At 37.2% G+C, this 57671-nt stretch carries 53 protein-coding genes and 1 other RNA gene (1 of these 54 running past the window's edge); 9 read left to right on the top strand and 45 right to left on the bottom strand.

Going from position 1 to position 57671, the window contains the following annotated elements; all coding sequences use genetic code 11:
- Positions 1 to 261, bottom strand: the beginning of a protein-coding gene (locus tag ESP02_RS03600) for a class I SAM-dependent rRNA methyltransferase (RefSeq protein WP_038398680.1). The gene continues 918 nt to the left of window position 1, outside the view; the window shows 261 of its 1179 coding nt (coding positions 1-261); the start codon lies at positions 259 to 261; its stop codon lies beyond the left edge, outside the window.
- A 228-nt stretch (positions 262 to 489) separates the two neighbouring features.
- Here ESP02_RS03600 and ESP02_RS03595 point away from each other — a divergent pair, with 228 nt between their 5' ends.
- The 3 genes from ESP02_RS03595 to ESP02_RS03585 all read left to right on the top strand — a co-directional run bounded on the left by ESP02_RS03595 (position 490) and on the right by ESP02_RS03585 (position 4006).
- Positions 490 to 2610 (top strand): LTA synthase family protein, encoded by a 2121-nt coding sequence (locus ESP02_RS03595; RefSeq protein WP_010732280.1) that lies wholly within the window; start codon positions 490 to 492, stop codon positions 2608 to 2610.
- 171 nt (positions 2611 to 2781) lie between these two features.
- Positions 2782 to 3507, top strand: coding sequence for an FtsX-like permease family protein (locus ESP02_RS03590; RefSeq protein WP_038398678.1), 726 nt, complete (start codon positions 2782 to 2784; stop codon positions 3505 to 3507).
- Positions 3497 to 4006 carry a hypothetical protein gene (locus ESP02_RS03585; protein WP_038398676.1) on the top strand — a complete coding sequence of 170 codons (510 nt, stop codon included), beginning with the start codon at positions 3497 to 3499 and terminating at the stop codon, positions 4004 to 4006. The genes ESP02_RS03590 and ESP02_RS03585 overlap by 11 nt, the downstream gene beginning before the upstream one ends.
- A gap of 72 nt (positions 4007 to 4078) precedes the next feature.
- Here the strand turns inward: ESP02_RS03585 and ESP02_RS03580 are convergent, their stop codons facing one another.
- The 3 genes from ESP02_RS03580 to ESP02_RS03570 are packed head-to-tail and all read right to left on the bottom strand — an operon-like array spanning position 4079 to position 6574.
- Positions 4079 to 5527 (bottom strand): HAMP domain-containing sensor histidine kinase, encoded by a 1449-nt coding sequence (locus ESP02_RS03580; RefSeq protein ID WP_038398675.1) that lies wholly within the window; start codon positions 5525 to 5527, stop codon positions 4079 to 4081.
- Positions 5527 to 6243 (bottom strand): response regulator transcription factor, encoded by a 717-nt coding sequence (locus ESP02_RS03575; RefSeq protein WP_002290404.1) that lies wholly within the window; start codon positions 6241 to 6243, stop codon positions 5527 to 5529. The genes ESP02_RS03580 and ESP02_RS03575 overlap by 1 nt, the downstream gene beginning before the upstream one ends.
- Positions 6224 to 6574, bottom strand: a complete 351-nt coding sequence (locus tag ESP02_RS03570) for an SdpI family protein (RefSeq protein WP_002290403.1) — start codon at positions 6572 to 6574, stop codon at positions 6224 to 6226. Before ESP02_RS03570 ends, ESP02_RS03575 begins: the two co-directional genes overlap by 20 nt.
- 143 nt (positions 6575 to 6717) lie before the next feature.
- Here ESP02_RS03570 and ESP02_RS03565 point away from each other — a divergent pair, with 143 nt between their 5' ends.
- Together ESP02_RS03565 and ssrA are read left to right on the top strand one after the other, a co-directional pair.
- Positions 6718 to 7491: a Cof-type HAD-IIB family hydrolase gene (locus ESP02_RS03565; RefSeq protein ID WP_038398672.1), complete on the top strand. Its 774-nt coding sequence runs from the start codon at positions 6718 to 6720 to the stop codon at positions 7489 to 7491.
- A gap of 169 nt (positions 7492 to 7660) precedes the next feature.
- Positions 7661 to 8027: a transfer-messenger RNA gene (gene ssrA, locus ESP02_RS03560) on the top strand.
- Positions 8028 to 8872: 845 nt separating this feature from the next.
- Here the strand turns inward: ssrA and ESP02_RS03550 are convergent.
- The 24 genes from ESP02_RS03550 to ESP02_RS03430 all read right to left on the bottom strand — a co-directional run bounded on the left by ESP02_RS03550 (position 8873) and on the right by ESP02_RS03430 (position 34394).
- Positions 8873 to 9133: a hypothetical protein gene (locus ESP02_RS03550; protein WP_002289617.1), complete on the bottom strand. Its 261-nt coding sequence runs from the start codon at positions 9131 to 9133 to the stop codon at positions 8873 to 8875.
- 185 nt (positions 9134 to 9318) lie between these two features.
- Positions 9319 to 9816, bottom strand: a complete 498-nt coding sequence (locus ESP02_RS03540; protein WP_038398671.1) for a GAF domain-containing protein — start codon at positions 9814 to 9816, stop codon at positions 9319 to 9321.
- 128 nt (positions 9817 to 9944) lie between these two features.
- Positions 9945 to 10655 (bottom strand): acetolactate decarboxylase, encoded by a 711-nt coding sequence (gene budA, locus ESP02_RS03535; RefSeq protein WP_002313570.1) that lies wholly within the window; start codon positions 10653 to 10655, stop codon positions 9945 to 9947.
- 12 nt (positions 10656 to 10667) lie between these two features.
- The gene (gene alsS, locus ESP02_RS03530; RefSeq protein ID WP_038398669.1) at positions 10668 to 12332 is read right to left on the bottom strand and encodes an acetolactate synthase AlsS; all 1665 of its coding nucleotides are present in this window, start codon (positions 12330 to 12332) and stop codon (positions 10668 to 10670) included.
- Between the two features lie 211 nt (positions 12333 to 12543).
- Complete coding sequence (locus tag ESP02_RS03525) at positions 12544 to 13137, bottom strand: hypothetical protein (protein WP_010732273.1); 594 nt, start codon at positions 13135 to 13137, stop codon at positions 12544 to 12546.
- Positions 13134 to 14510, bottom strand: a complete 1377-nt coding sequence (locus ESP02_RS03520) for a HAMP domain-containing sensor histidine kinase (protein WP_038398667.1) — start codon at positions 14508 to 14510, stop codon at positions 13134 to 13136. The genes ESP02_RS03525 and ESP02_RS03520 overlap by 4 nt, the downstream gene beginning before the upstream one ends.
- 2 nt (positions 14511 to 14512) lie before the next feature.
- Positions 14513 to 15169 carry a response regulator transcription factor gene (locus ESP02_RS03515; protein ID WP_038398666.1) on the bottom strand — a complete coding sequence of 219 codons (657 nt, stop codon included), beginning with the start codon at positions 15167 to 15169 and terminating at the stop codon, positions 14513 to 14515.
- Positions 15144 to 15842 carry a DUF1361 domain-containing protein gene (locus ESP02_RS03510; RefSeq protein WP_038398664.1) on the bottom strand — a complete coding sequence of 233 codons (699 nt, stop codon included), beginning with the start codon at positions 15840 to 15842 and terminating at the stop codon, positions 15144 to 15146. The genes ESP02_RS03515 and ESP02_RS03510 overlap by 26 nt, the downstream gene beginning before the upstream one ends.
- A gap of 21 nt (positions 15843 to 15863) precedes the next feature.
- Positions 15864 to 16721 (bottom strand): polysaccharide deacetylase family protein, encoded by an 858-nt coding sequence (locus tag ESP02_RS03505; RefSeq protein WP_038398662.1) that lies wholly within the window; start codon positions 16719 to 16721, stop codon positions 15864 to 15866.
- Positions 16722 to 16737: 16 nt separating this feature from the next.
- Positions 16738 to 17628, bottom strand: a complete 891-nt coding sequence (locus tag ESP02_RS03500; RefSeq protein ID WP_038398661.1) for an LCP family protein — start codon at positions 17626 to 17628, stop codon at positions 16738 to 16740.
- Between the two features lie 163 nt (positions 17629 to 17791).
- Positions 17792 to 18685, bottom strand: a complete 894-nt coding sequence (locus ESP02_RS03495; RefSeq protein WP_038398659.1) for a polysaccharide deacetylase family protein — start codon at positions 18683 to 18685, stop codon at positions 17792 to 17794.
- Positions 18686 to 19056: 371 nt separating this feature from the next.
- The gene (locus tag ESP02_RS03490) at positions 19057 to 19551 is read right to left on the bottom strand and encodes a GNAT family N-acetyltransferase (RefSeq protein ID WP_038398657.1); all 495 of its coding nucleotides are present in this window, start codon (positions 19549 to 19551) and stop codon (positions 19057 to 19059) included.
- A gap of 93 nt (positions 19552 to 19644) precedes the next feature.
- Entirely contained in the window at positions 19645 to 20460 is an 816-nt protein-coding gene (locus tag ESP02_RS03485; RefSeq protein WP_038398655.1) for a PHP domain-containing protein, read from the bottom strand.
- 26 nt (positions 20461 to 20486) lie between these two features.
- Positions 20487 to 21374 (bottom strand): ABC transporter permease, encoded by an 888-nt coding sequence (locus ESP02_RS03480; protein ID WP_080283903.1) that lies wholly within the window; start codon positions 21372 to 21374, stop codon positions 20487 to 20489.
- Positions 21374 to 22171, bottom strand: coding sequence for a phosphate/phosphonate ABC transporter permease (locus tag ESP02_RS03475; RefSeq protein ID WP_038398654.1), 798 nt, complete (start codon positions 22169 to 22171; stop codon positions 21374 to 21376). The genes ESP02_RS03480 and ESP02_RS03475 overlap by 1 nt, the downstream gene beginning before the upstream one ends.
- 11 nt (positions 22172 to 22182) lie before the next feature.
- A complete protein-coding gene (phnC, locus tag ESP02_RS03470; protein WP_038398652.1) occupies positions 22183 to 22935 on the bottom strand; it encodes a phosphonate ABC transporter ATP-binding protein in 753 nt (250 codons plus the stop codon).
- Positions 22936 to 22959: 24 nt separating this feature from the next.
- A complete protein-coding gene (locus ESP02_RS03465) occupies positions 22960 to 23997 on the bottom strand; it encodes a phosphate/phosphite/phosphonate ABC transporter substrate-binding protein (RefSeq protein ID WP_038398650.1) in 1038 nt (345 codons plus the stop codon).
- Between the two features lie 320 nt (positions 23998 to 24317).
- Positions 24318 to 26030 carry a DUF4091 domain-containing protein gene (locus ESP02_RS03460; RefSeq protein WP_038398648.1) on the bottom strand — a complete coding sequence of 571 codons (1713 nt, stop codon included), beginning with the start codon at positions 26028 to 26030 and terminating at the stop codon, positions 24318 to 24320.
- The gene (locus tag ESP02_RS03455) at positions 25999 to 27555 is read right to left on the bottom strand and encodes a DUF5597 domain-containing protein (RefSeq protein WP_038398646.1); all 1557 of its coding nucleotides are present in this window, start codon (positions 27553 to 27555) and stop codon (positions 25999 to 26001) included. The genes ESP02_RS03460 and ESP02_RS03455 overlap by 32 nt, the downstream gene beginning before the upstream one ends.
- A gap of 37 nt (positions 27556 to 27592) precedes the next feature.
- The gene (locus ESP02_RS03450) at positions 27593 to 28558 is read right to left on the bottom strand and encodes an alpha/beta hydrolase (RefSeq protein WP_038398645.1); all 966 of its coding nucleotides are present in this window, start codon (positions 28556 to 28558) and stop codon (positions 27593 to 27595) included.
- Positions 28559 to 28562: 4 nt separating this feature from the next.
- Entirely contained in the window at positions 28563 to 29930 is a 1368-nt protein-coding gene (locus ESP02_RS03445; RefSeq protein WP_038398642.1) for a glycoside hydrolase family 1 protein, read from the bottom strand.
- Positions 29914 to 30828: an ROK family protein gene (locus ESP02_RS03440; protein ID WP_002346011.1), complete on the bottom strand. Its 915-nt coding sequence runs from the start codon at positions 30826 to 30828 to the stop codon at positions 29914 to 29916. The genes ESP02_RS03445 and ESP02_RS03440 overlap by 17 nt, the downstream gene beginning before the upstream one ends.
- On the bottom strand, positions 30828 to 32174 hold the full coding sequence (locus tag ESP02_RS03435; protein WP_038398640.1) for a PTS sugar transporter subunit IIC: 1347 nt from the start codon (positions 32172 to 32174) through the stop codon (positions 30828 to 30830). Before ESP02_RS03435 ends, ESP02_RS03440 begins: the two co-directional genes overlap by 1 nt.
- A 15-nt stretch (positions 32175 to 32189) precedes the next feature.
- A complete protein-coding gene (locus ESP02_RS03430; RefSeq protein WP_038398639.1) occupies positions 32190 to 34394 on the bottom strand; it encodes a glycoside hydrolase family 3 N-terminal domain-containing protein in 2205 nt (734 codons plus the stop codon).
- Positions 34395 to 34600: 206 nt separating this feature from the next.
- Here ESP02_RS03430 and ESP02_RS03425 point away from each other — a divergent pair, with 206 nt between their 5' ends.
- Positions 34601 to 35746: a helix-turn-helix domain-containing protein gene (locus ESP02_RS03425; protein ID WP_038399207.1), complete on the top strand. Its 1146-nt coding sequence runs from the start codon at positions 34601 to 34603 to the stop codon at positions 35744 to 35746.
- A 119-nt stretch (positions 35747 to 35865) separates the two neighbouring features.
- Positions 35866 to 36615 carry a LytTR family DNA-binding domain-containing protein gene (locus tag ESP02_RS03420; protein WP_010732253.1) on the top strand — a complete coding sequence of 250 codons (750 nt, stop codon included), beginning with the start codon at positions 35866 to 35868 and terminating at the stop codon, positions 36613 to 36615.
- Positions 36616 to 36667: 52 nt separating this feature from the next.
- Here the strand turns inward: ESP02_RS03420 and ESP02_RS03415 are convergent, their stop codons facing one another.
- The 11 genes from ESP02_RS03415 to ESP02_RS03360 form a co-directional block, all read right to left on the bottom strand.
- Entirely contained in the window at positions 36668 to 37927 is a 1260-nt protein-coding gene (locus tag ESP02_RS03415) for a GHKL domain-containing protein (protein WP_114635884.1), read from the bottom strand.
- Between the two features lie 76 nt (positions 37928 to 38003).
- Positions 38004 to 39731, bottom strand: a complete 1728-nt coding sequence (locus ESP02_RS03410) for a hypothetical protein (protein ID WP_044146928.1) — start codon at positions 39729 to 39731, stop codon at positions 38004 to 38006.
- 13 nt (positions 39732 to 39744) lie between these two features.
- Entirely contained in the window at positions 39745 to 40761 is a 1017-nt protein-coding gene (locus ESP02_RS03405; protein ID WP_038398629.1) for a DUF916 and DUF3324 domain-containing protein, read from the bottom strand.
- A gap of 13 nt (positions 40762 to 40774) precedes the next feature.
- On the bottom strand, positions 40775 to 41449 hold the full coding sequence (locus ESP02_RS03400) for a WxL domain-containing protein (protein WP_038398628.1): 675 nt from the start codon (positions 41447 to 41449) through the stop codon (positions 40775 to 40777).
- Positions 41450 to 41490: 41 nt separating this feature from the next.
- Positions 41491 to 42150, bottom strand: a complete 660-nt coding sequence (locus ESP02_RS03395; RefSeq protein ID WP_038398627.1) for a WxL domain-containing protein — start codon at positions 42148 to 42150, stop codon at positions 41491 to 41493.
- Positions 42147 to 42467 (bottom strand): LPXTG cell wall anchor domain-containing protein, encoded by a 321-nt coding sequence (locus ESP02_RS03390; protein WP_038398626.1) that lies wholly within the window; start codon positions 42465 to 42467, stop codon positions 42147 to 42149. The genes ESP02_RS03395 and ESP02_RS03390 overlap by 4 nt, the downstream gene beginning before the upstream one ends.
- A 1006-nt stretch (positions 42468 to 43473) precedes the next feature.
- On the bottom strand, positions 43474 to 44631 hold the full coding sequence (locus ESP02_RS03380; protein ID WP_010732246.1) for a C47 family peptidase: 1158 nt from the start codon (positions 44629 to 44631) through the stop codon (positions 43474 to 43476).
- 57 nt (positions 44632 to 44688) lie between these two features.
- Positions 44689 to 45114, bottom strand: coding sequence for a hypothetical protein (locus ESP02_RS03375; protein ID WP_038398625.1), 426 nt, complete (start codon positions 45112 to 45114; stop codon positions 44689 to 44691).
- 17 nt (positions 45115 to 45131) lie between these two features.
- A complete protein-coding gene (locus ESP02_RS03370) occupies positions 45132 to 46064 on the bottom strand; it encodes a serine protease (RefSeq protein WP_010732244.1) in 933 nt (310 codons plus the stop codon).
- A gap of 430 nt (positions 46065 to 46494) precedes the next feature.
- A complete protein-coding gene (locus tag ESP02_RS03365; protein WP_038398624.1) occupies positions 46495 to 47376 on the bottom strand; it encodes a LysR family transcriptional regulator in 882 nt (293 codons plus the stop codon).
- 19 nt (positions 47377 to 47395) lie between these two features.
- Positions 47396 to 47773: a MerR family transcriptional regulator gene (locus ESP02_RS03360; RefSeq protein WP_038398623.1), complete on the bottom strand. Its 378-nt coding sequence runs from the start codon at positions 47771 to 47773 to the stop codon at positions 47396 to 47398.
- Between the two features lie 223 nt (positions 47774 to 47996).
- On the opposite strand from ESP02_RS03360, the gene ESP02_RS03355 reads away from it, so the two are divergent.
- Positions 47997 to 49190 carry an MFS transporter gene (locus ESP02_RS03355; protein WP_038398621.1) on the top strand — a complete coding sequence of 398 codons (1194 nt, stop codon included), beginning with the start codon at positions 47997 to 47999 and terminating at the stop codon, positions 49188 to 49190.
- 211 nt (positions 49191 to 49401) lie between these two features.
- On the opposite strand, the gene ESP02_RS03350 is transcribed toward ESP02_RS03355, so the two are convergent.
- The 5 genes from ESP02_RS03350 to ESP02_RS03330 form a co-directional block, all read right to left on the bottom strand.
- Entirely contained in the window at positions 49402 to 51489 is a 2088-nt protein-coding gene (locus ESP02_RS03350; protein ID WP_038398620.1) for a hypothetical protein, read from the bottom strand.
- A gap of 4 nt (positions 51490 to 51493) precedes the next feature.
- Positions 51494 to 51808, bottom strand: a complete 315-nt coding sequence (locus ESP02_RS03345; protein ID WP_038398619.1) for a hypothetical protein — start codon at positions 51806 to 51808, stop codon at positions 51494 to 51496.
- Between the two features lie 17 nt (positions 51809 to 51825).
- Entirely contained in the window at positions 51826 to 52860 is a 1035-nt protein-coding gene (locus ESP02_RS03340; RefSeq protein ID WP_038398618.1) for a DUF916 and DUF3324 domain-containing protein, read from the bottom strand.
- Positions 52847 to 53527, bottom strand: coding sequence for a WxL domain-containing protein (locus ESP02_RS03335; protein ID WP_038398617.1), 681 nt, complete (start codon positions 53525 to 53527; stop codon positions 52847 to 52849). The genes ESP02_RS03340 and ESP02_RS03335 overlap by 14 nt, the downstream gene beginning before the upstream one ends.
- Positions 53528 to 53746: 219 nt before the next feature.
- Positions 53747 to 55204 (bottom strand): helix-turn-helix domain-containing protein, encoded by a 1458-nt coding sequence (locus tag ESP02_RS03330; RefSeq protein WP_146925983.1) that lies wholly within the window; start codon positions 55202 to 55204, stop codon positions 53747 to 53749.
- Positions 55205 to 55568: 364 nt separating this feature from the next.
- Between ESP02_RS03330 and ESP02_RS03325 the strand changes: the two genes are divergently transcribed.
- Positions 55569 to 56282 (top strand): hypothetical protein, encoded by a 714-nt coding sequence (locus tag ESP02_RS03325; protein ID WP_002302966.1) that lies wholly within the window; start codon positions 55569 to 55571, stop codon positions 56280 to 56282.
- A gap of 160 nt (positions 56283 to 56442) precedes the next feature.
- Here the strand turns inward: ESP02_RS03325 and ESP02_RS03315 are convergent, their stop codons facing one another.
- A complete protein-coding gene (locus tag ESP02_RS03315) occupies positions 56443 to 57615 on the bottom strand; it encodes a class C sortase (protein ID WP_038398615.1) in 1173 nt (390 codons plus the stop codon).
- Positions 57616 to 57671: the final 56 nt, after the last annotated feature.

Below are 57671 nucleotides of genomic sequence, written 5' to 3'. Positions count from 1 at the left end.
GAAAGTTCTTTTTTCTTTTGACTTCACAAAAAGTTCTTCAAAAAATGATTGATCAAATGGGATATCCTGCTGGCTCAATACCCAACCGATCCCTTTATTCTGCTTTCCTAGATATCCTTTTGCGATAAATTGGTTTTGCGGATCAACTAATTCCACCCATTGCGTGGTTTCTTTTTGGGGATGTGCAAGGTCTTCTTTTTGGATCAGTGGATATCCTTTTTTCAATCGACTGCTTGCTCTTTTTTTTACTTGTACTTTCATTCCTTCACCTGCTTTAGCTTTCTCTTCTCAAGTATAACAAAAAACATAGGTCTTGTCTTACTGCTCCTTTTTCATCAAGCTTAAAGAAAACCTTAATGAAACAGCACAAAGTTCTGGTTTCAATTGACACTATATTGTCATACTAGTAAAATAAATGAGAATAAGTGAGCTGTGTAACATGGTTTCATGACACTTCTGTGATTAAGAAGTGCAGAAAGGAAGATTATCTTGAAATATATAAAAACACCTGCCTTTTTGAATAAGAGGCTCGGATTTTTTTCTTTACTAGTCGTTTTACTTTGGTTGAAAACGATTTTTGCCTATTTGGTCGATTTCCATCTCGGAATTGAAAGTGGCATTCAATACTTTATCTTGTTTATCAATCCTATTGCAACTACACTGTTATTACTTGGAATTGCTCTTTATATCAGACGCCCTAGAGTTGCTTATATCACAATGATGGTCATTTATTTTCTTTTGACATTGCTTGTTTTTTCGAATGTCACTTATTATCGAGAATTCACGGACTTCATTACGATCAACACGATTTTAGGTGCTGGGAAAGTAGCAAGTGGTCTGGGCGAAAGTGCCATTCGACTGTTTCGCCCATATGACGTGATCTATTGGATTGATTTCATTCTCTTGACTGTTCTACTGATCGCCAAAAAAATCAAGTTGGACCCTCGTCCGATTCGAGCAAGAATGGCTTTTGCGATCTCTACATTAGCCGTTATGATTTTCTCAGGAAATCTTTTTATGGCGGAAGCTGATCGTCCAGAATTATTGACTCGTACATTCTCTCGGGATTATTTGGTCAAATATCTTGGCTTGAATGCGTTCATGGTTTACGACGGCGTTCAAACTTACCAGACAAACCAAGTGCGGGCAGAAGCAAGCCCCAATGATATGAAAGAAGTAGAAAATTATGTAAAAGAACATTACGCAGCACCAAATGATGATTTGTTTGGACTTGCTAAAGGAAAAAATGTGATTTATATCCATTTAGAAAGCTTCCAACAATTCTTGATCGATTATAAATTGACAGATGAGAATGGTGTCCAGCATGAAGTTACACCTTTCATCAATAGTCTTTACCACAGCAATAGCACGTTCAGTTTTGACAACTTTTTCCATCAAGTAAAAGCAGGAAAAACAAGTGATGCGGAAACGCTGATGGAAAATTCATTGTTTGGCTTGAATCAAGGCTCCTTGTTCACACAATTAGGCGGAAAAAATACTTTCCAAGCTGCACCTGATATTTTAAGTCAAACAGAAGGTTACACAAGTGCAGTGTTCCATGGGAACGCCGGCACATTCTGGAATCGAAACGAGACCTATAAGAATTTAGGATATGATTATTTCTTCGATTCTTCTTATTATGACGTTAATGATGACAATTCGTTCCAATATGGTTTGCATGATAAACCATTTTTCCAACAATCTGTACAATACTTGGAACGTCTGCAACAACCATTTTATTCAAAATTCATTGCTGTATCTAACCATTATCCTTATTCGAAATTCACCAATGACGAAGCTGGATTCCCGTTAGCCAATACAAACGATGAAACGATTAACGGTTACTTCGCGACAGCCAATTATTTAGACACTGCCGTACAAGAATTCTTCAACTATTTGAAAGAAAGCGGCTTGTATGATAATTCAGTTATCGTTCTTTACGGTGACCATTATGGTGTCTCGAATTCTAGAAATAAAAATCTAGCTGAACTAGTTGGAAAAACAAGTTCTACTTGGACAAATTATGACAATGCACAAATGCAGCGTGTCCCTTATATGATCCATATTCCTGGACAAACACAAGGCGGGATCAATCACACTTATGGCGGCCAAGTTGATGCTTTGCCTACACTGCTCCATTTACTAGGTGTAGATACAAAAAATTATATTCAGTTAGGACAAGATCTATTCTCGAAAGATCATGAACAGCTTGTTTCTTTCCGTGATGGCGATTTTGTTACTCCAAAATATACTTACTACGGTGGTACCATCTACAGTAACGAAACTGGTGAAGCCATTACTGAACCTACTGAGGAAGTACAAAATGAAATTGATTCACTCAAAGAAAAAGTTGATAAACAGTTAGCTGTTTCTGATCAAATCAATAACGGTGATCTTCTTCGGTTCTATACGAATAGTGGATTAGATCCAATTGATACCAGTGATTATGACTACAAGAATGGCTTAGAGAAATTAAAAGAAGCTGAAAAATCTCTAGGTGACAAATCAACTAGTGTCTTTAGTCAACACAACGGACAATCAACTGTTGATCTTTATAAAACACAAACGTATCAAGAACTTCACGGAACGACCACAAGTTCTTCCGAATGACAAATCAAATCTGAAAGGAGCTGTGACAAACATCTTGTCGCAGCTCTTTTTTCACAACCTCTTGCTTTTTGCAAGAGGTTTTCTGGTTTTGGTTTTAATTCGTGATTTTACTAAAGGAATTTCATACTTTATTCATATTCATTTTTTATACTTTTTATAGAGGTGAAAAGTATGAAAATGATCCGCTATGCTACTGCTCGATTAATTTATTACAAAAAGCAGACAATACTCTATTGTTTATTTTCAAGCTTTTCTGCTTTTTTATTGATAGCATGCCTGACTCTTTACCATTTGCAATCGGCTTTAGCGAATCAAGTCCAAGATCGGCTTTCATTTATCGGTGCTTCTGCATCTACGGAGCTTCTTCCGGCTTTAGAATTAGCTAGCCGATTTTATCTAAAAGGCATATTCAGTTTATTTTTTCTGTTTGCCTTCTTTTTTATCTTTTTCTTTTACTATTCACTCAGGCAAAACCAGCAAGAATTGATGAATTGGCGCCTGACTGGTCTTTCTAAAGCCAAACTGTTCCTTTTTATTTTTTGGCAGCTGTTCTTTCCTCTCTTTCTTTGTTGTATCTTGGTTTTATTGTGGATCGTCAGCTTCCAGTCGATTTATGAAACACTGCTTCAAAGGATCAATTTTCTTGTCTTAAAGACTGCTGAGCTGCCAGATATCCGTGATATCTTGACTTCAGTAAGCGGACTTACGATTCCGATGGATCAGCAGACTTTCTTTACTATCGATTTTCAAAATGATCTGTTTTTCACAGATATTCTTAGAGGCTTTGCCCAAACACTTGTTGGACTTAGCGGGTGCTGTCTGATTCTCAGCCTATTCCCATTCACTTTTTTTATCCATCACTTGCAAAGCAGGAGGCCTAAACGTAATGAAACCTGAATATTTGATTAACGCTGACCATTTGACCGTTATCTTGTGTCCCCTCGAAAAACAGGATAAGATATTGGAGCACTTAAAAAAAGAAGTTCTAGTTGCTAATCTGGAAAATTTCGCCATCGTTCAAAAAGATTGGCCAATGTTTCCTTACCTAAAGCTCAAAGACCATGTGCTGTTAGATTTACCAGAAAAGGGAATCAAACAAGATCGTTTAGCCTATCAAGAAAAACTTGATATCTCTTCTTCATTACTTAATTGTGCGGCGACTGATCTTACGCCTTTTGAGAAAGTAAAGCTTCAATTGCTTCATGCGTTGCTTTCCAAACGAAACAATATTGTTATTGAAGATACATTTGATGAACTTAGTATATTGGAGATCCAAGAACTGCTCCACTTGCTTTCTTATTTAGCTCATGAAGAAAATCAAGGTATTTTACTCTTTACGCATGACGCTACTATTGCCCAAAGTCCTTACATTGATCGTTTAGAGCCTGCGGGTTAAATCAGTCATTTTATTATAAGAAAACAAGCGATATAGAAGATCGATTCATGATCTTTTATATCACTTGTTTTTTTACTCTTCTTTGATTTCTACGTCAGGCAAACGAACAGTGAATTTCGTTCCTTTTCCTAGTTCGCTTTCTACTTCTAATTTTCCTTTATGCAGGCGAACAAGCTGCTGCACGATTGGTAAACCTAATCCTGATTCACCATATTTTGTATTTTTTCTTGAAGGATCCACTTTATAATAGCGATCCCAGATACTTTTCATTTGTTGTTCAGACATTCCAATTCCCGTATCTTCGATTGTGATGATCGTTTCAAGATAACCTTTTTCCAGGGTAACCATGATTTGGCCGTTTTCGGTAAATTGTATCGCGTTTTGAATAATATTGACCATGATTTGGACAAAACGGTCATAATCAGCGTAAATATCGATATCATCATCGGCTTTCAGTGTCAACGTATCCCCTGCTGCCTCTGCTTTAGCTTCTAACTGGGCAACAATATTCCTCAATGTTTCTGTACCATTGAATTTTTTGATGACCATACTGATTTGATTCGTACGGATTTTTTCATAATCCAAATTTTCATTCACTAAACGGATCAGACGCTCTGTTTCATTCTTCATCAATTTAATCGCGTTTTCTCGCTGATTCTCAGGGATTGCATTGTATTCCAACCCTTCCAGAAGACCGTTGATTGTCGTAAGAGGTGTTCTCATCTCATGGGAAGCATCTGCCATGAATTGTCTTCGACGATTTTCTTGTTCTTCGATTTCTGCTTGAGATTCTTTCAGTGAATTCGTCATTTTATTGAAATCATCTGCTAACTCATCAAATTCATCTTTATCATGTACGGGAAGCTGTACATCAAAATTGCCATTCGTCACTTCTTTCGTCGCATTCCTTAAACGATTGATCCGCTTGACTTGGAATGCTGCAAAAGCATAACTGGCAATGACCGCCACAATACTGGAAAAAATGAAACCTTTGAACAGGTTCAGTGTAATTGGACGAACACTGTTATCGATATTCCGCGCAGGTTGACTGACTACAAGTGCTCCATAGAATTCATGATTCAAATTGAATGGTACAAGTGCGTAAGAGGTCGCCTGTGCTTGTCCTAAAATGTTTTTATTCGATGTGAATTTTTCTTGACGCCCACTCCTCAGATTTTTCCATTGATCCGTTGTTAAGGTAAAGTTCAGCAGTGCTGTATTGGTCGGATAAATGACACGTTCATTTTTGTCGATGAATATAAAATTCACATTTTGTTCTGTCAGTACTTGCTCCGTCAACAGCAATGCATTTTGAAATGCCTGATCTTGACTGAACTGCGGAAGTGTATCGGCATAGGTTTGCGTTGTCTTTTCAACTGATTCAGCGTATCCAAACAGTTGCTGATAATTGTTTTCTTCAATCGTCTGTTTTGTCAGTTGCGTAAAAGAAACTCCGACGATCAATAAGATCAACGCGACCATTCCACAAAAAGCTAAGAGTTGCTGATACAAATAACGCATTAGGCAACACCAGAATCATCAAATTTGTAGCCGACTCCCCAAACAGTTTGGATAACTTGTGGTCCGACTTTTTCAATTTTTTGACGCAATTTCTTGATATGGGCATCTACTGTCCGTTCATCACCAAAATACTGGTAATCCCAGACTAGTTCAAGCAACTGTTCCCGAGAAAATACTTGTCGTGGTTTTTTTGCTAAAGTAAACAATAGATCGAATTCTTTAGGCGTCAAGCCTTCAATGGGCCGATTGTCCAGATATGCTTCTCGTGTTTTCGTATTCATCTTGAAATGACTGGTCTCAATATCAAAATGGTCATCTGAAACCGCTGCTTCTTCTCTTGCTTCTGCCAGCTCGCTACGGCGATGTAAAGCTTTCATTCGAGCAATAAGCGTCAGAGGACTGAAAGGTTTCGTCACATAATCATCTGCCCCCATCTCTAAGCCAATCACCTGATCACTTTCAGAATCTCTAGCTGTCAGCATGATAATCGGCACTGTGCTTGAAACTTTGCGGATCTCTCTTCCTACTAGCATGCCGTCCATTGTAGGCAAATTCAAGTCCAATGTAATCATGTCCCAATGTTGGGGGTTTTCTAAAAAGGCGTCGAGCCCTTCTTTTCCATCATACTTGAAGGTTGCTTCCCAACCTTCATTTAAGAAAAACATCTGCATCATTTCAGAAACAGATTGATTATCTTCAATCATTAAAATATTCATTATCGTTCCCTCCAGTTTCCAGGTCATATCTCTGTAATTTTTTTTCTGTCATAATAAAAATGGGCATAATTGGAAATACCAATAATAGCATTTCAATCAAAAAATAATTCGTATGTCCAGACGTCTTTAAATAATAACCGATCAATGTCATCAGTAAGCCCATAAGGAAAAACCAGTTCCCGCTTGTCTTTTGTGCTAGTCGCCAATGAGCGTCTGTTTTTGCGGCAAGAGGCGAATGGTACCCATAAAAAGGCAGGTTTCCTTTTGAGGGCAGAATCCGAAAAAGACTGCCAATTATTAAGAATAAGATACCAATACTGAAAAAAATCATTCTTTCCCTCCTAAATTCTCTTCTTATAGTATACTCTATATTGTTGACTGAACCAATATGTTCAGGAATTCTTCACGAAAGGTTTGTCTTTTGTTCATTCTTTGTTAAGATAAACTTATTCCAATAAAAAAGGAGTTTTATTTGTGTCAAATTATCGTGCAATCACTTTCTTTGATCTTGATGGAACATTACTAGATGCGAAGTCAAAAATCACACCCGAAGTGGCAAAAGCTATGAACGCATTAAAAGAAAACAACGTTCTTCCCGTCATCGCCACAGGACGTACAGAAGCAGAAATCCACTCGATCATGGAAGATGCGGGCATTACTTCTGCGGTCACCATGAACGGTTCTTTCATTCGAGTAAACGGTGAAGAAATCTACTCTCAAACATTTTCTTCAGAAGAATGTCAAAAAATGTATGATCATGTACAGTTGAATGGGCACGAACTTTCTTACTATAACGACCAGAAAATCTGGTGTACCGGTCATAGCCAAACAATGATCGATGCTTATGACTTTATCCATTCAGATGTGCCGGAAATAGATCCTCTAGGCTTTAAAGACAATACAGTAAATATGTTGCTTATCTTATCTCAATCGGGTGACGAATACTATCATGAACATTTTCCTGAGCTAACTTTTTATCGGAATGGTCCTTACTCGATTGATACAGTGAAGAAAGGAATCTCAAAAGGCGCAGGTGTCAAACGACTGAAAAAAGAACTTCAATTAGAAGAAGTTCCTACTTTTGGATTTGGCGATGGTCCGAATGATTTTGCCTTGTTGGAAACTTGCGACAACAAAATCGCTATGGGCAATGCCTATGATGGATTAAAAGAGCTTTCTACTTTCATCACAAAGAAAAATACAGAAGGCGGGATTGTCCACGCATTGAAGCATTTTGATCTGATTTAAGGACATTTTTTCGAAACTGGACCCTTTCTAAAAAAATCACTTATTTTTTCTTAAGAAAGGGACAGTTTTATATAAATAATGGGGTATCATCCGCTTTTTTATTGAATTTATCCCAAGATGTGCTATACTGATTTTGTATGAAAAATACACGTAACCCTTGTTAGCTAACGGGGACGTTACGGATTCGACAGGCACAGTCGAGCTTGAATTGCGTTTCGTAGGTTACGTCTACGTAAAAACGTTACAGTTAAATATAACTGCTAAAAACGAAAACAACTCTTACGCTTTAGCTGCCTAAAAACAGTTAGCGTAGATCCTCTCGGCATCGCCCATGTGCTCGAGTAAGGGTCCTAACTTTAGTGGGATACGTTTCAACTTTCCGTCTGTAAGTTGAAAAAGAGAATATCAGACTAGCGATACAGAATGCCTGTCACTCGGCAAGCTGTAAAGCGAAACCTCAAATGAGTTGACTATGAACGTAGATTTTTAAGTGGCGATGTGTTTGGACGCGGGTTCGACTCCCGCCGTCTCCATATATGTATGGTTGAGACTAATAGATACTGTAAAAAACGTTGATAAATCAACGTTTTTTTATTTTGGCTTAAAATAAATTTGAATTTTTTGCTTTTTATTTAACAATTAGAATTTCGCGTATATTGCCACACTTAGTTTTTCTTCGTCAACAGTCTTTCCTTCAATAATTTTCTTTATAGATTTATCCGTTTTAACTTTATTAGTTCCTATAAAAAAATACCAATCAAAAATTACCATAAATAATGAGTATCTATTTAGAAAACATTAGAAATAACCAGTAAAATGAACGGCCAATTGTACTTTTACTGGTCATTTATAGAATTTTTTTAAGGAGATAGAATATTATTAATACGTGACACTTCCATTTATGTCAAATGTTTTGGCCCGCTCATTACTTTCAAATCGAAGAAAATACGTGCCAGAAGTTAATGAACTCGTGAAGGTGCCGTTGCTAGTTCCAGAAAAATTCCTAGAAGAAACTATAGTTGAGCCTATCAGATTCTGCCGTGCAATAGCAACATTCAACACAGTAGATGCTCCAGCACTCCGTCTAGTTAGATTATGCCTAACAGTATACGAACGTGTAGTTGAAGTAGACCAAAAGGACTTTAGAGATACCTTATATATAATCTAAAAGAAGCGAAGGAGAATTTCTGACAGTGAAGCAAACGAAACTAGTTTATATATACTGAACTAGATTCAGGTTGTATAGAGAATCAATTAAAGAAAATTTACAATTATTGTGCCACTTAAAAAGAAAAGAGACATATAAAAAACAACGCCAACTAAATAAAGTGCCTTCAAAAGCTTGGACTCCTCGCTTTTGAAGGCACTTTATTTAAAATCTTTATGAAACTAAAGTATGTTCATATTTATTGCTGTAATTATATAGATATTCTGTCGTTTCCAACTCATAAACGTGAGTGTATTTTGCCACTACTTTTCCGCATTTTTCTAATATTTCATTGCGATCGACGTCATGATATTCGTCTACGCAGATCACAACACAATTTTCTAATTTACTGATTACTTCTCCAACCACTTTTTGTTTCAAGCCAATAGGTTGGCAAATATATTTTTTCCCTAAAATGATAGTTTCGTTATTCATATTTCATCCATCCTTAATGTGTTTTTCATTATTTGAAATGATAATACCATTAAAATATGATTATGAAAACCAATAACACTTGTGATTTTATAAAAAAATAAAAAAACCGAAAAACAGATATGCCCACTGTCTTTCCGGCTCTTTTTATTTTTGATTTCTCTTCTTTTTTGTTTCAATAGTCAATTTTAATTATTAATAAATGAAAAATCATTTATATTAAAATTTGCTAATAAAAGATCTACATATTTTTCTAGAAATGCTTGATCGATTTCATCGTACCCTTTCGTTACTCCGCAATCGATATCTAAAACACCGATTAAATGACCTTCTTTTACCATTGGTACAACGATTTCTGATTGTGCGGCTGAATCACAGGAAATATAATTTTCATGTTTTTTGACATCGTCAACGATCAATGTCGCTTGTTTTTCAGCTGACTCTCCACAAACTCCTTTTCCCATCTTGATACGTGTGCAGGAAACTCGCCCTTGGAACGGTCCTAAAATCAATTCATTACCATCAAATAAATAGTATCCTGCAAAGACGGTCTCAGGTAATGTTTCATTCAACAATGCAGATGAATTTGCTAAGTTTGCTAACCAATTATCTTCTGCTTCTAATAATCCTTGTTGCTGTAATAATAGAATTTCGTATGCATCTTTTTTCTGTTTTTCTGTCCACATGATAAAAACCGCTCCTTTTTAATCTATGGAAAAGATTATAGCTCAGTTTTTTGGTAAACGCTAGGTTTGCTTCTCAAAAAAGCGAGATACGTTAGGTTGTTTACCTTAAACTCATCTCGCTGTCTTTTTTATTCTGCTTGTTGGATTTCTGCTGCTAAATCAGCATAATCAATCGTTTCGTGAACAAAAGTCGGATCATCAACTGGAAAGTGCTGTACAAGAGAAGAGATGCGGCTGATTTCCACGTTTCCTTCAGTTACTTCAAAATCCATTACATGTCCGCCAAATGTATGTGTATCATCGATAAAATGCAGATGAAATCCCGCTGCAGCAACTCCTTGGAATAATTCAGGCGTAAAGAACCCGACTAATGTTCCATGAATGTTGCTTTGTTGGAATTCTGGTTGAGACTCTGAAATTTTTGCTAGTCTTCGATAAGGTTTTTCTTGTTTCGGCATGATACGGATATGCATGTTTTTGAATAATCCAGTTATCTTCACTGCTAAAAATAGATTTTCCCCATCTTCTTTTACTAAGATGTCTTTTTTCAATTGTTCTCCATCTGCAGATTCTGAAACAGAAAAACTAGTATCTGGCGTAAAATCTGTAATTGCTGCATAGGGGGTAAGTTCACTTCCATCTAATTGGACAACTGAGCCATCTGATCTTCCTTGATAAGCTACGCCATCTAAAAAGATGACTTCACCATCAAGTCCATGCAATGTTCCCAATCCCAGAGTTCCTTTTTCCAATATGTGAGCAATCGTTTCTGTTCCATCCATCAAGCCGGCCATCAAAGCTCCTAATGTCCCGTGCTGGTATAAGATTTTTTCAGTCATGTCGACACCTCCTTAATAGAATTGATCTGGTAAGATTGTTTCTCCCAATTTCTCATTATCACGGTAATCGATCGGAATATCAATAATTACGGGTCCTTCTGTCGCAAATCCTTCTTCTAAAGCTTTTTCTAATTCCTCTATACTTGTAGCTCGGATCCCTTTAGCACCAAAAGCTTCTGCATATTTCACAAAATCAACTGGACCAAAGTCTACACCTGACGCCCGTTGATATTTCATTTTTTCTTGGAACTCTACCATATTGTAGTGTCCATCATTCCAAATCAAATGAACGATATTCAATTTTTTACGTACAGCCGTTTCTAAATCCTGGGCAGAGAATAAAAATCCGCCATCTCCGGAAACTGATACGATTTGTGTATTTGGACGTACCAGTGCAGCAGAAATTGCCCATGGTAATGCTACACCAAGCGTTTGCATACCATTACTGAATAACAGATGTCGGGGTTCATAACTTCTAAAGTGGCGTGCCATCCAAATATAATGACTCCCTACATCTACGGTAACGGTCATATCATCTGTTACTTTTGATTGAAGTGTGTTGATGACTTCTAAAGGATGTAAGATACCTGCTTCTCCTTTTGATTGGACAATATCCCGCTCCGTTAGTTTTGCTTGAAGAGAAGCTAAATATTCTTTTGCATCTTCTGACACTTGTTGAGGCTCTAATGAACCTGTCAATAAATCAAGAGTAGCTGAGATATCGCCAATCAACTCTCTTTCAGGCTGCATAAACGGATCGATTTCAGCTGGTGCTTCATCGATCACAATGATCCGCGCATCTTTTTCTGCGTTCCAGTTTCTTGCTTCATATTCGATTGGATCATAGCCAATTGCAATAACTAGATCACTACGTTTCAAAAGCATATCGCCTGGTTGGTTTCTAAACAATCCCACACGACCAAAGAAATGCGCTTCTAATTCACGTGAGATCACTCCTGCTGCTTGGAATGTCTCTACAACAGGCAATGCTGTCTTTTCAACTAATTGACGGATAGCTAATGTTTCTTTTTCACTTGATCCTCGCATACCTACTAATAATACCGGTAGTTTTGCTTCCCTGATGCGTTCGGCTAAGTAACGGATATCATCTGCAGAAGCAGAACCTAATTTAGGATCACTCAATGGCTTGATGATATTACCTTGAACTGGCGCATCCACTACGTCTTGAGGAATGCTGATAAAACTCGCTCCTTTTTTTGAGCTCTTAGCCATACGATAAGCATTGGCAATCACTTCTGAAATTGTTTCCGGATCTTGGATTTCTGCACTGTATTTTGTGATTGGCTGGAACAGCGCTGCATTATCCATGCTTTGATGGGTCAGCTTCAATAGATCGCTTCGTTTTACTTGCCCGGCAATTGCTAAAACTGGGTCTCCTTCTGCTGTCGCTGTTACCAAACCTGTAGCTAAGTTACTAGCACCTGGACCACTTGTTGCGATAACAACCCCGGGTTCTCCTGTGATACGTCCGATTGCTTGTGCCATAAATGCAGCATTTTGTTCGTGACGAGTTACGATTAATTCAGGACCTTGATCCTCTAATTCATTAAATACACCATCGATTTTTGCGCCTGGTATACCGAATACATAATCAACGTGATGGTTAATCAAACTTTCTACTACAGATTTCGAACCTTGTTTCATTTTTTCAGCCATTGAACATCGTCCTTTTTATGCTTTATTTTTAATTATTAGTTAGAAATAATCACAAACAAGTGATACAGTTTCTAAACCTGTTTCATTCAGAAGTATAGCACGTTTTATTTCATTTGTTTAGCTATATGTTTCAAAAAATGAAAAAGAATGGCAGATTTTACATAAAAAACTGTCATTCTTAATTGAAAGTTTCAACCAATTTCACAAAAGGTCATGCATAATTCAGCAACAATCGTGTCTCATCAATCAGAAAGTTTAATTTCTGTCCGTTTTTCAAAGTGACAGTAATCATCTCACCATCTTCTTCGATCTTATCTGATGCTAAAGAAAGATAGTTCAAGTAATCGTCTATGATTTGTTTTTTCTCCCGATTATTTTTATCTTCATCAAAATAAGATAACCGCACGACTTTTTTGTTCGTTTCATCAATGATTGCCGTTCCATAGCCTGTTTGCGTGAGGAATTCCATTTGCCAAAATACGCTGTCCCCTGAAATCAAAACTTCATAGTCTTGAACAATCACTGGCTCTTTTGGCATGGCTAGCTTTTGAAATAGCTGATTTAATTCCTCTCGTAGCCGATTGACCATATCTAATTGGCTCTGATCTGATTCTTCCATGATAGAAAAGGATTGTGCTTGGCTCATTGCCGTTTCGATAGAGGAAGAAGCTGAACTTAAAGAAGAAATATCTACTGTTCTTTGTTCTTTTGTAGTAATGCTACTCGCTAAAATATCTGGTAAAAAAAACAATCCTGCGCTGAATACCAGAAAGAAAGCAGAAAGAAGATATAATTTAATTTTCATCTGTTTCCCCCTCCTAAAGCAAAATCGATCGTGATCGTCGTCCCTGTACCAAGTGTACTTTCTATGTCAAAAGAACTATTATGCAATTCGGTTATTTTCTTTACCAAAGCTAATCCAAGTCCTAAATGTTTCGTTGTTCTTGAAGGATTCCCTGTAAAAAATTCATCTGTTACTTTAGACAAATTTTCTGTTGGTATCCCTCTACCATTATCGGAAAACTTCATAATATAACGCTTTTCTTCCTTTATTCCTTTGACCACTAATGTTCCATCTTCTGCTATAGCTTCTAATGAATTTGCCAAAATATTCATGGCTAATAGCTTGAAAAGATTGAGGTCTAGCAAAATATTGGCAGGTTCTAGTTCGATGGTATAAGTAAACCCTTGTTTCATTCCTTTAAGAAACTTGTTTAGATCATCGCTAATCATATTAGTCGAGATTTCTTCAAGAGAGACACTTGTTCTTTCCAGTTCCATCAATTTCAAAATATCATTAGACAGATGTTTTAGCCGGTTGCTTTCTTCAAGGATATAATCGACAGATTCTTCGGCTGATTGATCCAATTTTTCCCATTTCAACATTTGAGCATAGCCAATAATGGAAGTCAGCGGCGTTCGAATTTCGTGAGAAAAGCTAGAAACGAATAAATCTTGCTTTTCCTTTGCCTGGCGGAGAGTTTCTAGATCGTGGCTCAATTTATCGGCCATATTGTTCAAACTGCTCCCTAATTTTCCAATCTCGTCTTGAGTATTGACTATTGCCCGTTCTTTCGTCTTACCTTCTGTGATATGCTGGGCCACGGAAATCAGCTGATTGATTGGTTTCAAGATCATGCTTGTTAGAAAATAAGTGACTGGAATAATGGCTAAAAGTAAAAAGAGCAAGATTAGACGAAAATAGACAAGAGAATCTTTGACGATTTCTTCATAGTTTTTTGCTTGATGGTAAGTTGCTAAACGATAGGCAGTATCAGGTATCTTTGAAGTTGAATAAAGCACCTGTTTGTTTTTAACAGTAGACATGTCGCTGATTTCCACGGTACGATTAGACAACTCTTCTGGAGGTTCGTATTTTTCAAACAAAGTAGGCTTTGTAGTAAAAACCGTTTTGCCTTTTTTGTCTAGAATCTCAAACTCTCCGATTTTGGCTGCGGCTACGAATTCACCATTTTTTCTCATTTCATCTGTTGTTTCATCTCCGTCTGTTTTCGTCGACAACAGCAATAAGAGATTTTTCTGCTGGTTGACTAGCACTTCTTTTTCTTGAGAAACTGTGCGCTGGTAAATCGCATGCAGTGTAAAACCACTGACCACCAAATAAATGAGTAGAAAGAAGAATAATAATGAAAAGAAAACTTTGCTCGTATATTTCAAGTTCATCCCTCCAATAGGTAACCTACACCATAAATCGTACGCAAGTCCTGTCCTAATTGTAATTTATTTCTGATTCTTTGAATGTGTAAATCAAGCGTTCTGGAGTTGGGCTCTTCTTCCCTTCCCCAGATTTTTTGATAGATTTTCTCTCTTGGCAGAATAATCCCTTTGTTTCTAATTAAGTAAAGAAGTAATTCATATTCCTTAGGAGTCAAAGAAACAGCTTGGTTTCTTGCAGTGACAGCTCTTGTTTTTTCATTGATTTCGATATACTGCCATCTCAGTAATTTATTGGTGTCATTTTTTCCATTTCTTCGAAGAACAACTTCCACTCGTGCTAGTAATTCTTCCAGATCAAATGGCTTTGTTATATAATCTTCAGCACCTGATCTTAAGCCACTGACTCGATCAGAAAGCTGATCTTTGGCTGTCAAGAAAATGACAGGAAGATCATATTCCCGCATATACGCAAATACTTCATAACCATCGATTTCAGGAAGCATGATATCTAGCAAAACCAAATCAAATTCCTGTTGCTCAATGATATCGGCTGCTTCTTTACCTGTGAATACCGAATAGACTGTATAACCATTTTTTTCTAATGTACGAACTAAAAGTTTGTTGATCGCAGGATTATCTTCTACTACTAGTATCTTCATACAGTTCCTCTCTTTCTGCCAATAGAGCAAATTTGATCCCTAACCTATAAATATACACGAATATCAGTGAAAAGAAAAAGATGAGTACGATCAACAAAAAAGATGGACCGTCTATTTTGGTAAATGCTTCAACGAATCTCATGAACGTTTCCTTGCTGTCAGTGAAGACATCCGTACTGTTCAATCTTAAAAAGCGACCGAAGTAAATCCCTATAGCATTGATAAACAAGACGACGCTGATAACTAACCATTGATAGACGCCTATTCCGATTTTTTTGACAATTACATTGGTAACCATCCATAAGCTTTCACAACCGAAAAATGTGGTTGGGAAAACAGAAAGAACGACTAGCAATAATTTATACCAAATTTCCATCTTCATGCTTATCATCATAGTAGATGGATCGTAAGGTGAAAGCAAAGACAGATGGAATAAATCGGTGAACAAATAAAAGTTATTTGGAAAAAACAGTAGCCAGAATAAGATCAGCACGAGAGAGACTAGTTTGGAGTTGCTGACTTTTACCCATCTTGCTAATTCAATCGGGATATATGCCAGAATCGTATTAGTAAAAAATAAATAAAAAACACTTTTTTCATAAAAAGAAAGATAAAGTACGAGCAGCAGCAAAATGTAATATCCTCTAATAAAATACATCTGCTTTTGAATCATTGGACATCTCTCCTTTTTTGACTAAGCGGGTCGGTGATCATTGCGCCCATAATAATTTTCTGTTTTTGATGGATTATCTAGCAAATCGCTGATTGTCGTAAAAGTATATCCTTCTTTTTTTAATTCATCAATCAGCACAGGAACAGCATCTACGGTCTCAGGATAGATATCATGTAGTAATATGATTGCGCCATCATATACTGTACTTTTTACTTGCTGTAAAATTTTTTCCTTTTGTCTGGATTGCCAATCTTGAGAATCAACAGACCACTCGATCATTGGTCGATGAATGATTGCTGCTCCTTTTTTTGTAATAGAGCCATACGGAGGTCGGACATAGGCTGACTTTTTACCGATTGCTTTCAAAATAGCGTTATCTGTTTGAGTGATTTCCTCGCTGATTTCTTGGTCAGATAGACCAGCTAAATCCTTATGAGAAAAAGTATGACTGCCGATTTGATGACCTTCTTGCACCTCCTTTTGTAAAAGCTGTTCGTTTTGGGAAACATTTTCTCCTAGAACAAAAAAAGTGGCGTGTACGTTTTTTTGTTTTAAAATCTCTAAAAGTTTTGGGGTAGTGGATGGATTAGGTCCATCATCGAAGGTAAGAGCAACGGTCTTTGATGATTCCTTTGTATCTTCTGTTTCTTTATTTTTTTCATTTTTTGCTTGCTGTTCCTTTGTGGTGATCGTCCGACAGGTAGAATTGGAACTTTGCCATTCTGTTCGTTCTTGTTTCCTAGAACTCTCAGTATTTTCTATTGCTTTACTTTCGTTCGTTGAGGGCGTGAAGACTCTGTTCGTCATATAGACGCTTCCACCTGTAATCCCTATTAGAAGGACGATTGTCCCAAGGGTTATCAAACTTTTTTTAATCATGTTCCTCTCTCCTGCTTTACTGTAATTGCTGACTGATTCGTTTGATTTCTGTGTCAGTCATTTTTTGGTAAGAGATACCGTCAATTATTTCTTCTTCTCCTTTTAATTGATCCGTACTCAATTTAAATTGGGTATTCTTTGTTAAATATAATTTAAATAATTCTCCCAAAGGTAAATTTGTTTTCATATTGTTCCCTAGAACATTGATGATTTGGTCTATTTTAGGTATGGTTTCCACAGTCAACAGCTTCTGCATGATTGCTTTGATCACTTTTTGCTGTCGTATTTGCCTCCCATAATCACCATTAGGATCATCATATCTCATTCTTGACCATGCAAGTGCTTCTTCTGGAGATAACGTAAGGGACCCTTTTGGAAAATCATAGTGGTCAAAGTTGAAAGCAAAATCATTGACCACTTCAATATCGCCAACAATACTTAGCATACTCTCTAGCCCCTTCATATTCATTGTCATATAGTAGGGAATAGTAGTATGAAGCATATTCTCTGTCGTTTGTATAGCTGTTTGTTCTCCTCCATAAGCATAAGCGGCATTTAATTTATCAAAACTATTATGTCCTGCGATTTGAACATAAGTATCTCGTTCTAGACTGATAAGTTTTACTGTCTCATTTTTAAGATCAACATGGGCAGCAATCATCGAATCCGATCTTCCTTTTTCTGTCCTACCAAATTCTCCAGTATCTACACCTAATAGCAGTACATTGAACCGATCGGGTAAATGTGTGGCTGCATCAGCTGTATATTTCACATTCATGTTGGCTGCTGTTTTCTTTGAAACCTCAGACAAGTTTTGCAATTTCATATATTCGCTTACACCATAAGCGCCTGCTGCTATAATAAACATCAATAGAAAAATAGATATGACTTTTAATATTTTGTACATTTGTACTCTCCTCCTTTGCTGTTAAGGATAGAAGCAAAATCTATCTGATTTGTATCTAAATCCTATACTTTAGAAAAATACAAAAAAGGTTGTGACAAAATTTTGTCACAACCTCTTGATAAAGGCGGTATTTCAGAAGTAGCTACTCCGAAAAATAATTTATTTACTGGACTGGCCGATGATCGTTTCTGCCATAATAGTTCTCGACAGTCGTTGGACGCCCTAATAAATCGCCCACTGTCGTGATGCGATACCCTTGCTCTTGCAGATAATCGATCACTTGAGGAACGGCACGAATCGTTTCAGGATAAATATCATGGAATAAAATAATTGCACCATCGTATACTGTTGCTTGGATCTTCTGCAAAATCAAATCAGGATTTCTTGTCTTCCAATCTTCTGAATCGACCGACCATTCGATGATTGGCTGCTGGATAACACTTGCTCCTACACTTGTGATCGAACCATAGGGCGGACGAACGAAAGTGGGGGTTTTGCCAGTGGCTTTTTTGATCTCAGTGTCTGCTTTTGTCACTTCTTCTGTGATCGACTGGGCAGAAAGCGTCGCCAGATCCTGATGATCGTACGTGTGATTGCCGATCTCATGTCCTGCTTCAGCTGTCTGCTTCACAATGTCAGGATGTTGCGCCGTATTTTCTCCTAAAACAAAAAAAGTGGCGTGTACGTTTTTTTCTTTAAGTATTTGCAACAGCTGTGGTGTCGTGGTCGCTCCTGGTCCATCATCAAAACTGATAGCAACACTTTTGACAGTTGGATCTTGGACAGCTTCTGTACTTTCTTGTGTTGGTTCTGGTTCAGTTGTTTGACTTTGTGCCGATTCCACTGACTTTTGAGTGGGTTCGTTGACGCTAGCTGTTTCAGTCGACTTGTTTTTATTCATTGATTGTTCTGATTGATTGAAAGCTTGTGACGAACGCTCCGAAGAAGTTACTTGTCCTTTCTCTTCGCTGATCAAGGATGCGACCGAAGTGACTTCGAAAAATAAAATACCTAGCAAAGCAATAATTCCAATAACTAAAAAAGACCGTTTTGACATACACATTCTTCCTTTAACCCTTATTTTCGCAGAATTTCTCAAAAAACAAATTTTTTGCTACTTTATCGCTACTTTATCGCTACTTTATTGCTCTATCATCGTTGGTTATTTTAAAATCAACATTCGATAACACTCAACCTAAAATAAAGGGCTCTCATTTCTTTAGAAATTTCTGCTATCTCCCATTGATACTAGGATAAATGAAACAAGAATGGCATATGAGATAAACATGTCTTTTTTTTTACTGTATTTTGATTGAATACTGTGATAATTCAAAAAATTTATCCACACTTTACACTTTTCAATTGAAACCTTCTATGATAATGACCGCTTTCAAGTGTAAAAAAACACTTAAAAGCGGTCATTGGCTGTTATTCATAAGATTTTCCTAAGATAGTTAAATCAATCAGTTGATTATCCATATTTGCAACTTTAGGTAAATGCCCCCATTGCTCAAATCCATTTTTTTGGAACAGCTTGATGCTCGCTTGATTGATAGTAAACACAAAAGCTAAAAGTGTGTCGATCTTACAATCTTTCAGTTGCGATTCAGCAAAGGATAATGCTTTTTGTCCTAAGCCATGTTTTCGATAAGTTGAATCAATATAAATACTTATCTCTGCAGTATTTGCATAAGCTGGTCTCCCGTAAAAATCGCTAAGGCTCAGCCATCCTACGATATTTTGATCGATCTTTATGACCCACAACGGGCGTTCTTTGGTTTGATGAGCATCAAACCATGCTTGTCTAGATTCTATTGTTATTGGTTCTAAATCAGCTGTAGATAAGCGAGTAGGAATCGCTTGATTATAAATTTCTACGATTCTAGGCAAATCTTGGATCTGTGATAAAGCAAAGTTGATCATTGTTCACAATCCCCTCATACGTAATTGAGGTTATTATATCACTATCCTTCCTTGCTGCAATCATCTTTTGATATTTTTCTGAAAAATTGTTTTTCAATTACAGAGTAGTTGGTCGGGAAATTCTCGTGTATCTGTAATCAAGGTCCTGCCGAACCCTGCAGTTCCTCTTATCCCATGAAAGTCAGAACCTCCGAAACAAGAAAAGTGATAGGTTTGGATGAACTCTGAAAGGACTTTAAGGTCTCTTAAACGATGAGCTGGATGATATTTCTCCAAACCATCAATCCCGAATGAAGCGAGTTCAGGGATCAAATCATAGTTGTCAAATTTCCCTGGACATGCTAAAACAGTCAATCCTCCGCCGTATTTGATTGCTTCTATGGCATCATATACATTTATTTTTTTCCGATCACCAGAAACTTCTTCTGTCGTCATGAGTTTTTGATAAAACAGAGGATTCATTTGTGTACCATAACCTCTTTTTTTCAATAAACGATATAAATGACAGGGATAAAGTGCTGTTGCCGTCTCTGCTTCCTTCCAAAGTTCTTCTTCCTTCAAACGATAGCCTTCTGCCTGCAGTTTTTTTAACTTACATAAAGTTTGATTTGTTTGAAAATGGAGTAACGGTCTGCACAACTGCTCGATATAGCTCTGATTTGAAAGATTATAGCCCAATATGCGGACATCTTTTTGTCTTTTCAAGTCAAAGGCACTAATTTCGATTCCTTCAATCAAATTAACAGGTGAATCATAGAATACTTCTTTTACTGCTTCTATCCCTGCGAATGTATGATGATCCACGATGGCTAAATGGTTTACTTCTTGGGTTGTTGCTAAAGACAAAAGCTCTTTTGGATGAAAGAAACCATTCGAATAGCAGCTGTGCACATGTAAATCTGCCTTCATTCCCGTTCTCCTCTTTCTATAAAAATTTATGTTTTGACTATATATTTTTCTTTTAATTTCAAAGAAATGAATTCTAGCAATACAGCAATCGTCAAGATAATATAGACCATTACACCAATCTCTCGAAAATCAAAATAAAAGTTACTAGCCATCGTCAACTGAAAGCCTAGTCCTCCTGCACCAGCTGCAGCTCCTACTGCGATCGCATTTGTAAAATTGATTTCAAACCGGATGAATGTCCAAGAAAGCAACGTCGTAAAACAATTAGGGAGAACACTTTGAAAAACAATCTGCCACCAGCTTGCTCCACATGCTTTCAAACTTTCAATCATACCAGATTCCATTTCTTCGATACTTTCAGAATAAACTTTTGTCAAATAAGCAATGCTGTGAAAAGACATCCCGATAACTGCTGCATTCGCTCCTAATCCGATCAAAATAGAAAAAATCATGACCCACAAAATTGTGGGAACTGCTCGAATAAACGACATCAGCCCTCTTATCATATTGGAAAGAAAGCCGCTGCTTAAATTTCTGGAAGCTAACAGACTAAGAAAGAAGGCAAGAAAAGCACCAATTACCGTTGTTAAAACAGAGAGCCCAATCGTTACACCAAGGCTTTCTACTAAAGAGAACGCCGTAAATCTTCCAGATAACTGTGGACGTAAGAAAATATTGAACATATTGGAAAAAAAAGCAGAAACTGCTTCTGTTAATTTGACATTCCCGTAATCCATCGTGATTACCGTATATACAGAAACCAAACATAAAAATAGGAGCATAAGCTTTACAATGATCCGTTCTTGACGCCATAGTTTTACTTTTATTCTTTGATTTCTTTTCCTAAATGCCACTTTTGAATAAGAGGTTGGATTAAGTATGGCATTCGTTTCATTTGTCTGATAATCCATCATCAGCGGATCATCCTCCTTACTGTATTCGAAGTCGTCTCCAATATGATAACTGCGATAATGACAGTCAGCGTAACCATTCCGACTACATCGTATTGGAATCTTTTGTAATAAAAGTCAAATAAAAAACCAATACCAGTTCCTGTCAGTATCCCGACTAGCGTAGCATCCCGAATATTATTTTCAATTAGAAAAAGGAGCCAGCTAAGGAGCTGATTCAAACACATCGGCAAAACACCTTGCCAGATGATTTGCAAATAGGAAGCTCCTGATGCCATCATCGCTTCAATGACGCTACCAGATACTTCATCGATCGTTTCCATGAAGGAACGGGTCAAATAACCAAATGTCGTAAAAGTAATCGCCAAATAGCCGGTAAATTCGTTTTGTTTGAAACTTAGCAACAAAATCATTGCCCATACGACGATAGGGACATTTCTGAAAAAACTCGCCATGCCTCTAGCCATCACTTTTGTGAAACGATTCAACCCGATTTCTCTTGAACCAATCACAGCCGCTATCAAGGCAATTACAGCACCTGATGTCGTAGCAGTCACTGCCATCACTATCGTCTGGATGAGTCTAGACACGATGATCGATAAATAGGCTAGAGAATCACTTGTCGGAATAAAGTTGGAGAATAGCCAGGTAAAACTTTTTGGTATAGCAGAAAAAGCTGTTCCTGCCTGAAATCCAACGCCATGGGCTGAAATAAAATAAAGAAAAGCAATCAGCAAAATATAAAACAAGCGATATCTTTTTTGTTGTCTGAAAAATTTTTCTGCCTCTATCTTTTCCATTCTTTCATCCTTTACACTAATAATTTTTTAGATTGGTAGATCGTTTCTATTTTTTCCTTTGTTAACTCAGACGGTCTTCCTTCAAATACGATTTTTCCACTATTCACTCCAATGATCCTATCGGAATAATCGATGGCTGTTTCCACTTGATGCAAGTTAACAAGGCAAGTAATCGCCAATTCATTGGTTATTCTTTTTAAGTAATCCATGATCGTTTTAGCAGATTTTGGATCAAGAGAAGCTATTGGTTCATCACATAAGATCAGTGCCGGATTTTGCATGAGTGCTCTGGCAATTCCGACCCGCTGCTTTTGTCCACCACTTAATTCGTCACATCGAGTGTACGCAAATGCCGAAAGATCGACCTTTTCTATCAGATCAAAAGCCTGTTCTTTTTCTGCTTCTCGATAAAGCCCAGCAGCTCCACCGAACGTTGTTTTATAACCTAAGCAGCCATGCAGTACATTTTCGATTACGGTAAGACGACTGACAAGATTATAGTGCTGGAAAATCATACCAATACGTCTTCTTTTCTTTCGCAGTTCTTTTCTTTTCAGTTCATTCATTTCCCTCTCCTCAAATCGGATCCTCCCACTATCTGCTTCGATCAATCGATTGATCGTACGCAAGATAGTAGATTTCCCCGCCCCAGAAGGTCCGATGATTGAAACAAATTCTCCTTTTTCAAGTGAAAATGAAATGTCCTGCAATGCTTGATTTCCGTTTGGATAGGTTTTTGTAATATTTTTTACTTCTAATAGCATTTGGCTGTCCTTTCCAATCTCTTCTTATTTATTCATTTCTTTGATTTCATCGTAAAAGTCATCTGTGACTTTCACATATCGCTCATTTCCTTCTTTTGTGAACATCCCTGGGACATCAGCATCTTTTGGTGCAAAAATAGCTGTGTTTTCAGCCGTACTATCAGCAGTCATTCCTTCGATGATCTTATCGATATCTGCTTCAGACAACGTCTCTTTGTTTGCTGCAATTGGTCCATTCAAGACCGGTATGGAAAGAATGACTTGTGCTTGTTCCCCTTGCACTGTGTCAAAAGGAGCTTGAGCATCTTTTTTTACTTCGTAAATGACTCCTGCCTTGTTTTCTTCTCCTTGAATCACATCAAAATATTGCGGCATATTCATAAAAGCAGCTACATCCGCGTCACCTTTTAATAAATTGATCATCGATCCTTGATGAGACCCACCAAATAACACTTTTTCAAAGAATAGACCATCCATGATAAGATCATCTGTATTCTTTAAATCAAAATGTTCAGCGATTTTATTGCTCGGTACAGTAAAACCAGAAGTTGAGGTATTCGTGACGAAAGAAATCGTTTTGTCTTTGATTGGATCAATCGTATAGCCACCTGTTTTTTCATACTCTTTGCTGTTTTCTGGTTTCACCGCTAAAAAGCTGTAATATAACGCGTCTTCCAGCGTTCCGCTTGGCCCAGAATTGGTCAAGATGGCTTCTACTTGCTCATTTTTCTTGTTTGCTTCGATATAACCTTCTGCACCCATATAAGCTAAGTCTACTTGTCCATTTGCAATAGATTCCACGACCACGTTGTAATCTGTACTTGTCACTAATTCGACTTTCTTATCTGTAGCTTTTTCAATCACCGCTTTTACCGCTTTTCTTGCCGGTTCAAACTCTGCAGCGGATTCATTAGGGTAAAAAGCAATTTTGATCGTATCAGAGGATTGGTTTTGATTACCACTTACTGTCTGATTGGACGAACGACAACCTGCTAACACTATTAGAGTTGCTATTAATACTATACGCACCATTGTTTTTTCTATTTTTTTCAACTCAAACATATCCTATGCTCCTTTTATTTATTTGCTACATCTTTAGTGTACCTTCTATTTGTAAAGTTCTAATTTGTATCCTTCTTAATTCAAATAAAGATTGTAAAAACTATGTAAACACGTGATTTCTCTATTCAAAAAGTTTATCTAAGCAGGAACAAGGTTCTTTGGCTCTTTTCGGCTGGCTAGTCCTAAATCGCTTTAAACAAAGATTTACAAAACTCGCTGTGCTGGAAATATTTTTACGACAGATTCTTTCCTATTTCGGTTAAAAACAAAAAGCATGATCTGCAACATGCAGGTCATGCTTTTCATTCACTCTTACTTGATTAAAGAGAAGTATCTGTGATAATTGCGATCAATTTCTTTCTTAACTGATCGAATTGACGATACGATTGATTGAATAATGTTTGCACAGACTGATGGCTGTTTTCCATCCAATTTTCTGGCTTTTCCTCTCCAAGAAAATCAGCTAGAAGCTGGTCTGTTTTTGTTTTGTTTATTTTCTCCGCTTCTTTTAGCAGATAAAAATCTTCTACACCACGATACAGTTCTTTATAGCGAAGAGACAAGAGCAGGCTGCCAGAGACAGATGGATAGACTAAGCACAAGTCACCAATTGGAAGTGAACTGGTATTGTAACGGATATCTTCTCTTGCATGTTCCGGCCAGCAGTTATATGCCCACCTCAGCAGACCATCCGTTCCAAAATAATAAGCTAATGCGCCTTGTAACCGGCTTTCTGTCAAGGGACTGTGTAAGAATGTATTTGGTTTATCTGGATAATTACAGATGTAGTATTGTGTTTTTCCAGGAAATTGTTTCTTCAGCCATTCATGGTTTTGACAAGTACAATAAAAAGATGTGACTGGATAGTCGATTTCTGAAATCAAGGCTTGTAAGACTGGTTCCTTGTCAAATGCCACTTTCAACTGCAACGTTGGTTCGATTTCTTTTAGACGTTTGACAGCTTCTTTAAACGTATCGATTTCGTGTGCTTTTGGCTCATCTGCCATGAGACGAACTTTGTCCCAAATGTTCTTTTTCTTGAAATAGGTAAACAATTGCTGGAAATATTGTCTGAGCTCTTCTTGTTTTTCGATGAATGCCATTTGCTGCATTTCCTCATCATAATAGCGGATCACAAGTTTTTCTGGATGTTCTACTGCTTTATTCAAAGGAAAGAAGGGCGGCTGCCAAACACCTAAAAGGCCGAACACATCGATTTCTTTATCGATTCCTGCTTCAAAAAAACAAGCTAAATACTTATCCAAAATCGAAAAATCACACTGGATATTTCCTTCTTTTGTTTTGAGGACTTTGACCATTGAGTATTCATACAAGTTAGCTGGGAAATCTTTGACAATATAATTGAACCATCCTTTCCAAGGAATCTCTCCTGCAATGACTGTAATCGTTTTTTGGCCTAACTCAGCTAAGGTTGAAGCCATTGTCTGAATCAGTTCAAAATGTTGATTACTCCAAAGAGGCACTTGGAATGTACGAGAAAGATTAGAAGGTTGCTGCCAAATGTCTAAATGGAAAGAATCAGTTACTTTATCACTGAACGTAAAGGCTTCTACAGTTACTTCTAATCGTTTCTGTCCAATGACTGTTTCTTTTGTCGTTATCCCTGCTTGATAAATCGTGATATCTATCGGATAGATGCCGGATTTTTGTTGACGATCAATCGGGATTTCTACATAAATAGGAGCAAAGCGATCGCCAGGATAAGTATGTGTGGTTTCTTCCAACAGTTTATCCCCATAGAAAATATCGTCTTTTCCGCAATAATATTCAATAAAATTCGATTTGATTGGCAGTTCCGAGTTGATCTCTATCCGGTATATAGGTATTTCAATCGCATCCGGGATCGTAAATTGATCGTCTAAGCTGTAATGATTTTTCTTCCCATCATGTAGCAATAACTGAAATGCGGTTGTACTATTTCGATAAACAGATAGATTTTCGAGTGGTTCCGGTTCTTGGGCAAGCATACTTGTAGATGGTTTAAAGGTTTCGTTCGTCAGCAAGATATTCATGGACAACCTCCTGTTCTTTTTTCGGATAGGTATATAAAGAGAATTTGATGATTTTAGGCATATTACCGATATACGGCGTATAGCGCTCATCCCCATTCAAAACACGCTCTGTGATCCATTTTTTTCCTTCAAAGTATCCTTCTTCAAAATTCAAAATTTCTGAACGCCGCTCTTCATCTACTGCTTCATGGAATAGCGCAAAGTTGCACCCAGCAAAAAAATAATCATTTTCTGATTGAAAAAAGAGACCGGCAGTGTTCAGCTGCTCTTTCTTGTCTTTACTTAAATATTTGATCAAAAATCGGTAATTTTCATCTTGATACTGATACGCCGTGTCCTTTTCCTTTTTAAAAGAATGGATCTTGAGTGTTTCATCCGTTAAAAATGGGGTTAGTTCTTTGATTATTTGATAACACTTAGTAAAATAAGGCAAACTTCCTGTCGGATCAAAAGCCGCTTGGTCTAATCCTAACTGTTTCAAGAAAGCCTGATCCTCGTCTATTATAGCTTCCGTACTTTTTCGAAGATCTTCGATTCCAAAAGGAGAATACAAAAGTGCTCCTTGCCCAAATGCATAGAAACAATTGGATAGATAGCTTAGATCTTTTCTTGTTTCTGGTATGAAAAGGGGTTGATCAATCATTTGATAATCTTGAATGATTTCCCGAACATTTTCTTCATAGATGTCTGGAGCAAAAGCCGTTAAGCTAGGTGCATTTTTTGCCCATACGTTTAATACATTTTTTGTAGGCCCACCGCTAGGATAGTCGCCCGCGCTTTTTCCTTCTTTATGCAGCCAAGCATTGGTGAACAACGGGATATCTAACCATTTTTTTGCCTCTACTGCCATCTTTTCCAGTGCATGACTAAAGGCATAGGCCATGAATGTTTCCTCTGGAAGTTCTTGCCAGTTTTTTGCTCGAGGATATAATTCTCTGATTCTTTCTGGAAGTGTGGATCCATATATTTGCTGTGCTTTTCTAGAGTGATCCCTTGCCGTTTCAAGACAGCCGACCTCGTTTTGGATCTGCATCATGCATACTTGATCTTTCAGCGGATGCTGACTGATAAATTGACATAGGCTAGATAATGCGCGGCAATCTGCTTCAATTGCTTTCGTGCAAAATGGTGAGATACAGTTTAACTGCTCTTGCTTTTGGTTGACTACTCTAAAATAATTTTCTGTGTCTGTCTTGATCCATGAAGGAACATAAGTAGATAAACCGTTTTTCCATAAACCGAACCATAGAAAAACCAACTTGATCTTACTTTCAGTCGCTTTTTGTAACTGGGCTTCTATCAAATCAAAGTTGAATATTCCCGGACTTGTCTCGATGCTTTCCCAATAAACAGGTACAAGCAGGGTGTTCAATCCGAGATTGTTCACAAATGGCCAAATATTTTTTTCCATAGAAAGCACCGTAGAAGCTACTGAATTATGCACTTCTCCGCCTAAGAGAAGACAGGGTTTTTCATCCATGAGAAAATAGAACCGATTGTTCTTTTTGATTATTTCATATTTCATTTGTTTCCTCCGAGTATCGATTCTTTGATAGGAAAGTTCAACGGTACCAAATCAATTCATTTACCCATTGACTGATCTTTGTTTTTGGAAATTTATCTGGCGAAACCTCACACAGCTGGTTGAAGGACAAACTTCGAATGATTTTGAACCTACTTCTATCGGCTAAAAATGGCAGATGTTCAAGTAAGATCGATTGATTGGCTTCAATGGCGTATAAATTTTTGATTGGTACTTGCCAAATGTCTTCGATTTTTTGCGTAGTTTCCGCAGCTGCTTGTACCCAAATGATTTCCAGCCACTCGATACAAAGCTCAAACCACTTGGCAAATCGAGGGTCCACCATCTCTTCACTATTTCCACTCCACTTATTTCCTAATGATAATCCGTGCTTTCCTTTTTGAAAAATGTGTGTTTCAAAAGGTACATCGTTTTCTTCTAATGCTCTCAAATACAAAAGAGAATTCTCGATAGGCACCACATTATCTTCGAATGTAGAAAACAAAAAAGTAGGTGGCGTTTGCGGTGTCACACACATTTCCAAAGAAGGAGCCTGGATCTTCATCGCTTCTGCAAAGGAGCTTAAGATAGCCGGATAAGCAAGGATACAAGCACTTGGTTTTTGATCGGACAAAGTAGACAAAGCGGCTGCTAAATGCCCACCGGCTGAAAAACCGATCACTGCAATTTTGGTTTGATCGATTTTTGCTTTTTCAGCTAGTAAGGCAATCAGATCCATGCTTTTTTCTGCATCCGTCAGTGCTTTGTGGAAATCACGGTGTTCTCCAACGTGATAGCGCAGCACACCCGCATGATAACCTTCAGCAGCAAATTTCAATGCAATCGGCTCTGCTTCTCTTTCACTGCAAAATCCGTACCCTCCTCCTGGAATCACTAGTATGAACGGACGTTTGTCAATACGGTGAAATTCGGGCTTTTCTTCATGAAGATAAACCGTTAGAGTCGTATTGGCTTCGTTGTCAATAGTCATCGTATCGATCTGCATAGGCTTACTCCTCTTCGTTTGATCCATTTTCAGCAATCAATTTTTGGTACCAATAAAAGCTATCCTTTTTATAACGATCCAGCGTCTTCAAAGAATCGTCTGTTCGATCAACATAAATAAAACCGTATCTTTTTTCGATTCCTTCATGGGTGCTGATCAAATCGATCGCGCTCCACGGACAATAACCGATCACCTCTACACCATCTTCCATTGCTAGATACATTTGCTGGATATGCTGTTTCAAGTAGTCGATGCGATACTTGTCATGGATTTTTCCATCTTCTGTTAATTGATCTTTTGCTCCTATTCCGTTTTCGGTTATCAATAACGGCAAACGATATCTTGAATAGATCTCATTTAACGTATAACGGAACCCTTCTGGATCGATTGGCCAGCCGAATTCAGTCATTGGCAAATGTGGATTCGTTGTCGCTTGAAAGAAGCCGGGGATACCAAAGCCAGATTGCTGATCGATCTTGTTTTCTTTTTGATAATAGGCTGAAACAGTCATGGTATTGTAATAATTAAAAGCAATATAATCGCATGTACCTTCTAACATGATTTTTTTGTCTTCTTCTGTTACTTCAGGACAGGCATTGATTTTTGACAAAATGTTCCAGGCATTATGGTTATAGACACCATAAACCGCAGCATCTAAAAACAGCCAGTTTCTTAAAGCACTCATATTCATTGCAGCCAACTGGTCTTCTGGTTTATCAGAAGCAGCATATACACTGGCAATGTTCGGCGCGGGTCCGATCTTTCCTGGATAATTCCCATCATGGTAATTTTTCGTGACCAGTGCTTGAGCAACGAGCATATGATGGTTTTCTTGAAACTTTTCTTTCATTGATTTATTACTTGTACCAATGATCGATCCAGCTAAAGCCATGACATTTTGTTCATTGATTGTTTGCCAATAGTTTACTTCTTGACCGAATGTGTCAAAAAGCAGCTGGCAGTAATCAGCGAAAGCTTGGATCGTCGCCCTATTTTCCCAGCCTCCATTTTCATGGATCTCATAAGGCAAATCAAAATGGAACACCGTCACGATTGGTTCGATCTCATTTTCCTTCAATAATGCAATGAGTTTCTTATAAAACTCCAGTCCTTTTGGATTAACCTTTCCATTGGACATGACTCTACTCCAAGAAATCGAGAACCGATAAGCTTTTAACCCTAGCTCTTTAAATAAACGAACATCTTCCTCAAAACGATGGTAATGATCTACCCCCACTTTGAAATCACTTGTTCCGTCAGGTATTTCTTTCATATCTTGAACAGACGGCGCTTTACCGTCTGCATCCCAAGCTCCCTCTGTCTGATACGCACTAGTGGAAGCTCCCCATAAAAAATCAGTTGGAAATCTCATTCAATCGTACTCCTTTCGCTGCACCAATCAGATTTGCTTCAGACTCAAAGGCGGCAGCTTCTATCGTCATTTTCGTAATCGTTTGTTCGATCATCGGCGACACAGAAAAGATGGCTTCATAGTTTTTCTGGATATCACTGATCAGCCTTTTTTGTTTGCTGATTCCACCGCCAATAATCATTTTGTCCAAATCCAACAAACATTGGATATTGAAACAGAGAATCGCTACTTGATTGCAGTATGTGCGATATAAAGTTTGTGCTTGTTCATCTTCTTTTTGATATAAATAATCAAATACAAGAGGTCCTTTGGGTTCACACTGAAATAATTTTGCCAGTTCTTCTACTAATCGAACAGCTGACAAATTGATCCCTGCAAATGATTCAGCTCCATTTATCCCACGATCTTGTATCAAGAAACTAACTTCTCCAGTTTGACAATGCGGCCCTTTTCTCACCTGCCCATCCAGCAAAAGTCCAACGCCGACGCCTGTTCCTAGAATAATTCCTGCACCATTTTCAATCCCTTTTAAATGACCGAAACTTGCTTCTCCCAATACAGCAGCTTTCGCATCATTTTCTACAAACACACGAACGGGCAGCTGTTTTTCTATTTCTTGCTTTAAATTGACTTCATTCAGGCATGCGACTGCTCCACCAAAAAAGACGGTTGACGCTTCTTTCACCGCACCAGGAACAGAAAATCCGACAAATTCAATGGGTTCGAGCTGCTGATAAGAACGGATCAATTCGACAAGGACCAGGATAAAATTGTCCTTATCTGTTTTTGGTGTCTCTATTTGTCTTTTTTCTCTTATTTGCGTATCCATTATTAAAGCTGACTTGATATACGTTCCACCGATATCGATACTTAAGGTCCACATGCTTTTCCCCTTCATTATGCTTCGACTTCTGCATTGATGATTTTTTCTGCTTTCGTTTCTGCTTCTTCTTTTTCCAACGCCGCTTCTAACTCTAGTTCTTTCTTATCTGCGATCTTAATGAATGGGTACCACATCACCACGCCGATTGCCATACAAATAACCATCAGGATCGTGTAGTTCAGTCCGCCTGATAAAGGCATCTTCACAAATGTAGGAGTTGTCCAAGGTAATAGCGACATAGTCGGATTCAAAGAAATCGGCAATATGGTAGTGGTTAATCCCCATGTAACGAATCCTGCAATCAATTGTGTAAAGATTTGTGGAATAAAGAAAATCGGATTCAAGATGATCGGCATCCCAAACATCAATGGTTCTGTCACATTGAATAAGGATGGAACAAAAGATAATTTACCTAACTGTCGCATTTTGGCTGACTTGCTTTTAATCATGAAAAATGTCACGAATCCCATGAAGCCAGCTGCGTACATCCCCATGTAGATAACAGATGGAACTAAATAGGGTAATGCTTTTCCTTCTTGGAAGGCAGCAATGTTCCCAACGACCATCGTCATACTGATTGCGCCTAAAGGTCCTTGCAACACAGCATTGTGGATACCGAAGAACCATAAAACAGCTAATAATTCCATGATAATGATGATCGATAACGGACTCGCTACTAAAGAGTTCAATGGGGCATTGATTACATCAATAAAGAATTGGAAAATCGTTCCTGATTGTGTTAATCCAAATAATACTCGCAAAGCAAATACAACAACAAAAATGATTGTAACGACAAATACTGGTGACAAAGATTGTGTGACCATCGGCGGCACACTTTCCGGTAATTTGATCATAATATTTTTCTTAGCTAAGAAGGCATAAAAACGGGTAATGAGCAAAGCGACAAGCATACCGATAAACAATCCTTGACCGCCCAGATAATCCAATCGCAACGCACCGACAGCTTGTTCAACTGCTTTCCCCTCTTGTGTGACAGTCGTCATAACGGATTGCGGCATCAGCATAATAAAACTTGCCAAAGAGATGATGGATGCATTCCGTTCATTAGTCCCTAATTGTTTTGCATAAGAGAAAGCTAAACTGTATACGACATACAACGAGAAAACACCTGTAGCACCATTAGTGATTGCTTCCACATGAGGAAAAATCCCCACATTTTTCAAAAAATCGATCCAGCCAGGAAATGGGAAATTTCCAATAATCGTAATGAAGGCAATCCCTAATGTAATTGGGCTTGTTCGGATAAACCCCTCCATCAATGCGGCTAACACTTTGTTCTTTTGTAATTTCTCCGACATCGGCAATAGTCTGCTGCTTAAAAACTGTTCTAATTTTTCCATCTTTCTTCTCCTTTTTTATAATTGAATTGTACGGTCCTCTTCTGAATCTACTGTCGAGAGAGAAAAAGTAAATTCGCCAGACTCCCAAATTTTTTCCCCTTGATTGTTATAAAACATAAGTGCTTCTTTTGATACTGTAAAGTTAATCAATTTTTTCTCATCTGCGTGTATGGAAACGACTTGACTCGCAATCAACCGTTTGACTGGTTGCACAATAGAGGCTGTCTTGTCTTTTACATAAATGTGGATAACTGTTTCTATTGGTGTTGCTGAATGATTAACTGCTTCATAAACAAATTGCAGCTTATCTTCTTGATCCTGTATCTCCTGCCAGTTTGCTTCGACTTTTCCATATGTTTTCCCGGCACCAAAAGCAAACAGCGGCTCATTGGATTCATCAATATACTTAGACACAAAACGGGTCGAATGCGTACTTGTTTCTAAAGGTCGGCCAGTTGAAGCATGTGCATAATAGATTGGGATCTGCCCCTCACTCCGTGGGAATGTCATACTAAGTCGAGCACTTGGCACTGCTTCCCCTGCAAGAAGATTGGCAATACCGATGCCTCCCATCGTTCCAGGATACCAAACGAGCAGCAAACTAGAAAAATAAGGTTCGATCTCTGTTAGGACCAGCGGACGTCCGGTATATAAAATCCCTACAATTGGTTTATCCAACGCTACTAATGCTTTGATCAAACGTTTTTGCTTTTCAGGTAATCGAAGGTTGGTTTTAGAAGCTCCTTCTCCACTTTCTAAAAATTGTTCACCAATCGTCAGCAAAATCACGTCAGATTTTTCAGCAGTTTCCAATGCTTCTTGGATTAACGTTTCCTCGTCCTCAATCGTTCCATTCAGTTGTTCAATTCCGGCTTTTAACGGTCCAAATGGTTCATAGGAATCAAACAGGTTGAATCCTTTTGCAAATAGCAGCTGTTCTTTTGAAAAATGCTGTTCTAGTCCATCTTTGAGTGGGATACTATCTTGTGGTTTACCACTTACAGAGGCCCAGAACCCCATTGTCAGGCGACTTTTGCCGTAAGGTCCGATAACTGCGATTTTCTGATGTTTTTTTAATGGTAGTGTGTCGTCATTCTTCAAGAGGACACAACTCTTTTCGACTAGCTTGACTGCTACTTCTTTCGATTCTTCCGTCAAGATTTCTCCTGTGTTCTCTTCTTCGAGTCCTCGATACGGATCTTCAAATAATCCAAGTTTGTTCTTCAAAACTAAGATTCGCCATACTGCCTCATCCAACAATTGTAAGATTTCTTTGTTTTCTTCTGCTAATTTTTCTAAAGAATTGGCATAGACAGAAGTCATCATATCGAAGTCCACACCGGCTTCTAACGCCTTTTTAGCTGAGTCTGCTTGATCTTTCGTGTAGCCATGTACTTCCAACTCTTCAATAGCCGCATAATCAGAGACCAGTACACCGTTAAAGCCGAACCTCTTTCGAAGAATCTCCCGATTCAGCCAGCGATTACCGGTAGAAGGCACACCATTCAACACATTGAATGCGGTCATGACTAGTAAACAATTGGCTTCAACTGCCGCTTGATAAGGAGCAAGGTATTCATTGAAGAGACGTTGGTTGGACATATCGACGGTATTGTATTCCCTTCCAGCTTCTGGGGCACCATATCCTGCAAAATGCTTGATACATGCCCCAACACGGTATTTGTCAATCAATTGGAGATCGTCTCCTTGGTACCCTTGGACAGCGTGTTTAGCAAACTCTTTTGCAATATATACATCCTCTCCTGGAGACTCCATCACCCGTCCCCAACGAGGATCTCTTACTAAATCAAGCATGGGTGAAAATAGAACATGTAGTCCGCTTAAGTAACTTTCTTTTGCTGTTTCTTGTGCAGCTTTTTGGATCAAATCAAAATCATACGATCCCGCTTGTGCTAGTGGGATAGGAAAAATGGTACGAAAACCATAAATAACATCTGACATAAAGAGGAGCGGGATTTTTTTACTACTTTCTTCCATTATTTTTGTTTGGATTTTTTTTAGCTTTTCTGGTTCATTGATATTATAAATGGAACCAATCTGACTTAAATCAAAATCATCAGGAAAACCTAACTCCTTTGTTGGTCCAGTATTCATCACATCACTATCAGTAAACAAGTCGCCGTTCAACTGGACTGTTTGTGCGATTTTTTCTTTTATTGTCAAGGAATCGGCTAGTTGCTTTAATTGTTTTTCATCCATTAGTTTCTCCTTTTTTGTAACCGTTTTTACATTTTTAATTATAACGATAAAATTTTCTTTGTTATACAACAAAAGAAGACTTTATATAAAAATAGAAGGAAAATACCTGAAAAATTTAATATTCAATATGTTATTTTTGCGTTACAATGGAAGAAAAAGGATAGACAGGAGGAAAATAATTGAAAAAGACAGCGATTTCTAAAATAATGGATTTGTTATACAAAAAATATCTGATTCCCATGGTTTTATTTGATTCAAGCGGCAAAGTTTGCCATCCGGAGATTTCATGGGATATACATCCTATCATGGAGACATTCATTTCACCGAAAGGACATCAGCCCGTATGTTTATTTAATCACTTTCCTTTTATGTTTGCTAAGCTTGATTTTATGACAGACAGCAAACCCTATTCCTTGTTGATCGGCCCTTGCGGCATGATTGGAGAATCTCCCGATACATTTCTATTCAAAGGCCATGTCTATCACTACGGTATTCACTATACGAAAGAAACAACTGCAGCATTTGAAGAATTCGTTCAGCTTGCCTATGCTTTTCTAACACACAAACTGTTGAAAAAAGAGGAATTGCACTGGGTTTACCAAAAAGAAATCAAGCAGCGCTCTACCACAGATCAACGGTTGGAGGACAGTCTATACGACCGGCGGATGCAAGAAGCCACTTTTGATTCTTACCAATTTGAGCTTCGATACACAGAATACATCAAACGGAATCAGCCAGAAAAGATCGATTGGTTATTTAAAAAGATGCAAGAAACGTATCATGTCGAGTTATCCGAAAATGAATTAGAAGGTTTGAAGCTGAAATTCTCTGCTTTTGTTGCCATACTGACACGTATCAGTATCGATGAAGGAGTCCCAATCAATCAGGCCTTTAGTTTATCAGATGCTTTGATCCAAGGCTTGTTCCGTATCCATTCTTCTAATGAATGGCACACTTATATGAAAGAGGCGACTTATCGTTTCATGGAACTGATCCATCAGCAACCTCTAGCCGATAAATCCATGCTAGTCAAGCAACTAATCAACTATATAGACAGCCATATTTACGACCGCGTCACGCTTGACGAGCTGGCTGAGACATTTGACAAGCACAAAACACATCTTTCTGCTTTATTCAAAAAAGAAATGGGCCAAACGATCCATTCCTATATCCAAGAACGGAAGATCAACGAAAGTAAACATTTGTTGCTTTTTACGGACAAGAGTTATAAAGAAATCAGCGTATTGCTTTCATTTGCAAGTCAAAGTCATTTTATTCAGGTCTTTAAAAAAACAACTTCCCTTACGCCAAGAGAATACCGCGATCAACATTATGCTTATTCCGTCCATTAAAACGATAAAAATGCATATTTTCTGATTAATAAAAAAACAAATATCATTTATATGATGAAATTTATAGAAAAAATCTGTTATACTAATCGTAATGAAATCTGTCTTAGGGGAATCGAACCATGAAAATCTACTACATTGAAGATAACTTGTTTCATCAGGAATTATTGAAGAAAGAATTACTAAAACATAAAGAGTTGAGTGCCCTCTCTCTTCAAATATACCCGAGCAGCGAGTTGGAAACGATTTATAAGCGTTTAGATACACTGGTCTTTTCTTCTTCTGATTTGTTTATTATCGACATTGATTTAAAGACATTGCATAGTGGCATTGATTTTGCTAAAAAAATACGGAACAAGAATCCAGAATGCTCGATTATTTTTCTATCAAACGATAATACACGCGGATTAGAAATCATTAATCAGCAGATTCGCCCAGATCGCTATCTTGATAAATCAAACTTAGAAGAAGTTGCACAATCATTGAAACAGCTACTTTTAGAAAAATTGGAAGCTCAAAAACAATCTTCCTCTATCATTGAACTGCAAGGCGCCACAAGGGTCTTTTTGATTGCGCCAGATGAAGTCAATTATATCTCAACGATCAATGGTTCTCGCTCCACCTTGGAATTTTATGGAACAAATGAGAACTTTGTTATTCATGATAAAATGAAAAATATCAAACAAAAATTCCAAGACTATCATTTCTTTAATGATCTGAAAAGTTTTTCTATCAATCCATTCAATATCAAAGAAGTAGATAAACAAATGATGGAAGTCCATTTCAAAAATAAAGATACACTTCTTTTAAGTTCTTCTAGTGTAAAAAAATTATTACGCCACATTGACCAACTAAAACAAACAAACGGGTAGGACATGTCTGTCCTGCCCGTTTTTAACTTCCTTATTCCACTTTGCTAGCTATTCATACAGTTTTACTGATTGACTTCTCATAAATCGCCAATTCCAAGACAAACATTTTCGTACGTTTTAAATATTTGATTCCATAGTTGGCATTCAGATATTTATCCGTGATTTTCGAAAAGTTATAAAGACCGAGTCCCCCATTTTTTTTCGTTGAGCTTCCTCTTTTCATCAATTTAGCTAAGCTTGTTGAGGACATATCAGCAGGATTTTCGATTTTGAAATAAAACCGCTCCTTTGTTTGATTGACCGTAATATTGATTGGCTCTTCTTTTCTTGTTTCATCACAATGTTCAATGGCATTATTCAGTGCAATAGATAAAAGACGAAGAACATCGATATAATCTGCTTTGATATTATTGATGATATTCAGAACTTGGATATCATAAGAAATGCCAGACTGATTGGCTCTTTCCATAAAATGATAAAAAAGCCCGCGTACTGCCGGATCACTGATTCGCTTCAAGGGATTGTGTCTCGCATCATCGATTGCTTCTAAAGAATAATCCTTTAAATGGGTCAATAGTTTGATAGAATTCTCCTGACTGTCATTCACCAAGCTGTATTCCAACGCAGAAATATAATTCAAATAATCATGACGGAAATCATCTAATTTCTCGTAGTATTCTTTTGTTTCCTGATTGTCTTTCAAATAAAGTTCGATTACTTGGAACTTTTTCTTATATATAATAAAGACAATAAAAAAAGCAGTATAAAAAATACTATATAAAAGCGTGATGATCGAAGTAAGGATATAATCCAACGAGTAAAAACTAATACCTAAATGAAAGATGTAAATCAGCACATAAATCACAACAGATAAAATCGTCAAGCCTTTCAGTTTTTTCGTATAGCCACTAAAATAATCGAATATATCATACTTTTGATCTGCTTTTCTGATCAGCAAAAATAAACTAGCTGCTAGTACTAATTCTACTGAAAGATTCAAATAACTAGTATAAAATCCCAAATACCTTGGGATATCGATTGCTAAGAAAAAGGAAATACCTACCACATTCAATAAAAAATTTTGTAACAGGAACGATAAAAAAATATTTTCTACCAAAAGATATAAAAACCAACACATTGCAGCATAAGCGATTGCAAAGAAAACGAATGTGTATGGAACAAAAAACATATTAGCTATCATTAGCCCCAAATAAAACAAGAGGAATCGCCATTTTGACGCCCCTTTAAACAACAGACTCATCCAAATAAACAAATTTAGATAAGCAATGAGAACAAACATGATTGACTCCATCAACTAACTCCACCCTTTCGCCCCTATCATAACAAAAATAAGAAGGAAAAACAGCCACGTTTCCCCTTCTTATTTTTTATGGTGCTCTTTCGATCGTCCATTCCAACTGTGACTGATATTCACCAGTATAAGCGCCTGGTGAAACAGCTAACTGGAATTGATGGTTCGCATCTTGTTGCAGAGAATAATCCGTAGCATTGTTTTGAACGACTGGCAAATCCACTGCTAAGCTATCATTGATTGACAGCTTTTCTTCCCCATTCAGATAGGTCAATTGCGCAGGTAAATCTCTTGTTCCGTCAGAAAAAGATGTGGTCTGTTTGACTTTAAGCTGCCAATCTTTCGGAATTCCTGTCGTATCTTCTACAACTACCCCAACAGTTGCTTGTGGTGAAGAATAAACAGTGGTACCGGAAATAACCATGTTTTTGAATTGGATCTCCGGATCGATCGATTTAAAGCTGACGTTTCCTTGATTCAATATGATTTTAAAACTTTCATGATTAGATAACTGACCTTCTGCATCTTTGGCATAAACTTCTACTTGATTATCATCAGTGTTAAGATCAGCGAGAGGAATCTCTTGTGAGAAAGGAAGCCATGAGTCTTTTGCTGTATTACTGATATTGTCTTGTAAGACTCTTTCTTGCCCATTCAGCTTATAAAATAAAGAAACAGCATTACTGTCTTTATCTTTCCATTCCCCATCGATCGTCAATGACTGATCTGTTGGAAACACACTGACGGAGGCATTTGCTAAAGAATCAGAAAGTTTGATTTCTGGTGGAACCAATGCTTGGACAAGTGTAATGACTGCATCGTCTTCCGCAACTTGTCCATTACTATCAGAAATTTTGATATGGACATTATTTGTTCCAATATTCCCTACATTCTTCAAGTCAACTGGGATTTCAAATGTGCCGTCTTCTTTAAAACTACCATCTGGAATAGGCACTTCTTTGCCATCAATCGTCAATACAGGATGGATATCGTCTTTTGCGCCAGCCCAAGAACCAGTTAAAGTAGTTTGATAAGAAGAATCGTCTTTTATATCGATTTTTTTGTCTTTAGTAGCTTCGTCAAATGAGATCCCTAAATTTTGGATACTTGGCATAGATGCTGTCAGAAAATGAGCCCAATCAAAATCACCGGCTTTACTATCATAAACAGCGGCATGAAGCATAAATTTATCGTTCTTCAAAGCTTCTTCTGTTACAGTTGCTTTATAACTTAAAATGACTTTAGAACCTTTTAAAACCAACAAGTTTGATAACGCATATTCATCCTCGTAAGGACCGTCATCATATTCAGTAGTAATTGGGATTTCTGTCATTCGTCCATCATAAGTCAGTGGATCACCGTGTTCATAGTTAGCTAACAAATTAAAAGACGTCAATAGACTAACATGTAATTCTTTAGTTGTTTCAACAAATCTTCCTGTATCTTGTATCCCTGCTACTTCATATCTAAATTCAGGTTCTCCCTGTAATTGCAAGCCTTGTGTTTTATCCGGAAACAGCATAAAAACAGAAGATTGTTTATACTGATCGGGCAAAGCACCATCATCCAACTTTTCTAAAGTGGTCGTAACCGTTACCGTATCTCCAACTGCTGTATAATTAGGCGAATGATCTTTTTTGTAAGAAATAGATGCTTCAACATGCCCCCCAAGAATTGGTCCTTCGCTAATTTCTGTATAATCAGCTGCCGAAACATCAACGGCGTGAAAACAAATGCTTCCAAAAACACATAAAAAAAACAAGCCTAACACATATAATTTATTTAGTGGCTGATTCAATTTCACTTGAAAGACTCACCTACTTTTTTTGTTTAAGTAATTTGTAACTTAAAAATGCGATGATCAATAATAACAAGATTCCGACTGTGATGATAGCTGGGAGATATGGGATTCCTTTGTCTTCTGTCACTGCTTCTTTGTTGATCTTTTTGGCTTTTTCTGACTGGATCGTAAAATCAGTTGTCAGATGCCATGTTTTATCTGTATTCCCTTCGTTGGCATCGATCGTCACCGTATAATCTCCAGCTTCGATTTTCTCCTTATCCAAACTGATTGGAAAGTCAATGTTCGTATTAGGGGCAATCGACATATTCTCCTTTTTAGTTTCATAAAGAACATCTTTTGACCCTTTTTTCGTGATTTTCGCATCAAAATTAACTTTGCTGATGATTCCAGGTGTTGGATTTTGCACATTAGCAAACACAGTCGTATAGGAATTTTGCAGACCAGCTTTTGCTGAGTTCAGTTTCAAATCGGGCGTGACGGCATCTGTATCGTTTTGCAGTTTCACACCGATCACGTACGCATATTTATTACGGATTGCTGTTCCGTCTACTTTTTCACTCACATTATCTTTTTTACTGATGTGTATTCCGCCAAGAATGATGCCTTTAAAATGATCTTTTGGCATTTGAACTTGGAAAGTCACATCTTTGGATTCACCAGCTTGTAATTCAATTTCTTGATTTTTAGGAGTGACTAGTTGATTCAATACATATTTAGCAGACGGATCTTTCTTCAAATCTGTTTGTCCGTAGTCAATGACCCCGTTACTGTTTGTGGCAGCATTATTAACATCTACGCTAAAAATTGCTTTTTCTTTTGCTGAGTTAGCTAAATGGATTGAAATCTCTTTTTTTTGATTTGGATCTAATTGCAAATCAAAATAAGAAACGTTCTTATTTTTTTGAAAGTCGGGAATATTTGCATTGACGCTATACGCTGATTCATTTGAATCAGCGTATGTCGTCAATGGCATCACTACAATACTTAATAAACTAAGAGCAGCAACAAACAATGATTGAAGTTTGTTCATTTTTCTCTCCATTCTAAGCAGTTGGGCCTGCTGTGAGTGTCCAAGTGATCGTTGCCGTGTATTCTTTTGCTTCAACAGAACCTGAAGGCACTTTTAACTGTATTTTGTCATTGTCTCCTTTAGTCCCTTGGAAGAGGTCTACCCATGAACCTTGTCCTTGCAAACTGTCGGCGGTCATTACTGGTTTTGCTTCCGTATTGTCAAAAACCACATCATGTGCTGTTGGGTTTTCGCTAGTGTTATCTGAAGTTGTTTGGATTTTCCCACCATTGAATGATAATTCCGCACCTTTTAATTCTGAATGATCTTCCGCTGTAAAATGAGAAGCTGCTGCTGTTAATATCCAGCCACCTTCTACCCCGCGTTTATCAGTGATTTGGACATTGGCTTCTGTATTTTCTGCATGATAAACTTGCTCACTTGCTGAGATCTCTTGTGTACCGAAAGTGATATCAGATACATGGTCAATTGATAATGGTCCATGATCGCCTGTTCCATGGTCGTCAGGATTATCTGGAATCAATGGATCAACTGGATCATCATTTCCACCTGTAAAACTGATCTTTGCTGTAGAAGTGGCAGAATCTTTGGTTGGCTCTGTTTCATCTGCTTGTACGTTCAATGTACTTAATAATGAGCTTGATAGCAATACTGTCGCTGCTAATGTGTAAAATACTTGTTTTTTCATCGTTGTTATTCTCTCCTTATTCGTTCGTAATAAATGTTTAATTAAGCTGGTGCGTCTGACAAAGTCCAGACAAGTGTAGCTGTGTAATCACCCACCAAGTTACCTGATGGGACTTTAAGCGAAACATTTGCTGTATCCATTTCATCCGCCCATGTTCCTAAACCAGCGTTAGCAGCTGCTGTCATAATGTTTTGTGCAGCATTATTGACCACTACTTCGCTTGTAGCAGGAGCTGCAGATCTGTTATCGGCAACCGTTTTAGGAGTTCCGACAGGCAATGTTAGTTCTGCACCATTCAATGTTTTGTCTTCTGAAGTAAACCCTGGTTTTTCTGTAGCGTAATTAACTTGCAAATTCCAGCCAGCACCAGTTCCTCGTAAATCTGAAATCTGCGCTTCAGTTCTTAGTGCTGGTTTTTGGGCAGTATATGTTTCTGTTTTTCCAGAAATCGTTTGAGTGCCAAAGTCGATGTTTGAGATATAATCGATACGCAAGTCCCCAGTATTTCCAGTTGGATCATTTGAAGGAGGATTATCATCAGGGTCGATCGGATCGATCGGACCTACAGGATGATCTGGATCTTGTGTCGTCAAACCGATCTTTGCAGTGCTTTTTCCATTTAGATCATCTGCATGTACAGCTAATGTTCCTGCCAAAAGTGTTGTACTGATTAATGCTGCAGCTAAAATTGTTCTTTTCATTCTCTATTCCTCTTTCTTTTCCAAAATATTAAAAACAAACTGATTACTAAAAGAAATACTCCACCCCAAGTAATAAATGATTGCTGAATCTCGTTGGTTTTCGGGTATTTCTTTGGTCTGGATTGATCTGCCGATTGATCGGCATCTTGCGAGGATGGTACGGATGGATCGGTTGAGCTTTGCGGAACACTTCCTTCAAAAGTGATACCTACACTACTTTTTTCACTTGCAGCAAACACCACTTGGTTGAAAGCAGAAAGTTGTATCAAGCAGCTCAACACAAAAACCAATGTCAAACATTTTCTAACTCTTTTCATGAAAGCCCCTCCCATTTTTCTTTTCGAACACCTCCAAAGTTATAATCTTCATTTCTTTGTAATGATTACAATCCAGAACAACGGTTATTATAGCTGATTCATTTCCGTTCTTTTTTTATTTGTAAGCGCTTATTCAACGAGTTGTGTAAATCTCTTTATTTTTTTTGATTTAAAAATGAAAAAATACAAAAGCAAGACTGTCATACATGTCACTTTTCTTTTTAAATGGCAAAATTTTCAGCGATAAATGACAAAAATTGCCAATTTTTTCTGGTAGTTGCTAATAGTCCATCATAAATAACATCCCCACTTTTTTATTACAAAACATACGTTCGCTTTTGTAAAAGTAAAGAAGAAAAACATACAAAAAAAGAAACAAGGTAGCTTTGCTACATTATTTCTTTTGCCTTGGATTATTCAATCATAAAAAATTCTTTGACTTTTCTATCAGTTGTTTTTCTTTTACGACAAATCTGGTTCCATATTTCTTTAAAATTTTTCGTTGTTCCACCGTAAATCGAATGATTCTTACTAGATACTTATCTCGTTTACGCTGTACTAATATTTGTACTTCGAATGTACCTTTTACTTTTGGGTGGGTACAAAAATATATTTTTCCAATCTCAATATCCCAGAATGATCGTATTGTAAAACTATTACAATTCTAGCACAATTAATGATCAATTTTGATAATTTTTATATTTTATGCTTGAAACTGGACATACTTATTTTAATCTTCTGAATAAAGTAACGAAAAAGCTTGTAAAAGAACTTGTTCAACTAATCATGCGTCTAATAAAATTTAAAACCCTTAGAATTATCCTCTGGTGTCGGTAAAGATACATAGACTTTAATCATCAAATAAGGAGAAAATCCCTTTAAGAGAATTCCTCCCTACTTGAGTGTTCTTGTGTTCTAAAAATAAAACAAGATAGACCTAGTATTTGTTTCTGCGACTTGAATATATTGATGTACTACTTACGTTTTATTAACTCAGATATGACTGTTATGGATGATGCCATCCATATATCGTACCAAAATTTTTCCATACCATTCCATGTGTAGAAATAGTATGACTTGATGGATCCATCAAGTCATAGCCATAACTAGCGTCGCTCCATGGATTCCAAACGGAAATTGTCTGGTAAAAATCAAAGTTAGCATAGCCTCTAACAGTAAATGCATGGGTAGCTGTCGTACTATCACTCGATGCAGCAATATAAAATGGACTTTCTTCATTAATTTCCAATTGTGTTCCGGACACTGTAATAGGCGAGTTAACATTCACCATATTAAAAAAGTTGTGTAAATATCCATAATCCATGCACTTTTCCCGACTAGCCGCTTGACTTTCTAAATTACTAGAATTGGGATAATAGTGTTGCATCATTTGTCTTGCAGTCGGACTATTACTTTTATTAGCATATCTAATTATAGAAGTTGTGACATAGGCCGCGCACCAATTATTTGAACCTTGAGTCTCAAGAAAGTCTAAATTAAGATATTTCTGTCCTTCAGCTTTTGGAATAATACTTGGAGAAGAAGAATATTTTCTTACTGGGTTAGAAAATGTATACATATTTTTTTCTATTTTCACTTGTTTTAAATTTTCTTTATTATACGTTGATAATGTCACATCTTTTGGGGGAATATAACCATTTGAAACTGGGGAATCATTAAATAATATTAAATTATTTTGAAGATCAATTGCATACAAATCTGCGTTTTTTTGAACAAAACCTTGGGTCTTTGATCCTTCTTCAACAAATCTAGTTAATTCTTCAACTAGATATCCACTAAGGTTTGTTTGCCAGGCTCCTTCCGCATTATAACAAAAGATAGTTTTTATCATATTTCCATCACCATCATATAACGGGAAGTAGTAATAAGTTTGCTGGTTGTCATCATCGTATACTGAAAAAGCCGTACCTAAACTTTTATTTCCAGAAGCAACTCCTTCATCATTTAATAATATGGAATCAAAATAAGGTAATCTTGCTTTTACTGTTTCAACTAAATCATTAGGTATAGTTTCAGTTAAAAGTACATTGCTTTTGTAACCTAATTCATCTGCTTGTACAGTATAACTTGAATTTATTACTACCCCAATAAATATAGAGAATAAAAAAACTGTTGTACTCATTTTTTTCGAAAAAATTTTCATAGATTCTTCCTCCAAATTTTGGAATGCATCATTTGTTTTTTTAGTTATCTTATTACCTCATTTTTGTCTATATAATTTAATCTGCCAAGCACTCTCTGTATCTGTATCTACCAATCCACCCCCAATATAAATTGCATCTACATCTACTTCAGAAATATAGAAATTTCTCTTATCCGTTATTCCGTAGACCTTGATTTTTCCATTTTCATTTTTATAATCATAGATGTTATAAACATTTTCTTCTTCTTTGATTCCTGTCTTCTTCTTTTTTACTTTGATCTGATCATTTGTAATCTCAATATTAAACTGTATATTTTCTTCATTGTAGAACCATTTTCCTGATAAATTTTCTGTTTCATCTAACTGTTTTTGTGTAATAGATATAGGTTGCTGTAGATTTTTTTTATCATCTACATCAGATGAGCATCCTCCAAAAACGGAAATAGCTCCCAACAAAATAATAAACATTTTTTTCATTAACATTGAACCATCTATCTCCTTCATTGTCCTTGAAGAAATGAAAGAATCTCTTGCCGTACCGCAAGAGCTTGATTCATTGATCCTTGCTTCTCTAGAGTTGTTGTAATCCCTACTATGTTTCCATTTTGAATTACTGGGGCACCTATAGAACCTTCTGAAATCGTTACATCATGAAAAATATATTCTGGAGTGTTAATTGCTACTGTCTCATTTCCCCACATAATTTGACTAAATGCGTTTCCAGTATAACTGACAACGTTAGAATTTACTGCTCCAGCATCAGGAATAATATAGCCAAGCTTACCCGCTAGTTGTTCAAGTGAACTATTCATAACAATATATCCCATGTCATAGCGAGAATCTTCTTGCGCCGTCCAACCATACATTGAATGAAAATTTGTGCCCCCATTTTGTCCAGAAGATGGATCCTCTGTTAAAGTACCTTTTCCATCTTGACTTGCTACCCAAATAAGTGACGCGGTTGCCCATCCTTCAAAGTCATGATCGTGACTATAAAGCATTGAACCAGCCGTAAGGAATCGATCTTTATCAATTAAAGCGCCAGTACCTTGTTTAACAAACGTTGAAGTCCCAGTGAAGAAATACATTTCTAAATAACCACATTGTTTATAAGGGGATTTTGTTGGATCTGCTTTAATTCTATTGTCTTCTACAAATAATTGAGGATCAATCGCTTCTTTAGAAAAACCTTTAGGTGTTTGGAATCCCTTAAAGGTTATATTATTGTTTCCAGTTTGCTTCTTTATATATTCCGTGAAATCTTGGGATCTTTCATACGGATTTTTACCTTTGGGTGAATAATTCAGTTGATCAACACTGTTTGATGTTTGCTGAGCATAATCATTCCTAATTTCACTAGCAGAAACAGAATATCCACTTATAAGTGATAATGAAATTAACACCACTAAAAGTAAATTCTCTATTTTTTTCAAAATTTATACCTCCATTTTCTTAAATATTAATCGTTATTTTAAATTCGCAAAAAACATGTAATAAAGTTATCTTATAAGGTTACCTTGTCTAATAGCATACGCAACACAGAAAGCGCTTTCTAGTTGTCACATCCATTAAACCACATTCTCATAAATAATAGAAAACAATTTATGTTTTTTAATCTTAATTGTTATATATTTTCTCTAATTTTTCACCTTTTAATAATTTAATTCCTTTTTTTGATAATTATAAAGTAAAGATTGTCTAATATTGATGAGAAATTTTTCAATAAAAAATCAAATAATTACCTAATTTAAAATATAGGTTTCGTGTCAAAATAGAATTGATTATGAACTTGCCGTTTATCTAGAAAAGTGACAGTCATACATCTTGCTTTCTTATTGAATTTTCTTCGATTAGAGATACTTATTACTGTTCAAAAGCTTCTTTGAAACGGTGAATCAATTCATTGACTACAGGGGATAAAATCCGATTCTTTTTCCAGACTAGCATGCAGTTCGTTTCAATCATTGGGTCAAGCGGAACGAATGTCACTCGCTTTGAATGATGACTTACAGCACCTTCTATGACTAAAGCAGCGCCTACCTGATTCTCAATTAGCGCAAATACATTGAAAATCAAATTGTACGTTCCTGTGATCAGCAACTGCTCTTTTTTTATGCCTAACCAGTCAGCAAACATTCGCTGTATTTCTGGACGCTTTGAGATCAAAAGAGGTACATTCGCAAAGTCTTCTTTTGTTATCGCGTCTTTTTTTGCTAAAACAGAATTTTCTGAAATGAGCAATCCCCATTTTTCCTTTCTTGGTAACAAAATCGTTTCGTATTTCTCTGTATCTACTGGATCTAGCAAAATCGCCAAATCTAACAGGCCTTTTTCTAGTCGCTCCGTGATATCATCACTTGTTCCACTGTGGATATGAAATTGAACGTTGGGATAATCACGGATCAGCTTTTCTAGTAATAGTGCCAATGTATTCGAATTATCAGCTTCCACACAGCCAATCGTAAATCGTCCGCTGAATAATTGTTTTTTTCTGTTCTCGAATTCTTGAGTGGTTTGATTTGTTAAATCTAAAATTTCTTCTGCCCGGCTTTTTAGAAAATAACCTGCTTCTGTCAAGATCATTTTGCGGTTTTCACGTACAAACAGTTCTGTCCCTAGTTCCTCTTCTAGCTCCTTCAATTGTCGGCTTAAGGTTGGTTGTGTAAGATGTAGAACTTCTGCGGCTTGAGAGATTGTTCCTTCTTCTGCAATTGTCCAAAAATATTTTAGTAAGCGTAACTCCATAGCGATGCTCCTTGATTTTTTACTTGATACATTCCATTTTATTTCTAGATGACACACGATCATATTTCTTGATTTTTCCTTGTAAACGTTCTAAACATTCTTGCATTTCAGCAATTTTTTTCGTCAAAAGTTCACTTTCTTCAATCAAAAGCTTACGCCGCTCAAATACAGTTGCTTCTCCTTCGCTAGATAGGCGAATATATTCAATCAAAGACTCGATCGATAATCCGGCATTTCGCATACAGATCGTAAAGTCGACCCATTTTAGGTCTTCTTCTGTATAATCACGGATTCCGCCTTTTGTCCGATTAACTGGTGGAATCAACCCGATTCGTTCATAATAGCGCAATGTATCGGCCGAAATGCCCTTTTCTTCACTGACTTGTTTGATATTCATCTGATCACTCTTTCTCTTAATTTCTTGCCACTTTACTTATGTATTTTATTTATTCTACAACTTTAAGTGTACTCCAAGTCAATACTCATTTCTATTAAAACTAGGCTGGATTATCTATATCGGTTGTTTGTGTATTATTTCGAATAAAAAAGACTTGTTTTTTTATTCTTTTTTGGATATACTTTTAACAATTTAGGGAAATTTTAGGAAAAGGGGTATAAAAATGACAACGTATCAGCGAAAGGTATTATTATCGACATCGGCGGGAATTGCTTTAGAGAATATGGATATTATGTTTTTAGCTTTTTCATTATCTTCAATGATTGCTTCTTTTCATATTAGTGGTACGCAAGCGGGTTTCATTTCAACGATCACTAATTTGGGGATGCTCATTGGAGGTATTTTTTTTGGCATCATAGCTGATAAATATGGACGTGTGAAAGTATTTTCTCAAACGGTCCTTCTGTTTTCGATTGCTTCTTTATTGATGTATTTTGCTTCAAACATCTACTTGGTTTATCTCTTTCGCTTTATCGCAGGTGTAGGAGCGGGAGGAGAATATGGGGCATGTATGTCCTTGATTTCCGAAAGTTTTTCAAAAAAACAAATTGGACGAGCTTCTTCGGTTGCTGGTATTGGTGCGCAGGTCGGTGCGGCTTTGGCTGCGATTTTAGCCGCTGTGATCATTCCAACGTTTGGTTGGAAGATGTTGTATGTCGTAGGTGTACTGCCGGTGTTGATGGTCTTGTTCATTCGTCGCGGCTTGACTGAACCAAAGGAATTCAAATCTGCACGATCCGACGAAAAGAAAACCAAACTTAGCAGACTGTTTGAATCAAAACATCTTGCTTGGCAAACATGTGGCCTTAGTATCATGGTGACTGTCCAAATCGCCGGCTATTTTGGGTTAATGAATTGGCTGCCTTCGATTATGCAAGATCGATTAGGACTTTCGGTTTCTGGATCTTCATTGTGGATGGTCAGTACTATTTTAGGCATGTCTTTGGGGATGATGACTTTTGGCATGATCATGGATAAAGTGGGTCCTAAACTAGCCTTTTCTCTGTTTTTGATTTGTTCATCCTTATCTGTCTATCTACTTGTGTTAGCCCATAGCCAGTGGAGTTTGGTAGTAGCCGCTGTGATAGTCGGCTACTTTATCAATGGCATGTATGGTGGATATGGCGCAGTGATTAGTAGTTTGTATCCAACAGAAATCCGCGCGACGGCGAATAATTTCATTATGAATCTTGGACGAGCTGTTGGTGGTTTTTCTTCTATCGTCATCGGTTTTTTGATGGATCATTATAGTTTAACTGCCGTAATCTTGTTTTTGAGCGGTATTTACTTAGTCAGTCTGCTGGTCTTGACAACTCTTACTGGTGTTACAGCATTAAGGGAAAGCTTGCAGCATTGACATTTGATTCTGTAAATGACAAGAAAGAGGTGTGGCAAAAGCTTGCATCTGCGGTAATACGACCAGCCAAATCAAAAACATGAGACACTGTTTCCGTTTGGCTGGTCGTATTACTTGATGCAGGGCAGCTTTTTCACGACCTCTGTTTCACGGTGTTCAATCAGCTGGTCTTCAGTATTCGTTCAATGCGCTGATTTCACAACCTCTTTCTTTATATCGGCACATCTTCCATTGTCCAAACTAAAGTTCCTTCATAATCCCCAACTTCATCTGAAGGTCTTAGTTTCAGTTGGATATTTCCTATTTGCCCAAAACTTGCTTTCCCCGTTCCTTGCCAAATCTGTTGATCACTTCCAGTTAATTCGATTGTTTTTCCTTGGATAGTGAAAAACAAGGGACATAACTGCTTAGACTTATCATTGATCAGCGGTTTTTCTTCTCGGACTTTGATTGTCCATTTGCTTTGTTCTAAATGGCTAGAATCTTCAACCTGAATTTCTTTCTGGTTTACTGCCGCGACAAATGTGTCATTGGCAGGTATTTCTTGTTCCCCAAAATCGATGCTTTTAGGTAAAAGCAATTGCGGGCCTTTTTCGACTGCTAATTTCCTTCTATCTGGCGGCGACTGTTCTTTGTCGTCAGTCATTACATAGAATGAAACTTCTTTTCCAATCCAATTTTCTGGAAAAGCTGTCTTTATTTCGTCTTCTACTTTTTCTGGTACATGTGAGTAGGTCTGTAGTCTTTTTTCTTCCTCATTACATTTAGCCATCAAATAGATAGTTGAATCTCCTTCATGAAAAAATGTGAATTTGATGGTACAGCTTTTACTAAATCTGGATACCATCAAAGGATTTTCTTTATTCAACAATCCAAATCTCAAAGGTTCGCCTTTGCGGTAGTGATGGATGATTGTTTGTGTTTCTGGCTGGAATCTCCCATGATCAGTTTCTTCATTTTTTATCGGAAAGAATCCGCTTATCTCAGGATAATCCTTCGATAAATCATAATCTGTCGTAAGGATACCCGTCTTAACCACTTCTTGACTCAAAGACCTATCTTGTTCATCTAAAAATTGAATGTGGACTTCTCCTAAATAATTGACGAGACTAGTACCTGTATTTTCTGCAGTCTCCTGTCCATTTAAAATCGTTTTGACTTTAAAAGGCAGCGGTAGCCGATCATTTATGATGGCCGAAGTTTCAACTACATTTTCTTTGCCTGTCCATTCCAACTCGACTTCATATTGCAAAACGGTATCATACAAGCGATGATCTTCAGGATTTTTCGCAGTGATCACCATTTCCTGCCCTTCGACCTTACTGCTGAATAATTCCGTTATATCTTCTCCACTAAAATTCGTCACTTTTACTTTTTTTGCTTTGTATTGCTGGGTTTTAGCTATTTGCTCTAAACCGAATCGAACTTGGAGTTGATTGGCTTTTTTCCATTGGCTAATATTAGGAATCGTTTGCTTTGCCTTTAAGCAAACATCTTGGTCTGCTTTTTCAAAAAAAGAATCTGTGGCATAAGCAGAAGGAAACTCTGGCTTAGCCAAGAAATCTGTTCGATATATAACTGAAGATGGTGTGCTGTCATTGTTGTGCACCACAACGTGAAGTTGGGAGACTGGATTTGTGATCACCTCAAAGCTTTGTCTAGGATCTCTCCAAGGTACGTTTGGTGTGATGTTTTTATAATAGCCCCAATAGTCTCCCCACTGACGGTCCCCATCTCCATACACGTCATAAACGATATTCGTCGGATTATTTGTACATAAATATTTGATTACTCGGCTAGGATTGCGATACCCTACATACTTATTGACATTCAATCCATAATAGTTGAAAGAGGTCTCAATTGTTAAAGGATTTCCACTCGTATCTAAAAAGTCATAGGTTATGATCATTTCACCAGAAATATCGATACTTAAAAAGTTTCCTTCAGTGAAAAAAATCGACCCGCCATCTAAATTGCTTTTATTTCTTTCAAGTGTTACCTTCAAATTCACTTCTTGGCCCTTATAAAAACCGACATTTTTGATCAAGGCGCTACTTTTACTCGTACTCCAGTCAACCGTGACAATCTTTCCCGTCACTTTCCCCTCAATCGGTTCTACAGAAGTATGCTTACCATAATGCATGATGAATGTATTATCTGCAGGAGTCGTGATTTGATTAGCCCATCGGAAATAGCTTAAATCCGTAAGTGGTCTTGGAGCTGCTGCTACTTTTGGCGATAGCCATAGCAGGACAATAAGCGTAAAAACCGACAGTACTATTTTTTTAGATTTAGCCATTTTCTTACCTCCTGCTTTGCTTATTCTTTTTTTTCATGCGATATAACATTTCTGCAATCATGATTAGACAAACGCCTAATATGATGAGCAGCCAGCAAGTATTCTCATTTGTTTTCGGAAATAACATCTCTTCCATGGCCATCGGCTTTTCTGTACTATTTTCTGTAATCGTTACTTTTTCCATCGGAACATGCTTACCTTGGTTATTTTCTTGATAAAAAGAGATACCAGCCTCACTCGTTGTCTTTTCAGTTGCAGAAACTGGTAATGCTATTCCGAACATGAGTAAGAAGAATCCTAACCTAATTGCCCATTTCATGTCTATCTCCTCCTAAACTAGCTTTTCTCTCGTTTCAATTTAGAAATATACCAGACCAGACAAATGATGACGATTAGGCAAAAAGCAAGGAAGAAATACATCATGGTATCCGTTGGTTCATCTTCTTTTTCTACATGTACTGCTTCTTTATTCAGTTTTTCGTCATCTCCTTTGATTTCAAATGCTTTTACCAGTGTCCATTTTTTCCCTAAAGCGTCTTTCAAATGGATCGTTAATTCATAGAAACCTTTTTTCAATGGTTTATTTTCCCAACTGATTGGTAACTCAAACTTGCTTCTTGGAGCCATAGAGATTTTTTTCGACAATTGATGCAAGACACCATCTTTTCCTTTTTTCGTTATCTCTGCTTCCATTTGCATTTGACTCATTAGGACCGGCTGCTTATTCTCCAGAGTAGCAAATAACGTAAGATAGCCGTTTTGTAAACCTGATTTCACTTTAGACAATGCAAATTCAGGATCGATCTTTTTATCTGAACAACTTAATTGAGCACCGATCGTATAGGCGAACTTGTTTGCCAAACTGAATCCATCATTTTTTTCTTCTTTTTCTTTTGTTTCCTCATAACAATAGAATCCACCTAGTATCGTACCGTCAAATCCTTGCTTAGGTATATCTAACTGGAAGGTTGCTTGTCTTATTTCTTGTGGTTTCAACGTAATGGTTTGTGGCTTCGAAGCAATCTCTTCGAAAGTCGGACTTCCTAGTAACTTTTCCCCGTGCTTGGAATAATCCACTGCACCATTAGAGTTGGTCACAGCGTTATTCGCTTCTACTTTGACATTTACTTGACGATTACTTGTATTCGTTAATTGAATTGTCAATTTTTGCTGTATACCAGCTTGTACTTTCAAGTCAAAATAACTAGCTTCTGAAATCTGGTTTTCAGGTAAAATCGCTTCTGCATCAAAACTGACTTTGTTTTGATCAGCAAATGAACTAGCAGAGAAATACAGTAAGATCAACAGAAACAAGCTACTAAAAAAGATGGGAAGGACATATCCCCATCTTCTTGTTTTATGCTGGAGCATCTGTCAACACCCAAGTTAGTTCCGCTGTATAGCTTTGTGCTTCCACTCCCGCACTGGGTACATGAAGCTTGACGTTTTCATTGCTGCCATCTGTTCCTTCAAATACTGCTGCAAAGGCGCCTGCCCCTTCTCCTTCTTTCGCAAGCATCACGTTTTGGTAGTCATTATTCAAAACAAAAGTTTGTTTTGGCGCATCTGCTAATGTTGGCGGTGTGGATTGATTGTCTTTTGTCACTACTTTTCCATTAGCTAATGATAATTGTGCGCCAGTTAGCTCATGTCCGTTTTCTCCAATAAATGGTGAGATCGAAACGCCTAATGTCCAACCTTTTGCTCCTCCGCGCGTATCATTGACTTGGACATGTGGACGTTGATTCAAGGCAAAATAATCTGCATCCCCCTGTTTTATTTCTTGTTGTCCAAAAGTAATATTCGATGCAAATGGAATAGATAATGCTCCTGTATCTCCAGTACTTGGATCATCATCATGCGTATCATTTGGCACGATAGGCGTGACATCATTTCCAGATCCAGCCTTTAACGTCACATCTGCTTGGTTCGTTGTTGCAGAAAATGTATGATCGTCCTCTTCTGCAAAAACATAGCCCCCTGAGATACTGAGCGCCAACAAACCTAGAGCCGTACACGCAATCACTTGTATTTTCATTTATAATTCCTCCTAAATAATAATTGGTTTAATTTAACCAAGGCTAATTTTGGCACGGAGAGAACGTCTTTTCTAGTTTAAGAAATTTCTAAAAAAAGGAAAAAAAATAAAAGTAATATGATTAATTCAGTATTTATACGCAAAAAAGAGGCAGATTCTCTCAGAAATTCAAAAATTTGAACTTTCTAAAGAGAATCTGCCACCAAAGTTTAAGTCCAGTTATTTTTCTTGAGCGATTCGATAAAGTAACTCTTCCAACTGCCGCCAATTTCGTTCGGTCGGAAGATTTTTCATTAAAAGCAATGGAATATCTTGTGTATCTAAATAATAATTTGAGATAACCAAATCTACTTCTGTGATTGCAGTTTGATAATCATAAAAAGCTAGTAAGTATGAATGACCAAATAATCGATGGATCTTGTTCATCAGCCAAAGACGATGCGTGTGATGCAGATCATCCTGTATGAGAATTTTTATCGGATCCATTGCGCTCAAGAGTAAATCGTAATAGTCAAGAATGTAATAATAATTCAAGAAAAGCTGCTCCCAATTATCTATTACTTGCAGTACCTCTTTTTCAGCATATTTTCTCACCGTTTTTTGGAGTTGCTTGATTCTTTTATATATCCTTGGATTTTCTGCTTTGATTTCTTTTGCATAAGAGCGATTGAAAAAAAGATCTGTATTCCCAAAAAAGAAACGGCTTCTTTCATGGAAAGCAACAAAATTGAATACTAATTCTTGATCATCTGTATCCAATCGAAAATCAAATTCTTTCTTTACAGCGTTTTCTAAAGCTACTAAGGTTCTGTAACACAAGCTGTCACTAATTTCATGTGACTTTGCATAACTATTCTCGTATGTTGGATTTCCGTCAATGACGCCGAATGAATAAATCACTTGATACAAAAAATACTGTTCATCTTCCGATAAAGGAATCTCGATCGCTTCGAGCCATTGTCCGATCAACAAAAAGAATGGATCTTTCTTGATGACTTGTTGATCTGTTTTATCGACTATTATCGAAGCAAATGAGCTTCTTTCTAAAATAACAGCCAGCCAATAAGAAAATACTCGTTTTTGAAGAGGATCTAGCTGGATATGATAGATTCTCTCAAACTTCAAGAGATAGTTCTCGATTTTTTCTTTTGAAAACTTGAATGGCCAGCCGCCAGTTCGAGTAGAATGCCAATAAAAGTAATAATAGAAACTTCGAATATACTGTTCTTTTGCTTCAAGTTCTAGTTTAAACGGATGGAATGTGATCCGATACCTCTCAAAGTACTTTACTAATAACTTCGCATAACGAAAAACTGTGGATACACTCGTATATTGAGCGTCTGCATAATCTTCTAAATTTTTCTCAGGATGTTGATACATGAATTCAATCAAATGATAATTATATAATTTTCTGTAGAAATGAAGATAAATAGTGTAGATTGGGAAGTTCTCCTGCTTTTCCATAGAAAAGCGCCGATTATTCTCATTCTTCAAAATGACCTTATCAGGATATTGTTGGAACAATTCTTCTAAATCTGTTAGATAATTCAAGATAGACTTACTTGATACCTTCAATTCGTTTTGTAGCTCTTCTATTGAACACCATCGATCCGTTTCAAGCAGTAAATGAATCATTTTGATTTTCTTTTGAGAAACTTTTGTTAAAAAAGTCTGCATATTTTCTCCTCCTGTATCTACTTTACTACATACAAGAAAAAAACGGATACAAATATCCCACTGCAAAACAGTTAATGGTGCATAAACCTGTTATTATTTCTCTTTTTTTCCTAACCATTCTCTTGATACGAATCATTTAATCGTTTATTATATAAATGTCAATAATCTAATAATAAAATAACGTACATATTTTATTATTACATACTTAATAACAGAACTATAGCAAAAAATCCCGTGTATCAACACGGGATTAGATTAAGTTTCCTCAATCACTATTCATAACACAATTATTATAACAAGTAAGTAAACAATTGAAAAGGGCATTTATTGAAAACGGTTGTTTTTTACTTAAGGAGGAAATTTAGTGAAAAAATTAGTTGCGTTGTTTTTGGTCGCAGGAAGTTTGTTAAGCGGGTGTGGTGCTACTACGTCTACTACTCAAAGCACAAGTTCAGCTCAGGCTTCCAGCAGCAGCACCACGATCTCCGAAAGTACGGCAGATTCATCGAAAGAACAAGAACAAATTGAAAAGAAAAAAGAAGAAGAGAAACAAAAAGCGGAAAAAGCTGCACTAGAAAAAAAAGTGACAGAAGCGGAATCTGCTTTGTCACAAGCTGAAGCAAATCCTACAAAAGAAAACTATGCAACTGCTTCAGCAGCTATCCAAGCGCTACCTGAAAACAAACAAGAGTTGACAAGCCGTCTTGCTGCAATTGATTCCACAATCAAAGCAAAAGAAGCAGAAGAAGAACGGAAAAAGCAAGAAGAAATTGCACGACAACAAGCAGAACAAGCGCAGCAAGAAGCAATCGCACAGCAACAAGCCGAACAGGCGAGGCAAGAAGCAATCGCACAGCAGCAAGCCGAACAGGCGCGACAGCAAGCAGCAGCTGAACAGGCCTCTCAGCAGGCGCAAGCCGCAGCTCCTGAGCAAAATAATGAACAAACTGTCTATGTCACACCGACCGGTTCAAAATACCATACACATAAATGTGGAAATGGTACGTATACCCCTGCCACTTTAAGCGAAGCTCAAGCTCGTGGTTTAACCCCTTGCTCCAAATGTTATGGAAACTAATTCAAAAGTTATACTAGAGTAATAAAATTCTTCTGAAACATAAAAAAATAGAAGCTGGCGTTCCAGATAATAAACCAAAAATAGCAGTTTACACGTCCATTTCGTCAGCTTCTCTCTTTTTTCATTTAGTCTGTTCCCTCTGCTTTTTGGACATCTTCATTCATTCTTTCTCAATCAAATAGTACACCTCTTTTTCTTTTCGCAGTTTGTATCTTCCTTTTTTCAATTTCATTGAAAACTGTTTCGAATGTTTATGTTTTACATGGATTTTAAGTAGGAGCTCCTCGTGTTGCAAGCGATAGTTCCCGCCTTTTAAATCAGAAAATCTCACTAGTCCGTATTCATCAGAAGCTTTCACAAATGGCACTTTTTCTCTAGTAATATAGTGTTTGCCGTTGAGCGTTTTTACAGAAAAGACCATCCCTTCGATTGGTCGTCCGTTTTTGTTCTTTACATAAAAAGATAAAGGATAGTTTCGTTTAGCGATGCCCAAAGAATCTAAATAAGCGATGAGTAGCCAAACTAAGCCGATCGATCCAAGTAGTATACCGATAAACCAAGTGATAAATTTCCATTTTTTCCATTGATCAATTCCTTGGATCGCTTTTTTTGCCTCTTTTGCTTGATAAGGAATACGATGCCCCGTCACAAGCAGTCGATGTGTATTGACCATATAAGGAGTGCAGGTAAGCAAAGTCACGAGATCCCTACCTTTTTGGATACTCAAAGAATCTACTTCATCAGGTAAGACCACTTGGATTTTTTCTACTTGATACGCCAATGTCTTTCCATTGATCTGGATGAAAAACTGGTCTCCTTTTTTCAACTTAGGCAAATCTGTAAATAATTTTGCTTCTGGGAGTCCACGATGCCCAGAAAGAACGGCATGTGTGCTTTTCCCGCCAGTCGGATAAGAACTTCCTTCCAATAATGATGTTCCTTTTTGCAAAAAGATTTCCGTTGTCTGATCGAATATAGGTAAGCTGACATTGATTTTTGGGATTTCGATGACTCCAAGCATATGTTCCATAAAAAAGGCATTACTAGGTAAATCTTTTAATTCTTTTGCATCAACTGCTTGGTTGAAACTGCCTATCCCTGGTGATACGTTTTGCTCTGCCAACTGTTGGTTTTTCTTTGTCATTTTTTCCTGCTGTTTTTTTATTTCCTCTGAATTCTTACTCGATGCCTGCTTTTGATAATGGATGATCATCTGCTGGGCAAGAAAATCATTCAGTGAATCTTCTACAAAAGGATAAGAAAAGATCCCGATCCCAACGACTAAAATGATTGCCATGAAGATGTCCAGTATTCTTATTCTGCTTTTTTTCATCATGTCCACCTATTTTCTAATATGTATATGAAGAGGTTGTAAAATCAGCGCCTTGA

Source organism: Enterococcus sp. NBRC 3427 (assembly GCF_007996925.1).
GTDB classification, from domain to species: Bacteria; Bacillota; Bacilli; order Lactobacillales; family Enterococcaceae; genus Enterococcus_B; species Enterococcus_B lactis.
The sequence above is the reverse complement of the archived record's forward strand: the minus strand, read 5'-3'. Positions and strand labels throughout refer to the sequence as shown.

Coding starts and splice junctions, on each gene's coding strand:
- ESP02_RS03460 (WP_038398648.1), bottom strand. CDS start 26,030: ATGAATATCTTGCTGACGAACGAAACCTTTAAACCATCTACAAGTATG.
- ESP02_RS03430 (WP_038398639.1), bottom strand. CDS start 34,394: ATGGATGAAAAACAATTAAAGCAACTAGCCGATTCCTTGACAATAAAA.
- ESP02_RS03475 (WP_038398654.1), bottom strand. CDS start 22,171: ATGGAAAAGATAGAGGCAGAAAAATTTTTCAGACAACAAAAAAGATAT.
- ESP02_RS03525 (WP_010732273.1), bottom strand. CDS start 13,137: ATGAAAATTAAATTATATCTTCTTTCTGCTTTCTTTCTGGTATTCAGC.
- ESP02_RS03585 (WP_038398676.1), top strand. CDS start 3,497: ATGAAACCTGAATATTTGATTAACGCTGACCATTTGACCGTTATCTTG.
- ESP02_RS03415 (WP_114635884.1), bottom strand. CDS start 37,927: ATGGAGTCAATCATGTTTGTTCTCATTGCTTATCTAAATTTGTTTATT.
- ESP02_RS03485 (WP_038398655.1), bottom strand. CDS start 20,460: ATGAAGGCAGATTTACATGTGCACAGCTGCTATTCGAATGGTTTCTTT.
- ESP02_RS03425 (WP_038399207.1), top strand. CDS start 34,601: ATGGATTTGTTATACAAAAAATATCTGATTCCCATGGTTTTATTTGAT.
- alsS (WP_038398669.1), bottom strand. CDS start 12,332: ATGGCTGAAAAAATGAAACAAGGTTCGAAATCTGTAGTAGAAAGTTTG.
- ESP02_RS03445 (WP_038398642.1), bottom strand. CDS start 29,930: ATGAGATTTCCAACTGATTTTTTATGGGGAGCTTCCACTAGTGCGTAT.
- ESP02_RS03515 (WP_038398666.1), bottom strand. CDS start 15,169: ATGAAGATACTAGTAGTAGAAGATAATCCTGCGATCAACAAACTTTTA.
- ESP02_RS03500 (WP_038398661.1), bottom strand. CDS start 17,628: ATGTACAAAATATTAAAAGTCATATCTATTTTTCTATTGATGTTTATT.
- ESP02_RS03510 (WP_038398664.1), bottom strand. CDS start 15,842: ATGATTCAAAAGCAGATGTATTTTATTAGAGGATATTACATTTTGCTG.
- ESP02_RS03380 (WP_010732246.1), bottom strand. CDS start 44,631: ATGAAAATTTTTTCGAAAAAAATGAGTACAACAGTTTTTTTATTCTCT.
- ESP02_RS03390 (WP_038398626.1), bottom strand. CDS start 42,467: ATGAAAAGAGTTAGAAAATGTTTGACATTGGTTTTTGTGTTGAGCTGC.
- ESP02_RS03400 (WP_038398628.1), bottom strand. CDS start 41,449: ATGAAAAAACAAGTATTTTACACATTAGCAGCGACAGTATTGCTATCA.
- ESP02_RS03480 (WP_080283903.1), bottom strand. CDS start 21,374: ATGATGGATTATCAGACAAATGAAACGAATGCCATACTTAATCCAACC.
- ESP02_RS03465 (WP_038398650.1), bottom strand. CDS start 23,997: ATGTTTGAGTTGAAAAAAATAGAAAAAACAATGGTGCGTATAGTATTA.
- ESP02_RS03575 (WP_002290404.1), bottom strand. CDS start 6,243: ATGAATATTTTAATGATTGAAGATAATCAATCTGTTTCTGAAATGATG.
- ESP02_RS03420 (WP_010732253.1), top strand. CDS start 35,866: ATGAAAATCTACTACATTGAAGATAACTTGTTTCATCAGGAATTATTG.
- budA (WP_002313570.1), bottom strand. CDS start 10,655: ATGACTGAAAAAATCTTATACCAGCACGGGACATTAGGAGCTTTGATG.
- ESP02_RS03340 (WP_038398618.1), bottom strand. CDS start 52,860: ATGCTCCAGCATAAAACAAGAAGATGGGGATATGTCCTTCCCATCTTT.
- ESP02_RS03315 (WP_038398615.1), bottom strand. CDS start 57,615: ATGAAAAAAAGCAGAATAAGAATACTGGACATCTTCATGGCAATCATT.
- ESP02_RS03570 (WP_002290403.1), bottom strand. CDS start 6,574: ATGATTTTTTTCAGTATTGGTATCTTATTCTTAATAATTGGCAGTCTT.
- ESP02_RS03335 (WP_038398617.1), bottom strand. CDS start 53,527: ATGAAAATACAAGTGATTGCGTGTACGGCTCTAGGTTTGTTGGCGCTC.
- ESP02_RS03330 (WP_146925983.1), bottom strand. CDS start 55,204: ATGCAGACTTTTTTAACAAAAGTTTCTCAAAAGAAAATCAAAATGATT.
- ESP02_RS03580 (WP_038398675.1), bottom strand. CDS start 5,527: ATGCGTTATTTGTATCAGCAACTCTTAGCTTTTTGTGGAATGGTCGCG.
- ESP02_RS03435 (WP_038398640.1), bottom strand. CDS start 32,174: ATGGAAAAATTAGAACAGTTTTTAAGCAGCAGACTATTGCCGATGTCG.
- ESP02_RS03345 (WP_038398619.1), bottom strand. CDS start 51,808: ATGAAATGGGCAATTAGGTTAGGATTCTTCTTACTCATGTTCGGAATA.
- ESP02_RS03455 (WP_038398646.1), bottom strand. CDS start 27,555: ATGAAATATGAAATAATCAAAAAGAACAATCGGTTCTATTTTCTCATG.
- ESP02_RS03450 (WP_038398645.1), bottom strand. CDS start 28,558: ATGCAGATCGATACGATGACTATTGACAACGAAGCCAATACGACTCTA.
- ESP02_RS03355 (WP_038398621.1), top strand. CDS start 47,997: ATGACAACGTATCAGCGAAAGGTATTATTATCGACATCGGCGGGAATT.
- ESP02_RS03490 (WP_038398657.1), bottom strand. CDS start 19,551: ATGATCAACTTTGCTTTATCACAGATCCAAGATTTGCCTAGAATCGTA.
- ESP02_RS03350 (WP_038398620.1), bottom strand. CDS start 51,489: ATGGCTAAATCTAAAAAAATAGTACTGTCGGTTTTTACGCTTATTGTC.
- ESP02_RS03540 (WP_038398671.1), bottom strand. CDS start 9,816: ATGTGGACAGAAAAACAGAAAAAAGATGCATACGAAATTCTATTATTA.
- ESP02_RS03375 (WP_038398625.1), bottom strand. CDS start 45,114: ATGTTAATGAAAAAAATGTTTATTATTTTGTTGGGAGCTATTTCCGTT.
- phnC (WP_038398652.1), bottom strand. CDS start 22,935: ATGCTATTAGAAGTAAAAAATATTACAAAAACCTATCCAAACGGAAAT.
- ESP02_RS03360 (WP_038398623.1), bottom strand. CDS start 47,773: ATGAATATCAAACAAGTCAGTGAAGAAAAGGGCATTTCGGCCGATACA.
- ESP02_RS03505 (WP_038398662.1), bottom strand. CDS start 16,721: ATGATTAAAAAAAGTTTGATAACCCTTGGGACAATCGTCCTTCTAATA.
- ESP02_RS03440 (WP_002346011.1), bottom strand. CDS start 30,828: ATGAAGGGGAAAAGCATGTGGACCTTAAGTATCGATATCGGTGGAACG.
- ESP02_RS03405 (WP_038398629.1), bottom strand. CDS start 40,761: ATGAACAAACTTCAATCATTGTTTGTTGCTGCTCTTAGTTTATTAAGT.
- ESP02_RS03550 (WP_002289617.1), bottom strand. CDS start 9,133: ATGAATAACGAAACTATCATTTTAGGGAAAAAATATATTTGCCAACCT.
- ESP02_RS03590 (WP_038398678.1), top strand. CDS start 2,782: ATGAAAATGATCCGCTATGCTACTGCTCGATTAATTTATTACAAAAAG.
- ESP02_RS03495 (WP_038398659.1), bottom strand. CDS start 18,685: ATGTCAAAACGGTCTTTTTTAGTTATTGGAATTATTGCTTTGCTAGGT.
- ESP02_RS03395 (WP_038398627.1), bottom strand. CDS start 42,150: ATGAAAAGAACAATTTTAGCTGCAGCATTAATCAGTACAACACTTTTG.
- ESP02_RS03365 (WP_038398624.1), bottom strand. CDS start 47,376: ATGGAGTTACGCTTACTAAAATATTTTTGGACAATTGCAGAAGAAGGA.